Consider the following 57,671-nt stretch of genomic DNA (forward strand, 5'->3'; position numbering starts at 1 on the left):
GCGTCGGACAGGTGTGACTTGGCGGTTGCATCAGTTCGATTCGCCGTCTGGGGTGGGAATCCCTAGCATTTCGCACGTATCTCACCCAAGAAATCCTTATTTTACTTGGGTTTGCAGCAACGTATTTCATGGCGAACTAGATAGTAGAGATACCGGAAGGGGCTGTCGATGCCCCCGGACACGGTGACGAGCAAGGTCGTGACCACGAGATCCAACCCCACGGTCAGATCCGCCTGGCCCAGGCCGGTCACCCAGCGGGGGCCCGCCGCGAGCAGGATGACGTACCCTCCCAAGATCGCCAGGATCGGTGTCAGCACGGGGGAGGTGAGGGGGATGACCCCCACCCAGAGCGCAGGGATCACCGCGAGCAGCACCGCCAGGCGGACCAGGCTGGTCCACTCGTCGGCGCTGCCCGGGAAGAGGCCCCGGGGGGGCCAGGGGCGGACGGCTGCGCCGCCGCCGGAAGGGCGTGGCGCGGCCCCCTGGTCGCTACCGTGATCGATTGTCGTCATTGCCGGGCGAGTGCCACGCGGTCCGTCCTTGTTCAGTCTGCCATTCTTATGGGTGCCCCGGATTCCCCGGAAGGATGACCTGCCCCGATCCGCGGCATGCGCGGGATTCCGGGGGCGGCCGCGGCCGTTCTCCGCTGGGGATGAGATCATCGGGGAGGGGGACGGGCCGTCCATGAATCCCGCACGAGGACCGCGAACAGCATCCGAGACCGGCGCATCGGACAATGTGAGCCCGCCGGGGGCGGCCGCGATCCCGCATCTATTCCGCCCGCTCCGCCTCCGCGGGGTGACGCTGCGGAATCGCCTCGTGGTGTCGCCGATGTGCCAGTACTCGTGCGAGGCGCGCGACGGACTGGCCACCTCCTGGCACCTCGTCCACCTCGGGACGCGTGCGGTGGGGGGAGCGGGGCTCGTGTTCGCCGAGGCGACGGCGGTGACGCCGGAAGGGCGCATCTCCCCTCAGGACCTTGGGATCTGGTCCGACGCGCACGCCGAGGTGCTGGCGCCCATCGCCGCGTTCGTCAAGGCTCAAGGCGCGGCGGCCGGCATCCAGCTCGCCCACGCCGGCCGCAAGGCCAGCACGTCGAGACCGTGGGAAGGGTCGCGGGGACTCAGCGATGCGGAGGGGGGATGGGTGCCGGTCGGGCCCAGCCCGATCCCCTTCAGCGAGACCTACCGCACCCCGCGGGAGATGACGGGGCAGGACATCGCCGCGGTCGTCCGGGCATTCGCGGAGGCGGCGGACCGGGCTCGACGTGCGGGGTTTGACGTCCTGGAGATCCACGCGGCGCACGGGTATCTGCTCCACGAGTTTCTCTCGCCGCTGGCGAACCGCCGCACCGACGGGTACGGAGGGTCGTTCGAGCATCGCGGCCGCCTCCTGATGGAGGTGGTGGACGCCGTCAGGGCTTCCTGGCCGGAGGGGAACCCCCTTTGCGTTCGCCTCTCCGCAACGGATTGGGTCCCCGGGGGGTGGGACGCCGACGACAGCATCCGCCTGTCCGCGGAACTCGCCCGGCATGGGGTTGACGTGGTCGATTGCTCGAGCGGCGGCACCTCCCCCGCGCAGCAGGTGCCCCTTGGCCCCGGATATCAGGTGCCCTTCGCCGAACGGATCCGCCGGGAGGCGTCCGTGCTGACGATGGCCGTGGGGCTGATCACCACCGCCGAGCAGGCCGAGCGAATCGTGGCCAAGGGGCAGGCCGATCTCGTCGCCATGGCCCGCGAGTTCCTCCGCCACCCCTACGCCGCCCTGCACGCGGCGGCGACGCTGGGGAGCCCGGACGCGGCGGCCTGGCCGGCACAGTACCTCCGCGCCCGGTGACCCGAGCGCTACGGGGGGGAGAAGGGGGTCCGCCCGGGGCGTCCCCGCAGTCCGATGACCGCGCGCCCGCCGAGTGCGGCGATGGGGATGAGCAGGCCGGTCACGACCAGCAGATCCCCCGGCTGATCGTGGCGGGAGACCTCCAGGACCAGGATCAGGCCCGCGAGCACGAGCAGAGCGAGCGAGAGCCCTCTGTGGAACCGGCCGATCTCCGACTCGAGCCACGACTCCAGGTGGTGTTCCAGGACCCGCCCGTTCGCGGAGTCGGTGCAGAGCGGCTTCACCGGGCACCGGTTGCACGCGTGCGCCGGCGCGCGGTACCGGACGACGCGGCGGGCATGATCGATGCCCTGGCGGTAGAGATGCTCCCCCTGCGGGCACTCCCAGGCATCCAGACTCCGCCGGTGGGTGAACCCGGCCGCGTGGTAGCGATCGGCGCGCCGAAACGCGAACCGCGCGACCGTTTCCAGGCCGCCGGCGATGCCCACGAGCAGCACCGCGTATCCGGCCACGAGTAACGCCTCCAGGTGCACGCCCGCGAGCATCGTCTCAGGTCTGCGGGGATTCCGCGCGTTCCACGAACAGCACCGGCTGCGGTTCCTCCATCACGGCGGCGGGGGGCATGTGGCGTACCCCCAGCCAGCTGAGGTAAACGATGGGCAGCGTGCCCCCGGCAATGAAGACCATATCCCCCGGGAACCGCAGCCACTCGATCAGCGCGTTCGTTGTGTTGGTGAGGAACTTGAGCGATCGGGCGTCGAAATAGCCGTGGCTCACCGAGTAGTACAGTTGCAGGATGCCGAGCGGGAAGAGCGTCGCGAAGACCATCCACGCCAGGCCGAGGTTGAGCGACCAGAAACTGATCTGCGCCGCGCGGTCCGACCAGCGGGACTCGGGAACCATGTACCGCAGGCAGAACAGGGCCAGGGCCACGGCGAGCATCCCGTACACCCCCATCATGGCGGCGTGGGCGTGATTGGCGGTGAGCGCCGTGCCGATTTCATAGTAGGAGACGATGGGGAGGTTGATCAGGAACCCGAAGACGCCCGCGCCGAGGAAATTCCAGAACCCGACGGCCGCGAGGAACATCACCGCCCAGAAGTGCGGGAACGGGGTGGGGGACTGGGATCCCTGACGGACCCCCAACTGGAGGAAGCTCCAGGCGTCGAGGGTGAGGAAGGTCAGCGGGATCACCTCGGCGGCGGAGAAGAACGCGCCCAGGGCCATGTGCACCGCGGGTTCGCCGGAGAAGTAGACGTGGTGCATCGTGCCGATGATCCCGCCCGCGGAGTACAGCAGGATATCGAGGTAGCACATCGTCAGGGCCACCCGTTCGTGGACCACGCCGAGGAGGACGAAGAGGTAGGCGACCATGATCGTGGTGAAGAGCTCGAGGAAGTCCTCGACCCAGAGGTGGACGACCCAGAACCGCCAGAAATCGGTGGAGGTAAAGTGCGCGGAGGGCTGCGCCAGCAGGCCCACCGCGTAGAACGCGGGGAGCGACAGCGCGGAGAAGAAGAACAGCCACGGCATGTTCCCCAGGTGGTCCGATCGCAGGCGCCCCCGCAGCCCCCGGTAGAGGATCACCACCCAAAACCCCAAACCCAGGATCAGCAGGATCTGCCAGAAGCGCCCCAGATCCAGATACTCGAAGCCCTGATTGCCGAACCACTCCCAGTTCCGGTGGATCCACCCGTAGATCCCCGCGTACTCACCGGCAAGGCTGCCCGCCACGACGATCGCTAGCGCGGCGAGGAGGGCGTAGGCGAGGCGCTGCTGTCCGCGCGGCTCGTCGCCGGCGATCATCGGGACGAGGAAAATGCCGGCCGCCAGGTAAGAGATGGCGACCCAAAAGATGGAGAGCTGCAGGTGCCACGTCCTGGCCAGGTTGAACGGCAACACCCGGGCGAGATCGATCCCGAAAAACGTGGAGAGGTCGGCCCGATAGTGCTGGGTCGCCCCGCCCAGCACGGTCTGGAGCAGAAACAGCAGCGCCATCGTCAGGAAGAACCACGCGCAGGCGCGTTGGGAGGGGGTCAGCGCCACCGCGTCGGGGGCGCGGAAGGACAGGGGGTGCTGTTCCCGCCCGTGCCAGCCCAGGAAATTCCACCGGCCGAAGGCCGCGAGGAGGATGCCGATTCCCCCCAGCAGGACGATCAGCGAGAGCACGCTCCACACCAGCGTGTCGGCGGTCGGGTAGTTGTTGACGAGGGGCTCCGGGGGCCAGTTGTTGGTGTACGAGTACTGGTGCGCCGGCCGCAGGGCCGATGCCGCCCACGCCGACCACGCGAAGAACGCGGTGAGGCGCGTGATCGTCTGCGGATCGGTGATCGCCCGCGGGCGCAGCCCGGTGCGGGTGGTGGGGGCGGCAAAGAACTCCTGATAGTACCCCCGCAGCTCGTCGAACGCACGGGCCTGGGGCGTGGTGAACGCGAGCGTCCGGGTGGCGGCGTCGTACCGGTTGGTCTTGAAGTCGGTCGCGGTCAGCGTCCGGGCCTGGTCCGAGGCCACCCCTCCGTACTGATCGAGGACGATCAGCGCGGCGCGGTGCAGGTAGTCGGCGGTGTAGTCCGGTCCCAGGTACGCCCCGTGGCCGAAGATCGACCCGTACTCCATCAGGCCGTTGCGAAGAAAGGCCTCCTGCCCCAAGATGACGTCGGCGTCGGTGAAGAGGACGTGCCCGGCGGGATCGACGACCCGAGCCGGGATGGGGGGTTCGCCGGTGTATGTCCGGTACGCGAGCAGGCTCAGCACAAGAAAGCCGAACAGCATCACGAGAAGGACGGCCTGGATCCATCCGCTGGAGATGAGCAGGGGACGTTTCGCAGCGAGCATTTGAACCCTCCACGAGGCGGCGACATAGGCTAATTCTCCGGGGGCGTGCCATCATCCCGCGCGCTTGTGGGGGGCGTGATCGCGGCCGGGATGGGATCGAGGTATGATAGGGGACAGGGAAGACTCCGAGAGGTGAAGCCGTGTCGCCCACGATCCATGCGCTCGTCGGTGCCGCGATCGGGAGGTTTGTCCGGCACCCCGGGGAGGCGCTCCTCGCCGGGATCGCCTCCCATTCGGTCCTGGACTGCCTGCCGCACAAGGACTCCCGTCATCCCGCCGTGCTCCTCCTTCACGCCTGCGGCGTGCTCGGCGTCGCGGCGGCGGCCCTCACCGCGGGCGATTCCGCGGCGCTGGCAGGGGCGGTGGGGGGGGTGCTTCCCGATCTGGAGAACCTGCGCGAGAAGCCGCCCCACGACCGGATATTTCCGGGCCACCGCTTCCGCCACGACCGGTACCCGCTCGGGCCGAGCCTCGGCGCAGAGCTCCTGCTCGCGGCCGCCGCGGTGGTCGCCCTCGCCGCAACCCACCCCACCGCTGCCCCCGCGCCGCCCCATCGAAAAACCCTCCAAGGTGTGTTTAAATAGAGGCCGTGGTTTGCGAGGAGAACGATGCCCCACCAAGCGCTGGACCCCGTCGTGCCCCGTGATCCGGGCGGCACTTCCGGACGGCCCGGATCTCGCGAGGGTTGGGCGTTTCTTCGCGCGTGCCGGCGAGAGCCCACCGCCTACACTCCCGTCTGGCTGATGCGGCAGGCGGGCCGCTACCTGCCGGAGTACCGGGCGATCAGGGAGCGACTCGGCCTGCTCGAGCTCTGCAAGACGCCCGAGGCCGCGGCCGAGGTGACGGTTACGGCGGTCGACCGATTGAAGGTCGATGCGGCGATCATCTTCGCGGATATCCTGCTCGTCGTCGAGCCGCTCGGCCTGGGGCTGGAGTTCGTCGGCGGGGAAGGCCCGGTGATTCGGCACCCGGTTCGCACCCCCGCGGATGTCGGTCGGCTGCGGGGGGCGGATCCCGCGGAGAGCCTTGCCTTCGTGTTCGAGGCGGTCCGGCTGGCCCAGCGGGCGCTGGCCGGTCGTGTCCCGCTGATCGGGTTCGCCGGAGGTCCGTTTACCGTGGCGTCCTATCTCGTCGAGGGGCGTTCCTCGCGCGACTTCCTCGCCACGAAGACGCTGATGCATCATCACTCGGCCACGTGGGAGGCGCTGATGGACGCGCTCACCTCGCTCACCATCGGGTACCTCAACGGGCAGATCGCGGCGGGGGCCGACGCCGTGCAACTCTTCGACAGCTGGATCGGATGCCTGTCGCCCGACGACTACCGCCGCTTCGTCCTCCCGCACGTTCGCCGGCTGATCGGCGGCGTGACCCCGGGGGTTCCGGTGATCCACTTCGGCACCGGGACGGCCGGCCTGCTCGAGCTGATGGGGGAGGCGGGGGGGGATGTGATCGGGGTGGACTGGCGCGTCGACTTGGGCGCGGCGTGGCGCCGCCTCGGTGGGGGGGTGGGAGTCCAGGGGAACCTGGATCCCGCGCTGCTCTTGTCCGACCCGGACGACATCCGGCGCGGCGTGCGGGCGGTGCTCGGCAGCGCCGCCGGGCGGCCGGGGCACATCTTCAATCTGGGGCACGGTGTCCTCCCGAACACGCCCTGGCAGCACGCGGCGGCGATGGTGGAATTCGTGCACGAGGAGAGCCGGCGCTGAGATGGCGACACCCTACGGGGCGGTCTTGCTGATCGCGTTCGGCGGGCCGGATCGGATGGCCGACGTCCGGCCGTTCCTCGCCAACGTCCTGCGCGGCCGCCGGGTCCCCCCGGAGCGGGTCGAGGAGGTCGTGCACCACTACGAGATGTTTGACGGCCACTCGCCGCTCGCCGAGCACACCGTCCGGCAGGCCGAGGCCCTGCGGGCGGATCTGGACGCCCACGGCCCGCCGCTTCCGGTCTACGTCGGGATGCGGAATTGGACGCCCTACCTCCACGAGAGCCTGGCGCGGATGCGGGGGGACGGGATCCGCCGGGCGGTCGGCATCGTCATGGCCGCTCACCGCAGCTACTCCAGTTGGGAGCAGTACCACGAGAACGTCGCGGAGGCGCGCGCCCAACTCGGCCCCGAGGCTCCCGAGATCGACTACCTGGGGCCGTGGTTCGACCATCCGGGGTTCATCGAAGCTCAGGCCGACCGGGTCGCCGACGCGCTTCGGGCGATCCCGGCCGCGCAGCGTCCCGCGGCCCGGCTGATCTTCACGGCGCACAGCATCCCCGAGGCGATGGCCGCGGCGTCCCCGTACGTCACGCAGCTCGTCACCTCCGCCCGGCTGGTGGCGGGCAGGCTCAATCACCCCCGCTGGTCGGTGGCCTACCAGAGCCGGAGCGGCGATCCCCGGACCCCCTGGCTGGGGCCCGATGTGGCCGAGGTGATCCGCGGGCTGGGGGGAGCCGGGCCCGAGGTGGTGGTCGTGGTGCCGATCGGGTTCGTTTCCGATCACATCGAGGTGCTGTACGATCTGGATACCGAAGCCCGCGCCGAGGCGCGCCGGGCCGGGGTGGCGTTTCACCGGGCGGGCACCGTGATGGACCATCCGGCGTTCGTCCGGATGTTGGGGGATCTCGTCCGTGCCCGCGCCGCAGCCTGAGGACGTCCGCCCGCGCCCGATGCGGTCGAGGGCGGTCCGGATCGTGGTCGTGGGCGGCGGGATCGCCGGGCTCGCGGCCGCCCACCGCCTGGTCGAACTGGCCGCGGCCCAGCAGGTCCCGCTGGATCTCATCCTGCTCGAGGCGCGGGATCGGCTCGGGGGAATCATCGCCACCGAGCGGATCGAGGATTTCCTCGTCGAGGGCGGCCCGGACTCGTTTCTGGCCGAGAAGCCTTGGGCGAGCGCCTTGTGCGAGCGCCTCGGGATCGCGGACCACCTGATCCCGACCCGCGACACGCACCGGCGGACCTTCGTGGTCGACCGCGGGCGTCTCGTTCCGCTCCCCGACGGGTTTCTCGTCCTGGGCCCGAGCCGGCTGATCCCGGCGTGGCGGTCCCCCCTCCTGAGCTGGCGGGGGAAGGCGCGGATGACGATGGAACTCCTGCTCCCGCGCGGCCGGGTGGATGGCGATGAGAGCGTGGGCGGGTTCGTGACGCGCCGGTTCGGACGGGAGGTGCTCGACCGCGTGGTGCAGCCGCTGGTCAGCGGGATCTACGGGGCGGACCCCTCGACCGTCAGCCTGGCGGCGACGATGCCCCGGTTCATGGAGATGGAGCGCCGCTACCGCAGCATCACGTGGGCGCTTGCGCGGTCGAGGGCCCGGCGCCGGGGGGCGGCCGGAAGCGGTCCGCGCTGGAACCTGTTCGTCACGCCGGCGGAGGGGATGGAGGCGCTTGTGACGTGCCTTGCGCGACGGCTCCCCCCGGCGTCGCTGCGGCTCAGACGCCGGGTCACCGCGGTCGGGCAATCCGCCGGTCCCCACCCGTGGCGCGTCGACCTCGTCGATGGAACCGCGATTATGTCTGACGCCGTGATCCTCGCCACCCCCGCGCCCCGCACGGCGCGCCTCGTTTCGTCGGTCGATCCGGAGCTCGGCCGGCTCCTTGAGGCGGTGCCGTACGCGTCGTCCGCGACCGTGACCCTGGCGTACCGGCGGACCGACCTCCGGCACCCCTTGGACGGGTTTGGGTTCGTGGTCCCGCAGACCGAGGGGCGTCCCGTTCTGGCGTGCACGTTCTCGAGCGTGAAGTACCCGGGGCGCGCCCCGGACGACCACGTGCTGCTGCGCGCGTTCATGGGCGGGGCCGCCCACCGGGGGCTGCTCGATCGCGATGACGAGTCGCTGGTGGCGTCGGCCGCCCAGGAGTTTGCCGCGCTGCTGGGGGTCCACGCCCCCCCGCGTCTCGCGCGGGTGCACCGCCACGCGGCGGCGATGCCGCACTATTTGGTCGGCCACGCCGAGCGCGTCGCCGCGATGCGGGCGCATGCGGCCCGCTACCCCGGTTTGGCTCTGGCAGGCAATGCCTACGAGGGGATCGGGATCCCCGACTGCATCCACTCGGGGGAGGTGGCGGCGGAACAGGTGATGGCCGCGGCTGCCGGCCGTCCCGACAAGGCTCCGGCCCCGGCGTTCAGGGTGTCGCCGATCCGCTGAGGGTGCACCTGACGCGGCTTCGCCGCGGGCCTCTCCGGCGGAGTCTGAGGGCTAGAGCGTGCCGGTGAGCCTGGGGTCGAGTGCGTCGTGTAGCCCGTCCCCGGCCAGGTTGAAGCTCAGGATCATCAGGGCGATCGCCACCCCGGGAGCCAGGGACGCCCAGAACGCCGTGATGAGGTACTTGTAGCTGTCCGAGAGCATCGCCCCCCATTCCGGGGTGGGGGGTTGGGCCCCCAGCCCGAGGAAGCCGAGGGCCGCCGCGTCCAGGATCGCCCCGGCCACCCCCAGGGTCGCCTGGACGATCAGCGGGGACGCCGCGTTCGGGAGGATCGCCCGGAGCAGGATCCGCCAGCTCCGGGCACCGGCCGCCCTCGCCGCGGTGACGTATTCGTGCTCCTTGATCGAGAGCGTCGACGCCCGCGCCACCCGGGCGTACACTGGGATGTTGACGACGCTCACGGCGAGGATCGTGTTGTTGAGCCCGGGGCCGCGCATCGCGACGATCCCGATCGCCAGGATCACGGACGGGAAGGCGAGCATGACATCCATGACCCGCATGATCAGGCCGTCGGCGCCACCCCCCACGTACCCCGCGGTGATCCCGAGCAGCGAACCGGTTACGAGCGCCCCCGCCACGGCCACCAGTCCGACGCTCATCGAGATCCGCGCCCCGTAGAACACCCGGCTCAACACGTCGCGCCCGAGTTCGTCGGTTCCGAGCCAATGCTGCGCGCTGGGCGGCTTCAGGCGATCCAGGAGGTTCTCGTCGTCGATCCCCTGCGAGGCGATCTTCGGCGCGAAGATCGCGATCGCGGTGAACAGGACGATCAGCACGAACCCGGTCCGCGCGTTGCCGTTCCGCCAGAACCGCCTGGCGCCCATCCGGAACGCCGACCGCCCGGGGCGTCGGCGCTCGACGGCGGCGGTCAGGCTATGCGTAGCGGATTCGGGGGTCGAGGAAAGCATACAGGACGTCGACGAGGAGGTTGACGAACACGAACACCAGCGAGAAGAGCAGGATCCCCGCCAGGATCACCGGGTAGTCGCGGAAGAGGATCGAGTCGTACATAAAGCGCCCCACCCCCGGCCAGGAGAAGATCGTCTCCGTCAGGATCGCCCCGGTCAAGAGGGACCCCACCGAGAGGCCGATCACGGTGATGACGGGCAGGAGGGCATTGCGCAGCCCGTGTCCGATGATCACCGCGCGGCCGGCGAGGCCCTTGGCGCGTGCCGTGCGGATGAAGTCCTGATGCAGCGCGTCCTGCATCGACGCCCGGGTCATCCGCGCGATGATCGCCGTGGAGTAGCTGGACAGGGTGACGCTCGGCAGGATGAGGTGGCGGAACGAGTCCACCGCGGCGGGGAAGTTCCCCGTGAGCAGTCCGTCCAGGATGTCGATGTGGGTGATCGATCGGAGCGTGAAATCGACCCCCAACTGCCCCGAGGTGGGCAGGACGTGGAAGTAGACGCTGAAGATGTAGACGAGCATCAACCCCAGCCAGAAGACCGGCAGCGACACGCCGGCCAGGGCCACCGCCATCCCCAGCCGATCGAAGACGGAGTTGGGCTTGGCCGCCGACACGATGCCGATCGGGATCCCCACGATTAGGGCGACGGCGCTGGCCCCCAGCGCGAGCTCGATCGTCGCGGGAAATCGCGGCAAGAATTCCACGATCACCTGGCGGTGGGTCTCCAGCGACTCCCCCATGTCCCCCCGGACGGCGTGCCACAGGTAGATGCCGTACTGCACCGGGAGCGGCCGGTCCAGGCCGAACTCATGCTGGACGCGCTTGATCGAGTCGGGGCTGGCGTGCTCGCCCAGGTAGACCGTCGCCGGATCGCCCGGGATGAGGTGAATGAGCAGGAATGCCGCCGCGGAGACCCCGAGGAGGATGGGGAGGAGGGCGATCGTCCTGCGCAGGATGTAGCGGCTCACGCGTTTTCTGCGATTCGGCGGGGGGCCTCGGGCATCGGCCCCAAGCCCCCCGCCGGTTCTCCGTTCGACGCGCTACTTGAGGGACACGGTCTCCATGTACTCGTTCGCGTCCGGCTGCCCGACCAACCCGTCGACGTTCTTGCGCATCAGGATCGGGACCTTCGCGTGCGCGATCGGGACGTCCCGGTAGTCGTCCACGATCAGCTGTTCGGCCTGCGCGTACATCTTCGCCCGCTCCGCCTGGCTGACGGTGACCTTCGCCTTGTTGATCAGGTCGAAGACCGCCGGGTTGTTGTACGAGAGGTAGGCGTTGTTCGGGTCGTGCTTGGGGAAGAAGTACCCGAGCCAGTCGTCTGGATCGCCGTTGTCGCCGATCCACCCGATCATGAAGATCGGGAACTTGTTGGTGTTGCGGTCCTTCAGGTACGCGGCCCAGTCCTCGGTCATCAGGTGCACCCGGATGCCGATCTTGCCGAGGTCGCTCGCGATCGCCGTGCCGATCTCCTTGCCGTTCGGGAAGTAGGGACGGCTCACCGGGATGTACCAGAAGTCGAGCGAGAACCCGTTCGGATACTGCGCCTCGGCCAGGAGCTGTTTAGCCTTGGTCGGGTCGTAGCTGTACCCCTTCCAGTTGGGGATTCGGCCCCACATCAGAGGCGGCATGTGCTGCTGGGCCACCTCGCCGTACCCCGCGTACAGGCCCTGGACGATCGCCTGGCGGTTGATGGAGAGCGCCACGGCCTCGCGGATCCGCTTGTCCTTAAAGATGTCGTTGTTCATGTTGAACCGGACCCAGCCGGTGTCGAACGCCGGCCGGAAGCCCGTCTTGAGGTTCGGGTCCTGCTGCGCCGCCTTGACGTCTTCCGTGTTCGGCAGCTCCATCGCCTGGATCTCGTTGGCCTTGAGGGCGAGGAAGCGGGCGGCGTTATCCTTCATCACCCGCATGATCACCCGCTTGGTCTTGGGCAGCCCCTTCCGGAAGAAGGTGGGGTTCGCCTCCAGCGTGATGTGGTCGTCCCGCACCCACTCCACGAATTTGTAGGGGCCCGTCCCCACCGGGTGCTGGCCCACGCCCTCCCCGCCGTACTGCTTGAATGACGCCGGGCTGGCCATATCGAACGCGATGATGGAGAGGTTGTACAGCAGCGGGGCGTTCGGCTGCTTCAGCACGAGCTGGAGCGTGTAGGGATCGGCGACCTTGGCCTCTTTGAAGGAGTCGGCCATGAAGTCGTTCCAGTACTCGAAGTCGAGTCCCTTGGCGGTGGTGTGAAAGGGGTTCTTCGGATCCGCCATCCGGTCGAAGTTGAACTTCGCCGCCTCGGCGTTCCAGGGGGTGCCGTCCTGGAACGTGACGCCCTTGCGCAGCTTGAACGTCCAGACCAGGCCGTCCGACGACACCGACCAACTTTCCGCGAGGTCGGGCTCAACGTCGGTCCGTCCGGCCTTTGCCCGGACCAGCAGGTTGTAGATCTGCGTGGTGACCTCGGAGGTCTCCCCGTTGGAGCTCACCTGGTTGTCCAGGGTATCCGCGTCCCCGGACTTCCCCCAGATGAAGGTATCGTTGGATTGCGCGGCCCATCCCTGGCGGGCCGCCGGAGAGAAGAGGAGCCCCGCGAGCAGAAATCCGATCGTCGCCAGGGCTACCGTCCCGCCCCTCGAGAACCATGCGTGCTTGACCATAATTTCCCCCTGCAATTTGGCATCGGGCGATGAAGCATCCGTCTATTTCGGGTGGGCTGTTCTGTAGTCCTTTATATTGTACGCACGCGGGAGGCGCGGGCAATCTGAGGCGGGGGGAGGGGTGGGGCCGTAAATCGAGGGGGCGGCCGGGCTCCCTGTGCTATAATGGAATCGGCTGTGAAGGGGATAAGTACGCCGGTCGGCAGCCGAATAGAGAGGCGGGGTCCAGGCTGAGAACCCCGCCCGGGTGCCCGGCAGAAGACCACCCCAGAGCCGCGGGCGGTCTCGAAGCCCGCCGGGTGCGCCCGAGACCGCGCGGCGAGGGCCTCCCACTGAGGGAGGAAGATGGGTGGAACCGCGGTCGCCTCCGTCCCATACGGACGGGGGCGATGTTATTTCTGGCGCCCGCCCCCACGCGCCCGCCGCCTGGGGACGCGTGGCGGGCCGAGCGCGGCGGGAGGGGAAGCGATGGCAGAGGTGATGGTGAAGTTTTCGGACGGGTCAGCCCGCCGCTATCCTGCCGGGACGACGCTTGCGGCGGTCGCCCGGGACCTGGGGCGCCGGGACGTGTTGGCCGCCCGCGTGGACGGGGCCGCCCGCGACCTGGCCACCCCCCTCGGGGCGGACGCCGTCGTGGAGTGGCTCACCTTTGCCGACCCGGGGGGCAAGGAAGTTTACTGGCACAGCACGGCCCACCTGATGGCCCAGGCCGTGAGGGAACTGTTCCCCGAAGCCAAGCTCGCGATCGGGCCGCCGATCGACGACGGCTTCTACTACGATTTCGACATCGGGCGGCCGTTCACACCGGAGGACCTGGGGAAGATCGAGGCGCGGATGCGCGCGCTGGCGGAGCGGGACGAGGCGATCGAGCGCGTCTCGGTCAAGCGGGACGAGGCCCTCCGCGCGTTCCAGAGCGCCGGGGAGAAGTACAAGGCGGAGCTGCTCGAGGGGATCCACGACGATCCGGTGAGCTTCTACCGCCAGGACGGGTTCCAGGACATGTGCCGCGGCCCGCACCTCCCGTCGACCGGACGGATCGGGGCGGTCAAGCTCCTCAGCACTTCCGGAGCCTACTGGCGGGGGGACGAGCATCGGGAGATGCTTCAGCGGATCTACGGGATCTCGTTTCCCACCTCGCAGGAGCTCGACGCCTACCTGGCCCGCCTGGAAGAAGCCAAGCAGCGGGATCACCGCAAGCTGGGCCGCGAGCTGCAGCTGTTCGCCTCGGTCGAGGAGGTGGGGCAGGGTCTGCCGCTGTGGCTGCCGCGCGGCGCGACCGTGCGGCGGGTGCTGGAGCGGTACATCATCGACCTTGAGGAGAGCCTCGGCTACCAGCACGTCCGCACCCCGGACCTCGCCAGCATCGAGCTGTACAAGATCAGCGGGCACTGGGACCACTACCGCGAGAACATGTACCCGCCGATGAAGGTGGATAACGAGGAGTTGGTCCTGCGCCCCATGAACTGCCCGCACCACATCATGATCTACAAGCATCAGCAGCGCAGCTATCGCGACCTGCCGGTTCGGATCGCCGAACTCGGCAACATGTACCGCTACGAGCGCTCCGGGGTGCTGTCGGGGTTGGCCCGTGTGCGTGGGATGACGCTCAACGACGCCCATATCTTCTGCCGCCCCGACCAGCTGCTGGACGAATTCGTGGCGGTCGTGCGCCTGATCCAGCGGGTCTACACCGATCTGGGACTGCGGGACTACTGGTACCGGCTGTCCATGCGCGACCCCGCCGACCGCGTGAAGTTCGTCCAGAACGACGCGATGTGGGACCTCGCCGAAGAGCGGCTGCGCGAGGCGATGCGCAACCTCGGACTCAAGTTCGCCGAGGCCAGGGGCGAGGCATCGTTCTACGGACCGAAGTTGGACGTGCAGGTCCCGAACGTGATGGGCAAGGACGAGACGATCTCGACCGTGCAGATCGATTTCTACCTGCCCGGGCGCTTCGGGCTCGAATTCATCGGCGAGGACGGCCAGCCCCACCAACCGGTGATGATACACCGGGGGGTGATCAGTACCTTGGAGCGGATGATGGCGTTCTTGATCGAGACGTACGCGGGGGCGTTTCCGCTCTGGCTCGCGCCGGAGCAGGTCCGCGTGCTGCCGATCGCGGACCGCCACCTCGCCTACGCGCGGCGGGTTCAGGAGGCCCTCCGGGCGAGGGGCATTCGCGCCGAAGTCGACCACAGCAGCGAGCGGACCGGCCACAAGATCCGCGAGGCGCAGCTGATGAAGGTACCGTACATGCTCGTGGTCGGCAATCGGGAGGAAGAGCAGGGGACGGTCGCCGTGCGCAGTCGCGGCACGGGTGACGAAGGGGTCCAGCCCCTGCAGGCGTTCGGGGACCGACTCGCCGGAGAGGTCGCCGCGAAGCGCTAGGGGCGGCGCGCGGCCCCTCGGCGCGCGGGGAAGCCGCCGCCGTCGGGCTGGCGCGACCGGATGTGCAGGGTGAGGGTGACCGGATCCCGGGCGACGAAGATGAAGGCCCGCGGGTACGGGATCTGATAGTCCGCCATCCGGATCGTTGTCGTGGCATCGGCGAGATATTCGTGGGCGAGCGCCGTCACCGTCGCCGCGAACTCCACGTCGCGGGTCACGTTGCGGATCGTCAACGTCCCGCGGACCGCCGCCGGGAACGGGTGGACGCCGAGCCCGGGGGTCGCCGTCACCGTGCCGGCAAATGTGATGACGGGGTACTGTCGGGTCTGCAAGAACGTCGCCCGCATGCTCGCGTCGCGGAGCGCGTTCCCCGTGGTGATGGTCCCGGTGTCGATCGTGGCCGCCACCCGGGCGGCGTAGGTCTCTCCGGCGGCACCCGCCGCCACCGCGACGCGGCCGGTGACCTGCGTCGTCCGGCCCGAGAACCCCCCGCGGTTGTCCGGGACGGCGAAGACGATCGAGGAGTCCCCCGGCACGATCTCGAACGTGCCGGTGGGAATCAGCCCCAATCCTTCCGCGACGGATGGCGCGAACAGCATCGTGATCAGCAGGCCGCCGATGAGCATCGATCCGACACGCATCGTCCGCTCCTCCCCTCGATCCCACCCTACGCTTTACCCGGATCCTGTATCCGCCCGGTCACGCTCCGCGGGAGACGGCACGTGACGCGCCCCGCCCCTCCACGCCGGCCGGCTCCACCCGCCCCGCGCGCGCGACCGGGGGCGGCGACGCCGACGGTGTATCTTCTGATCGGCGAGGAGGACTGGGCGGCCGAGGCGGCGCTGGGGCGGATTCTGGACGACGTCCTGCCGGCCGGCGAGCGCGATCTCAACCTCGACATCGTCGACGCCGGGGAGACCCCGATTCAAGACGTCATCACCCGCTGCGAGACGCTCCCGTTCTTCGGCAGCCGCCGGGTGGTGGTGGTGCGCCGCGGCGAAGCATTCCGTGTTCCCGACCAGGACGCCCTGGCCGACTACCTTGATCGCGGGTCGCCGCCGTCGGTCCTGGTCGTCGTCGCGGAGAAGCTCGACAAGCGTCGTCGCCTCTTCGGGGTCCTTCAGCGCGTGGGACGGGTCATCCCTTGCGATCGACTGCATCCCGAGGCACTTCCCGCTTGGATCCGCGCGAGGGTCGAACAGGCCGGCAAGACGATGGCCCCCGAGGCGACCCAAACGCTGGCGATCCTGGTGGGGGGGGCGCTGCGGGAACTGGCGTCGGAGATCGATAAGCTCACGACGTACGTGGGCGAACGCACGACGATCACCACCGAGGATGTCCGTGCCGTGGCCAGCCACGTGGCGGAAGTCACGGTGTTCGAGCTGATGGATGCCGTGGGGCACCGGCAGGCCGGACGGGCCCTCAGGCTGCTGCAGGTCGTGCTGGCCGAGGAGGCGCCGGTGAAAGTCCTCTTCATGCTCGGGGATCAGATCCGGATGCTGCTCCGCGGCAAGGCCCTCCTGGAGCGCGGGGCGGATGAGGCTGAAGCGCGCCGGGTGCTGGGGGGGCGGTATTGGCTGTGGAGGCAGCGCCGCCTTCAGCCACAGGTGGCGGCCTTTAGCCGTCTGGATGTCTCCACCGTCCTGCAGCTCCTCGTGCAGACGGACACCGAGATCAAGACCGGGCAGAAGCCCCCGCGGCTCGCTCTCGAGACCCTGATCGTCGGACTCTGCGCTTAGGGCGCGCACGCCGAACCCGTCGCCCGGGCGGGGTAATTAGGCGGGCGCGGTGGTGGGCTGGTGGGCGAGGCGTCGAATCAGCCGCGATTTGCTTCGGGCTGCGGTGTTCGGGTGGATGATCCGCTTCCGGGCCGCGGCGTCCAGCTGCCGGATCGCGGCGAGGACCTCCGGGGCGGTGGCGGTGGATGCCTGCCGGGCGTGCTTCACCAACGTTTTGATCCTGGAATGCACCGCCTGATTCCGGGCCGTCCGCTTGATCGCTTGACGCTTTCGCTTCAGGCCGGACTTCGTGCGCTTCGCCAACCAGGCACCTCCGCCGTCACACCCCCGGTCCGAGTCGCGCGCGGATCTCCCGGCCGGGGCAGGCGAGGCCAATTGTAGCACAGCGTCGGTCGTTCGGACAACCGACGGCCCTCGTCCTGTGGTTGTTCAATGAATCTATCACCCCGTAACTGTTCAGTGATTCTGTCACCCGCGAAATGTGACCGGCCGCTGAATCCGTCACCACCGATGAGTCCGCCGCTCGGTGGGCCTCCGGGGACCGATCGAGGCTGTGCTATAATGACGACCAGATGTCGACCGGACCATCCGAGCCGGCCACGAATCAGCGCGCGTCCGCTGCCGGAGGCCTGGCCCGGGCGGCCGGCGTGATCGCGGTCAGCACCATCGGCAGCCGCGGGCTGGGCCTGATCCGCGACGTCCTCATCGCCGCCTTCTTCGGTGCCACATCCGCCAAGTCCGCGTTCGTCATCGCCTACTCCATCCCGTTCTTCGTTCAGCGACTGCTGGTGGGGGGGATCCTCAGCGTCGTCTTTATCCCGTCGATCAGCGAGTTGTTGGTCAAGGGCGATGCGGAGGAGACGCGCCAGGTCGTCACCAGCACGCTCAACCTGGTCCTGATCATCGGCCTCGGCATGGTCGTCCTGGGCGTCCTGGCGGCACCGATCCTGGTGCCGCTCGCCGCGCCCGGGTACCTCCGCACGAACCCCTCGGTGCTGACGACGGCGGTGAGCCTGACGCGCGTGATGTTTGTGTCGATGGTCTTCCTGGCGTTGTCCGGATTTGTCACCGGGTTCCTCAACGCGCACCATCGGTTCACCGCGCCGGCGATGGCCCCGTTGGTGTTCAACCTCGTCATCATCGCCTCTGTCCTGGCCCTCGGCACCCGCCGGGGGATCCTGGGTGTGGCGATCAGCTTCCTGGCGGGGTGGGCGGCGCAATTCGCCGTCCAGCTGCCCACCGCGCGGAGGCTGGGGCTCCGCTGGGGGACGACGCTCAACTTGGGGCATCCTGTGCTCCGCGAGATGGGCCGGCTGGCCATCCCGGCGATGCTCGGGCTGGCGGTGATTGAGATCAACTCGAACGTTGCCCGGTTCTTCGCGTCGTTCCTTCCGCCCAAGCCGGGCGTGGACTATGTGGCCGTGCTGGACTACGCCTTCACGATCAACCAGGCGCCCGTCGGCATCTTCGCGATCTCGCTGGCCACGGCCCTGTTCCCGACCATGGCCCGTCGGGCAGGGGGAGGCGCCGCCCTGCTGCGCGAGACGACCTCGCTGGGCCTGCGCGGCATCCTGTTCACGATGATGCCGATGACGGCGGTGATGCTGGCGCTGAGCGGCCCCATCGTCCGCGTCGTCTTCCAGCGCGGAGCGTTCGACCCGAGCGCCACGCACGCGGTGGCCCTCGGGCTCGTGGGGTTTGCGGTGGGGAGCGTCCCCTACGCCGCCTATTACGTGGTGACCCGAACCTTCTACGCCCTGCACGATACCCGGACCCCGGTCCGGATCGGCGTCTACATGATCCTGCTCAACGCGGTCGGGGATGCCGTGCTGATGCGGTGGTTCGGCCATACCGGGATTGCGCTGGCCACGTCGCTCGTGGCGTTTGCGAATGTCGGGAGTCTCCTGGTTGTCCTCAGGCGGCGCCTGGGCGGGGTGGACGGAGCGGCGGTCCTCGGCACGGCCGTCCGGACGGGGGTGGCCGCCGCGGTCCTGGCGGGCGTCGCCCTGGGTACATTACAGGCGGTGGGGCGGGTGGTCGATGTCGGTCGGTTCTCGGGCGCGGCGCTCCAGCTCCTCGCCGCCCTCGCCGTGGGGGGAGCCGCCTACCTGGGGGTGTGCGCGCTGCTCGGCGTACGGGAACTGGCGCTGTTCGGCACGGTGTTTCGGCGAAATCGGGGGGACGCTCCGACCGCGGGATGAGGAACGGATCCGCGGGGATGCCTTGACAGTTTTCTTCGGTGGATGCTAGGCTGAACCAAGACGCTAGCACTCTATGTCCTCGAGTGCTAAACGGGGGAGTGCCGCGGTGCCGGAGATGGACGGCCGAAAGCGCGACATCCTTAAACTGGTCATTGACGATTACGTCCTGACCGCAGAGCCGATCGGCAGCGAGGCGGTGTCCACCCGCCACCGGCTGGGGGTGAGCTCCGCCACGGTGCGAAACGAGATGGCCGCGCTCGAGGAAATGGGGTATCTCCGGCAGCCGCACACGTCGGCCGGCAGGATTCCTACCGAACAGGCGTACCGGGTGTACGTGGATTCGATGATCAAGGAGGAGCAGATCCCCGCCTGGGAGCGCATGGAGATCCGCCGTACCCTCTCAAGCGTCGAGCCCCAGCGCACCGTCGAGCAGGCCGCGCATACCCTGGCCTCGGTGACCGAATTCGCCGCGGTGGCGGCGTCGGTGACCACCGGGGCGCAGCGGATCCGGCATCTGAGCCTGATCCCCCTCTCGCCCCATCGCGCCATGGCCGTGGTGGTCACCGATGAGGGGGTGTTCGAGGGGAAGACGATGGAGTTCGCCGCGCCGATCTCGCCCGACGATCTTGACCGCCTCTCCCACGAGATCTCCCGCCGGGTCGCCGGCATGTCGCTGAACGACCTCACCGATCGGAAGCTCACCGACGTGATCGGGGACGCGGCGCGCTACCAGCGGGTCGTCGATGAGGTGGCCCGGCTCCTGCGCGACTCTCTGGCGCGGACGCCGGGTCCCGTCTACTCCGATGGGAAGGCGAACATCCTGAAGCAGCCGGAGTTCCAGGATGTCCGACGCGCTCAGCCGGTGCTCTCCGCGCTCGAGCAGAGAGACATCGTGGTGGAGCTGCTCCGCCCGGGAGATACGGGGGAACGGGTGCGGATCGCGATCGGGACCGAGAACAGGCGGGAAGAAATGAAGGAATGCAGCGTGATTACCGCGACCTACTTCGTCGATGACCGCCCGGCGGGCGTGGTCGGCGTCATCGGCCCGACGCGGATGCGATACGGGAAGATCGTCAGCTTGCTGACGTTCCTGGCCGATAGCCTCGGCGAAGCCCTCCAGCAGACGTAAGCGGGCGAGATGGCGCGGCGCGACCTATACGAGGTTCTCGGCGTTTCTCGTTCAGCCACCGGCGAGGAGATCAAACGGGCGTTTCGCCAGCTCGCCCGCGCGCACCATCCCGACGTCAGCCAGGACCCCCAGGCCAGCGAACGCTTCAAGGAGATCAACGAGGCCTACCAGGTGCTGGGGGATCCTGAGCGGCGAACCCTCTACGACCGCACGGGCCAGATCGGGTCCGCCGGTCGGGACGGGGGAGTCAGTCCCTTCGGGGGCACCCCGTTCGAGGATATCTTCGATATGTTCTTCGGGCGGGAGCGCTCCGCCGGCGGCGAGCCGGGGCCGGAGCGCGGCAGCGATCTTCGGGTCAGGCTGGAGGTGACCGTCGAGGCGGCCGCGGCCGGGACCGAAACACAGATGACGATCACCCGCGAGGAGACCTGCCCGGTGTGCTTCGGCACGGGGGCGGAGAAGGGGGGATCGGCGGAACCCTGCGCGACCTGCCGCGGCGTCGGCCAGGTCCGCTACAGCCGCCGGACCGCGTTCGGGTCGTTCGCGCAGGTCACCGCCTGCCCGCAGTGTGGGGGGGCGGGAAAGGTCATCCGCCACCCCTGCCCGGAGTGCCGGGGGAGCGGCCGGGCCCGAGCCAGGCGCGAGATCACGGTGAAGGTGCCGGCCGGGGTGGAGGACGGGACCCGCCTTCGCCTGCAGGGCGAAGGGGAAGCGGGCATGCGCGGCGGCGAACGGGGCGACCTCTACGTCGACCTGACGATCGCGTCCCACCCCGTGTTCACGCGCCAGGGACGGGATCTCCACTGCGAGGTGTCGATCTCGGTCACGCAGGCGGCGCTGGGCGATCAGATCGAGGTGCCGACGCTGGACGGCCCGGCCCCGCTCGCCATTCCGCCCGGCCTGCAGACGAGCAGCACGACGACGCTGCGGGGGAAGGGCATGCCGACCCTCCGCGACGGCCGCGGCGACCTCATCGTGCACTTCCATGTCGTGGTTCCGCAGGACCTGACGAAGGAGCAGGTGCAGCTGCTCCAGCGGTTCAGCGCGCTGCGCGGGGAAGATCTCAAGCCTCCCAAGAAGACCCTGCTCGGAAAGTTTCGCACCCGCCACTCTTGAGCGGTCCCAGGGCAGGAAGACGTCCGGGCCGGGCCTCCCGCCGACCCGCCGGTCGACGCTGGGCGGAGGTGCGCGTGATCACCGGCCCGAGCGCGGCCGAAGCGGTCGGGGAATTCTTGTGGGCGATGGGCGTCGGCGGGATCGCCGAGGACCGTCCATCGCCGGGCGAGGTCCGGCTTCGGTGCTTCCTTCCTCCATCGCGGATTCGATCGATGACCTTGCGGCATCTTCGTCGGCGGGTGCGCGGTCTCGTCCGGTACGGCCTCGATCCCGGCCGGGCGACGGTGACCGCGCGGGTGGTCGAATCCGGCCGGTGGGTGCGCGCGTGGCGCACGTCGGTGCGGCCGCTGCGGTTGGGCCGCCTGGTTGTGGCGCCCACCTGGGTGCGGCTGCCGGCGGGATCCGGAAAGATCGTCGTCCGGATCGACCCGGGGATGGCCTTCGGCAGCGGCGCCCATCCCAGCACGCGTCTCTGTCTGCGTCTCCTCCTACGTCATTTCCGCCCTCGGGGTCCCGCGGGGGGCACGGTGATCGATGTCGGCACCGGGTCGGGGATTCTCGCCATCGCCGCCGCTCGGCTCGGCGCCAGCCAGGTGGCGGCCCGAGACGTCGACCCGGTCGCCGCGGAGGTCGCGCGCGCAAACGTCCGGACCAACGGGGTGCCGAAGGCCGTGCACGTGGTCCGAGGGGCCGGCGTCGGCGGCGGCGGTCCCGTCGATCTGGTCCTCGCCAACATCGTCGCGGACGTGATCATCCCGATGCTCCCCAGGGTGCGGCAGCGACTGGCGGCGGGCGGGCGCTTCATCGGGTCCGGGATCGTCGAGGACCGCCTGCGCGCGGTCCTCGACGCCGCGGCGGCTTCGGGCCTGGACACGGTCGAGGTCCTCGGCTCCGGGGAGTGGCGCGCCGTCGTGCTGGCGCCCGCGCCGCACCGGCGGCGACGTCGGGGATCGACGGGCTGACGGCGTTCCGCGTTCCGCGCTTGCAATTCTCCCGACACGCGGTACAATAAACCCGAACGCGGACCATTAATGATCTCCGGGAGGGATCGATGGTGCGCCAGATCGGCTTGGCCGGACGTCGATTCGCGGGAGCCCCCGGGGGGCTCCCTTTCGCTTGCCCCCATCCCTCCGCCCGCCCCGTTGCATTTTTATTACTGATATGTGTATAATTATGCACGACGGTGTGAGGGGGGATCGGGTGCGCGCGAGGATCGCCTTAGCGGATGGGCTGGTGCTGGAGGGGCGGGCCCTCGGCCGCCCGGGATGGGCCGGCGGCGAAGTCGTCTTCACGACGGCGATGACCGGCTATCAAGAGGTGCTGTCCGATCCGTCCTACCGGGGGCAGATCGTCACCATGGCCTACCCGCTGATCGGCAACTACGGGATGAGCGGGGAGGCTTGGGAGTCGGGGCGCCCCCACCTCGAGGGGTTGATCGTGGGGGAGGCCGCCGCGCGCCCGAACCACTGGCGGTCGGAGAGCCCGCTCGCCTCCGTGCTGATCCAGCGGAAGGTCGCGGGGATCGCGGGGGTGGACACACGGTGCCTGGTCCGCCATCTGCGCACGCACGGGCTCCAGCGCGGGGTCGTGTCGACCGAAGAGCTGTCGGACGCCGCACTGGTCGCCCGCGCGCGGTCGCTGCCCGAGATCGGGACGCTCGACCTGGTCGCCCAAGTATCCATCCCTTCCGTCGAGCACACCGCGGGCTCCGGGCCCCGCGTCGCGATCCTGGACTGCGGGGTGAAGTGGGGGATTACCGAGAGCCTCAGGATGCGCGGGTGCGATCTCTGGGTGCTGCCGCATCGGACCACAGCGGAGGAGATCCTGGCCTTCCGCCCGGCCGGCCTGGTGCTCTCTCCCGGGCCGGGCGATCCCCAGCGCCTCGACCACCAGGTGGCGCAGGTGCGGCGCTTGTGGGGGCGCCTGCCGATGTTCGGGATCTGCCTCGGGCACCAGATCATCGGCCGGGCGGCGGGGGCGGAGACGTTCAAGCTGCCCTACGGGCACCGGGGGAGCAATCAACCGGTGCGGGATCTGATGCGGGGCCGCGTCTGCGTCACGACCCAGAACCACGGGTACGCCGTGGACGACGCCTCGCTCGATCGGAGCGAGGTCGTGGTGACCCACCGGAACCTCAACGACGGCACCGTCGAGGGGCTGCGGCACCGCCGCCTGCCGATCATGTCGGTGCAGTATCATCCCGAAGGGCGCCCCGGCCCGCTCGACTCCGACTACCTGTTCGATGAGTGGATGACCCTGCTCGATGCCCCCGCCCGCCCCGCGGCCGTCCCCAGCGGATCCCCCCTCGATGCCGCCCGCTGAGATTCGCAAGGTCATGGTGATCGGCTCCGGGCCGATCATCATCGGTCAGGCGGCGGAGTTCGACTACTCCGGCAGCCAGGCGTGCCGGTCGCTTTCCGAAGAGGGCGTGGAGGTGGTGTTGGTCAACAGCAACCCCGCCACGATCATGACCGACGTGGACACCGCCGACCGCGTCTACATCGAACCGCTCACCGTGGAGTTCCTCACCAGGATCCTGGAACGCGAGCGCCCGCAGGGGCTGCTCGCCACCCTGGGGGGGCAGACCGGCCTGAACCTCGCCGTGGGGCTGGCCGAGGCCGGCGTCCTCGAGTGGCTGGGGGTGCGCCTGCTCGGCACGCCGCTGGAGGCGATCCGCCGGGCCGAGGACCGGCAGCAGTTTCGCGATGCGATGACGGCCTGGGGGGAGCCGGTGCCGGAGAGCGTGGTGGTCCGGACGGTGCGCGACGCCTGCGAGTTCGCCGACCGCATCGGGTACCCCGTGGTCGTCCGCCCCGCCTACACCCTCGGGGGCACGGGGGGCGGCATCGCGCACGACCGCGCCGCCCTCGCGGAGATCGCCTCGCTCGGGATGGCCGCCAGCCGGATCGGGCAGGTCCTTGTCGAGCGCTCGCTGATCGGCTGGAAGGAGGTCGAGTACGAGGTGATGCGCGATCGCCTCGATACCTGCATCACCGTCTGCAACATGGAGAACCTCGACCCGATGGGTGTACACACCGGGGACAGCATCGTGATCGCCCCCAGCCAGACGTTGAGCGACCGGGAGTACCAGATGCTGCGCGGCGCGAGCCTGCGGATCATCCGCGGGCTCGGCATCGAGGGCGGGTGCAATATTCAATTCGCGCTCGACCCGCACAGCGCGCGGTACCATGTCATCGAGGTCAACCCTCGCGTCAGCCGGTCGAGCGCGCTGGCCAGCAAGGCCACCGGCTATCCGATCGCCCGCGTCGCCGCCAAGATCGCGCTGGGGCGCACGCTCGACGAGATCCCCAACGCGGTGACGGGGGTGACCCGGGCCAGCTTCGAGCCGGCGCTCGACTACGTCGTCCTCAAGATCCCCCGCTGGCCCTTCGACAAATTTGCCGGCATCGACCGACGGCTGGGGACCCAGATGAAGGCGACCGGCGAGACGATGGCGATCGGCCGGTCGGTGGAGGAGGTCCTCCTCAAGGCGCTGCGGTCGCTCGACCTGCGGACCGACGGCCTGCGTTATCCGCCGGCCTCGGGATGGGGGACGGAGGACGTGAGGCGGCGGATCGCCGAGCCCTGCGACGAGCGCCTCTTCGCCGTGGCGGAGGGGGCGCGCCGGGGAATGCTCCCGCAGGAGATCGCCGATCTCTCCGGGATCGACCTGTTCTTCATCCACAAGATCGTCGGCCTGGTCGGGATGGAGGAGCGGCTGCGGGCCGACCGGGGGGGCGAGATCCTCCGCGAGGCCAAGGCCGTGGGGTTCGCCGACACCACGATCGCCGATCTGTGGGGGACGACCGAGGACGCGGTGCGGGAAGCCCGGCGTCGGCTCGCGATCCGGCCCGTCTACAAGGTCGTGGACACCTGCGCCGGCGAGTTCCCGGCCGTGACGCCGTACTACTATTCGACCTACGCGCGCGAGGACGAGGTCCCCGACGGGGCGGGGCGGCGGGTGCTCGTCCTGGGGTCCGGGCCGATCCGGATCGGGCAAGGGATCGAGTTCGACTACTCCAGCGTGCACGCGGTGAAAGCGCTCCGCGCGGAGGGCCGGGAGGCCATCCTGGTCAACAACAACCCGGAGACGGTGAGCACCGACTTCGACGTCGCCAGCCGGCTGTACCTGGAGCCGCTGACGCTGGAGGACGTGCTGCACGTCGTCGAGCGCGAGCGGGCGGAGGGGGTGCTGGTGCAGGTGGGAGGCCAGACGGCGCTCAACCTCGCCGGCCCGCTGGCGCGCGCCGGGGTGCGGGTGCTCGGGACGGCCGTGGAGTCCCTCGACATCTCGGAGGACCGGGAGAAATTTCACGCGCTCCTCCACGCGCTGCGAATCCCGTGCCCCGCCGGCGGCGCGGCGCGGTCGGTGGAGGAAGGGGCGGCGATCGCCGCCCGCCTCGGGTACCCGCTGCTCGTCCGTCCCTCGTACGTGTTGGGGGGGCGGGGGATGCAGATCGTGGGCGCCGAGGACGAGTTGCTGCACTATCTCGCGCGCGCCTTCGCCGTCCACGACGCGCATCCCGTGCTGATCGACACGTACCTGGAGGGGTGCGAGGTCGAGGTCGACGCCGTGAGCGACGGCGAGGGGCTCTACCTGCCGGGGGTGATGCAGCACATCGAGCGGGCCGGGGTGCACTCCGGCGATAGCCTGGCGGTGTTTCCCGCCCCGCAGGTGACCGCGGACGAGCAGGAGCAGATCGTCGCGCACACCCTGGCCATCGCCCGGGCGCTGGCCGTGCGTGGGTTTGTGAACATCCAGTTCGTGATCAAGGAGGGGCGGGTCTACGTCCTGGAGGCGAACCTCCGCAGCAGCCGGACGGTCCCGTTTGTGAGCAAGGCCGCCGGCTCGCCGCTGGTGCCGATCGCGGTGCGGGTGATGTTGGGCGCTCGATTGGCCGACCTCGGATACCCGGGGGTGACCCTGCTGCCCCGGCCGGGGCGGGTCTCGGTGAAAGCCCCCGTGTTCAGCATGGAGAAGCTGCGCCAGGTCGACGTCCTTCTCGGGCCGGAGATGACCTCGACCGGGGAGGTGATGGGGCAGGACACCAGCCTGCCCGGGGCGCTGTACCGCGCCCTCGTCGCCGCGGGCGTCACGGTGCCGATCCATCGGGCGATCCTGGCGAGCATCGCCGACCGGGACAAGCCGGGAGCGACCGTCCTCATTCGCCGGTTTGCGGAGTTGGGGTACGCCGTCTACGCCACCGACGAGACCGCCCGGTTCCTGGCCGACCACGGGGTGGCGGCCACCCGCGTGAGCAAGAACGGGGGCGAGCAGACGGCACTGCGGCTGATCCGCGAACAGGCGGTGAGCGTGGTGATCAACACCCCCACGCGCGGGAAGATCCCGGGGCGCGTCGGGTTTGCCCTCCGCCGCGCCGCGTTCGAGCGGCACCTTCCGTGCTTCACGTCGCTCGACACCGCCGGGGCGTTCCTCGACGTCGTCGAGGCCCTCGCGCACGGCCACATCCTCTCGCCGCAGGCCGCGATGGAGGTCTCCCCGCTCTAACCTCCGGGCGCGCCCTCAACCGGCCCGACCCGCTTGCAACTTTATACATCGCACAGTATAATTATTCGAACTGGGCGGCGGGGTGATTGGGATGGCGGCTCGGGTCAGCGTGATCGGCGCGTCAGGATACGGCGGCGCGGAGGCGGTGCGTCTCCTGGCGACGCATCCGGAGATCCGGCTCGTCCACGTCACCGCCGAGACGCAGAAGGGCCGGCCGATCGCCGATCTCTACCCCAACCTGCGCGGGTTTGTCGATCTGACCGCGGAGGCGCTGGATCCCACGGCGATCGGCGCGGAGTCCGACGTGGTCATCGTCTCGCTGCCGAGCGGGAAGGCGATGGCGGTCGTGCCCGAGCTGCTCGAGCGCGGGGCGAAGGTGATCGACGTCGCGGCGGACTTCCGGCTTCATGACCCGGCGCTCTATCCGGTGTGGTACAAGTTTACGCACGATGCGCCGCGCTACCTGGCCGAGGCGGTCTACGGGCTGCCCGAGCTGCACCGCGCGGCGATCCGGACGGCCCGCCTCGTCGCCGACCCGGGGTGCTACCCGGCCGCCGCGCTCATCGCGCTGACCCCGCTGGTGCGCGCGGGCGCGGTGCGCCGCGAGGGGATCATCATCGACGCCAAGTCCGGGGTGTCCGGGGCCGGGCGCGGCGGGAAGTCCGGCGGGTACGGGTTTGCGGACACCAACGAGAACGTGCACGCCTACGGCGTCGCGGAACACAATCACACCGCGGAGATCGAACAGGAGCTGTCCGCCCAGGCGGGGGGGGAAGTCCGCGTCACCTTCGTGCCCCACCTGATCCCGATGACGCGGGGCATTCTCGTGACCGCGTACGCACCGCTCCGCCGGGCGCTGGGGACGGACGAGGCGCTGGGACTTTACCGCGCGGCCTATGCGGGAGAACCGTTCGTCCGCGTCCTGCCGGAGACGGCGCTGCCGGAGACCAAGGCCACGCTGGGGAGCAACTACTGCGATGTCGCCGTGCGCGTGGATTCCCGGGCGAACATGGCGGTGGCGATCGCGGTCCTCGACAACCTCGGCAAGGGTGCGGCCGGGCAGGCGGTCCAGAACCTGAACCTGATGCTGGGCCTGCCGGAGACCACCGGGCTCCGGGTCCCCGCGCTATTCCCGTAGAGGAGGGACGGAAGATGGCCGGAACGGTGACGCGCTTGGTCCAGGGAGGGGTGACGTCGGCGCAGGGCTTCGTGGCCGCGGGGGTGCACTGCGGCATCAAGGCTCAGAAGAAGGACCTCGCGCTGGTCGTGTCGCGCGTCCCCGCGGCCGCGGCCGGGGTCTTCACCACCAACAAGGTCAAGGCGGCGCCCGTCGTGCTGGACATGGAGCGGATCCAATCCGGGCAGGGTCGAGCGGTGCTCCTGAACAGCGGCAACGCGAACGCCTGCACCGGCGAGCAGGGGATGCGGGACGCGCGGGAGATGGCCCGGCTGACCGCCGAGCACCTCGAGGTCGCCGAGGAGCTCGTGTACGTCTGCAGCACCGGCCCGATCGGCGTCCCCCTGCCGATGGACGCGATCCGGCGGGGGATCCCGGAGGCGGTGCGCCACCTGGGGGCGGACTGGCTGGCGACGGCGGAGGCGATCCTCACTACCGATACCGTACCGAAGACGGCCGCCGTCCAGGTCGCCCTCGGCTCGCAGCTGATTACGGTGGGCGGGATGACCAAGGGGGCGGGGATGATTCACCCGTTGATGGCGACGACGCTCACCGTGCTCACGACCGACGCCGCCGTGGCCCCAGCGGTGTTGCAGGGCGCGCTCCGCGTGGCGGTCGATCGATCGTACAACCGGATCACGGTGGATGGCGATCGCAGCACGAACGATACGATCCTGCTCTTTGCCAGCGGCGAGGCGGGGGCGGCGGAGATCACCGGCCCGGGGGAGGGATTGGACGCGTTTCAGGCGGCGCTCGACACCCTGACCGTGGGGCTGGCCAAGGCCATCGCCCGGGACGGGGAGGGGGCGACGAAGCTGATCGAGGTCGCGGTGGCGGGGGCGCAGAACGATGAGGACGCCCGCCGCGCGGCGTTCGCCGTGGCGAACTCGCCCTTGGTGAAGACCGCGATCCACGGCGCGGGGGCCAACTGGGGGCGGATCCTGGCCGCGGTGGGGTACTCCGGGGCCGACGTCCAACCCGAGCGCGTCACCGTCCGGATCGGCCCGGTGGTCGTCGCGGAGCGCGGCGCCGGGGTGGGCGGGCCCGAACGTATCGAGGCCGCCGGCGAGCACCTGGCCGGCGAGCACGTGCATCTGGGGGTCGACCTCGGTCTCGGGCGGGGAGAGGCAACCGTGTGGACCTGCGACCTGTCGGAGGAATACGTCAAGGAGAACGCCGGTGACCTCTCCTAGGCTGTCCACCAGCGCCGTGGCCGAGCAGGGGGCGGTGATCGCCCGGGGGCTCCGCTATGTGAGCGCCTGGAAGGGGAAGACGGTGGTGGTCAAGTACGGAGGCAGCGTGCTCGACTCCGGCGGCGAGAGCACTGTGGGGAGGGATCTCTCCCTGCTCAAGGGGGCCGGGATCCATCCGGTCCTCGTCCACGGCGGCGGCCCCGAGATCACACGCCTGCTGGAGCGGCTCGGCAAGAAGTCCGAGTTCGTGCAGGGGCTGCGCGTGACCGACGCGGAGACCATGGACGTCGTGGAAATGGTCCTCGCCGGCCGCACGAACAAAGCGCTGGTCTCGATGATCATCCGCGAAGGCGGGCAGGCCGTCGGGCTCAGCGGGAAGGACGGGCGCCTGCTCGTGGCCCGCAAGCACGGCGGGGAGATCGACCTCGGCCAGGTCGGCGAGGTGCACGAGGTCCACCCCGACCTCGTGGTCCAGTTGAGCGACCAAGGGTACATCCCCGTCGTCGCCTCGTTGGGGATCGGGGAGGACGGGACCACCTACAACCTCAACGCCGACACCGCGGCGGGGGCGCTGGCGGTGGCCCTGGGGGCGAGTAAATTCGTGCTGCTCACCGATGTGGAGGGGGTCTACCGGGACTACGATGGGACGCGCGAACTCATCTCCGAGCTCCACGCCGGGGAGGTCGACGCGCTGGTCGCGGACGGCACGATCAGCCGCGGCATGCTCCCGAAGATTGAGGCGTGCCTCGCCGCTATCCGCGGCGGCGTGCCCAGCGGCCACATCATCAACGGGGCGGTACGGCACGCGCTGCTGGTGGAGTTGTTCACCGAGCGGGGGATCGGCACGATGCTGCTCCCCTGACCGCCCGGTTCGGATGCGGGTCCCGTCGCGGGGGAACGGTGCGGGGGGGTCATGGGGAGCGCGGACAGCGCGGGAGGCGATGGACGGCACGGCCCGTCGGGCAACGGATGGAACGCCATCACGTCTAGGGTGGGGTGAGAGATGACGACACAGGAGACGATCGACCTCGCGGGACGCGTACTGTCGCCCAACTATCGCCGGCTGCCGGTCGCGTTCGTGGAGGGGCAGGGGATGCGGCTGTGGGACGCCGAGGGGAGAGAGTATCTCGATTTTGTCGCCGGCATCGCGGTCGACGTGCTCGGCCACTGCCACCCCCACCACGTCCGGGCGATCCAGCAGCAGGCGACGCGGCTGATCCACGTCAGCAACCTCTATCAGATCCCGCAGCAGGCCGAGCTCGGGGCCGCCCTCGTCGAGGTGACGGGGATCCCCCAGGGCCGGGTCTTCTTCTGCAACAGCGGGACCGAGGCCAGCGAAGCCGCCCTCAAGCTCGCGCGAAAGGCCGCACGCCAGACCTTCGGCCGCGATGCGTTCGAAATCATCGTCGCCGACCACGGGTTCCACGGGCGGACGATGGGGGCGCTTTCGGCGACGATGGTGCCCCGGTATCACGAGGGGTTCGAGCCGCTCGTGCCGGGGTTCGTGTCGGTTCCGTTCAACGATCTCGGCGCCGTGGAGCGCGCGATCACGTCCAAGACGGCCGCGGTGTTCATGGAGCCGGTCCAGGGCGAGGGCGGGATCAACCCCACCAGCGACGACTATCTGCGCGGGCTGCGGCGGCTGTGCGACGAGCGCAAGGTGTGGCTGATCCTCGACGAGGTGCAGACCGGGTTCGGCCGGACCGGCAAGTGGTTCGCCTACCAGCACGCGGGGATCACGCCGGACATCGTGACGCTGGCCAAGGGGATGGGCGGCGGGGTGCCGATCGGGGCGATCGTCGCGCGCGACGAGCTGGCGCGGGCGTTTCAGCCCGGCAGCCACGGCTCGACCTTTGCCGGCGGGCCGCTGGTCTGCGCGGCGGCGCTGGCCGTGGTGGCGGCGCTGCGCGAGGACAACCTCATCGAGCACAGCGCCGAGATGGGCGAATACCTGATGGCCGGGCTGCGGGCGATGCGGAAGACCCACCCGGAGATCACCGAGGTGCGCGGGCGCGGCCTGATGGTCGCGATCGGGTTGACCATCGCGTCGGAACCCGTGGTCGCGGCGTGCCTGGCGCGCGGGCTCCTCGTGAACAACGTCCAGCCCAAGGCGGTCCGGTTCGTCCCGCCCCTGATCGTGGAACGGGGGGACATCGACGAGGCGCTCCGGCTCCTCGATCAGGCACTGACCGCGGTCGACGCGGAGACCGGGAAGACGGCGGCCGGCCCCGCCCCGGGGAGGTGAGGACCGTGCCACAACCCACACGGGTCGCCCTGGCCTACAGCGGGGGGCTCGACACATCGGTGATCATCCCCTGGCTCAAGGAGCGGTACGGCTGCCAGGTGGTGGCCGTGGTCGCGGATGTCGGCCAGGGGGACGACTTCGACGAGGTGCGGACCAAGGCCCGCCGCAGCGGCGCCGACGCGGTTGAGGTCGTGGACGTCCGCCTGCCGTTCGTGACCGACTACATCTTCCCCGCGCTGCGCGCGGACGCGATCTACGAAGGGCGGTACCTGCTGGGCACGTCGCTGGCCCGCCCGCTGATTGCGCGCGTCCAGGTCGAGGTGGCGCTCGCGGAAGGGTGCGACGCCCTCGCGCACGGGTGCACGGGGAAGGGGAACGACCAGGTCCGGTTTGAGCTGGCGTACCAGGCCCTCGCCCCCTCCCTCGCCGTGATCGCGCCGTGGCGCGAGTGGACCCTGGGATCGCGCGAGGAGGAGATCGAATACGCACGCGCGCACGGCGTTCCGGTTCCCGTGACCAAGGAGAAGCCCTACAGCATGGACCAGAACCTGTGGCACCTCAGCTTCGAGAGCGGGGTGCTGGAGGACCCGTGGGCGGAGCCCCCGCGCGGGATGCACCGCCTGACCGTCGATCCCGAGTCCGCGCCGGCGGCGCCGGCGTACGTCGAGATCGGCTTCCAGCGCGGCGCCCCCGTGACCGTGGATGGGCACCCCCACGACCCGGTCGAGCTGGTCTCCGCGCTCAACCGGCTCGCCGGCGCGCACGGGGTGGGGCGGGTGGACATCGTCGAGAACCGGCTGGTCGGCATGAAGAGTCGGGGCGTGTACGAGACCCCTGGGGGAACGGTCCTGTCCGAGGCGCATCACCACCTGCAGACGGTGACGCTTGACCGCGACACCCAGCACTACAAGGCGCTCGTGGCGACCAAATACGCCGAGCTCGCCTACAACGGGTTGTGGTACTCGCCGCTCCGCCGGGCGCTCGACGCATTCGTCGCCACGACCCAGGAGACGGTGACCGGCACGGTTCGGGTGAAGCTGTTCAAGGGATCGGCGACGGTGGTGGGCCGCAAGGCCCCCCGGTCGCTCTACAGCCACGATCTGGCGACCTTCGGCCGCAGCACCGGCTACAACCAGGGCGATGCGGAGGGGTTCATCCGGTTGTTCGGGCTCCCCTCCAAGGTATTCGCCGAGATCAACCCCGAGCTCGCCCGCGACCTCACCGTCCCGCGACCCAAGGTTCCCAGCCCCGGCCGGGGGTCGGATCCGGCCCCGAGGGCCTAGCGTGCCCGAGGCGCGGAAGGACCCCAACAACGACCCCGCGACGTCGCGGATGTGGGGCGGGCGCTTTCGCGGCGAGCTCGATCCGCAGATCGCCGCGTTCACCACCTCGCTGCCGTTCGACCAACGCCTGTACCGCGCCGACATCCTCGGCAGCATCGCGCATGCCACGATGCTGGGGCGTTGCGGGATCCTTGGCGTTGAGGAGGCCGTGCAGATCGTCCGCGGCCTCAGGGAGATCCTCTCCGAAGTGGACGCCGGCCTCCTGCCGATCCAGGGGGCGGAGGACATTCACACGTTCGTGGAAGTCACGCTGCGCGCGCGGATCGGAGACGCCGCCCGGCGGCTCCACACCGCCCGCTCGCGGAACGACCAGGTGGCCACCGACCTCCGGCTCTACCTGAAGGCGGAGATCGTGAAGATCGTGGGGCGGACGGTGGCCCTGCAGCAGGTGCTGCTGGCGATGGCCGAGGCCCAGCCGTCGGTGATCATTCCCGGGTACACCCACATGCAGCGGGCGCAGCCCGTCCTCCTCGCGCATCACCTGCTGGCGTACGTCTGGATGCTGCATCGCGACGTGGGCCGCTTCCACGACACGTTCACCCGGACCGACGTCCTGCCCCTCGGCGCCGCGGCGCTGGCCGGCACGTCCTACCCGATCGACCCGCGGATGGTCGCGGCGCTCCTGGGATTCGCCCGGGTGGCCGAGAACAGCCTGGACGCCACGGCCGACCGGGACTTCGCCGTGGAGTTTGTGTCCGCGAGCGCCATGCTGATGATCCACTTGTCCCGGCTGGCGGCGGAAATCATTCTGTGGGCGACCGCGGAGTTCGGGTTCATCGAGCTGCTCGACACCATCAGCAGCGGCAGCTCCATCATGCCGCAGAAGAAGAATCCCGACGCGGCGGAATTGGTACGCGGGAAGGCCGGACGCGTGCTGGGCGATCTCGTCACCCTGCTGGCGACGCTGCGGGGGCTCCCGCTCGCCTACAACAGCGATTTGCAGGAGGACAAGGAAGCGGTCTTCGACGCCGTGGACACGACCAACGCCAGCCTGCAGGCGATGGGGCTCATCCTGCATGGCGTGCGCATCAACGAGAAGGCGATCGCGGCGCGCCTGCGCGGCGGATTCATGGGCGCGACGGAGATCGCCGACGAGCTGGCGCGGCGCGGGATGCCGTTCCGGGACGCCCACGAACTGGTCGGCCGGATCGTGCTCTACGCACAGGAGCAGGAGCGGGAGCTGTGGGAGCTCACGCCCGAGGAATACCGGCGGTTCAGCCCGCAGCTCGATGCCGCCGTCGTCGCGGCGACGACCCCGGCCGGGGCGGTCGCCCGCAAGCGATCCCCCGGGGGGACCGCGCCGGAGCGCGTCCGGGAGCAGGTTCAGGCCGTCCGCAGCGCCATCACCGAGAACCTCTCCTGGCTCGCCTCGCTCCCCGCCATCCCCGTGGAACGCGAGGCCGGTGCCGACATCCCGCCGGCCAAGCGGGGCCAGGGACGCTGACGATGGCCGCGGGGCCCGCGCGGCGGACGCCCGGGCGATCCCGACAGCGCGGCGCGGCGGGGGCCCGGGCGCCGCGGGACGCCGGCCGGGCGGAGCGCGATCGGCGAATCCGGGAGATCATCGCCGATCGCCCGATCGGCACCCAGGAGGCACTCGCCGCCGCGCTGCGACGGCGGGGGCTGGCGGTGACCCAGGCCACCGTGTCCCGGGACATCCGCCGCCTCGGGTTGGTCAAAGCCCCCTCCGGCGAGGGGCCGCTCCGGTACGTGACCCCGGAGCGGCCGTCACCGGTCGACGTCTTGCGGCGGCTGCGGCACGCCGCGACCGAGTTCGTCCTCTCGCTCGATGCCGGGGAGGATCTGGTGGTGGTCCGCACCTTGACGGGGCGCGCAAACGCCGTGGCCGCCGCGATGGACGAGATGCGATGGGACGATGTGGTCGGCACCATCGCCGGCGACGACACGATCCTGGTCGTTCCCCGCCGCCGGCCGGCACGCGACCGGATCCTGACCCGGCTTCGTGCGCTGATCGCGGGCGGATCGATCGATCGGGCCCGGTGACCCCCGCTGGCTCGAGACCATGCCGGGGACCGCACCGCCGAGGGCCCCGCGGCCGCTAGCAGGGGTCAGACCGGGGTGAGCCGAACGGAACCCCACAACCGGCTGTGAGCGCCGCGCAGGCGAGGACCCGTACATGGATGTGTGGGTCACGAACTTACAGCACAAGGTCGCCATCGAGACGAGCTTCATCCGGGAGGTCGTCACCGCAGCACTCCGACTCGAGGGACAACAGCGTCCTCGAGATGTCAGCGTGGCGCTGGTCGATGATGCGTACATCCGGGTCCTCAACAACGAGTACCGTGGGGTGGATTCTCCCACCGACGTGCTCGCCTTCCCCATGGAGAGCGACAACAGCGGCCACGGCGAGCCCGCCCTCGGGGACATCGTGATCTCGCTCGAACGGGCACGCGACCAGGCCCGGCAGTTCAAGCACCCCATCCGCCATGAGATCGCCCTTCTGGCGGTGCACGGTCTGCTGCACCTGATGGGGTACGAGGATGACACCGATGCCGGCGCGTCGCTGATGTGGTCGAAGCAGAAGCAGTTGCTCGATACGATCCTGAGGACCGAAGCGCGAGACCGGCGGTAGGTGATCCCGGGACTTCATCCCGTCCGGTCCTTCCCGCAGGCGCTCGCCTGTGCGGTCCGCGGGCTGCGCCTCGCCGCCCGGACGCAGCGCCACTTTCGCGCCCAGCTCGTCATCGCCGCCGCCGCGCTCCTCTTCGCCGGATGGACGGGGCTCGGCTCAACCGAGCTCGCCGTGCTGGCGGTCACCGTCGCCATCGTCCTGGGGGCGGAGCTGCTGAACACGGCGGTGGAGATGCTCACCGATCTTCTCCATCCCGACCGGGGGCCCGCGGCGGCCGCGGTCAAAGACGTGTCGGCGGGGGCGGTCCTGGCGGCGGTGGTCCTGGCGGTCGCGGTGGGGACGCTGGTGTTTCTGCCGCGCATCACCGCCTCCGCCGCCGACGCCGTGCGCGCGGTTCCCCTCGGGCTCACCCTCTTGTGCCTGGTCGTCTTCATCGCCGGCGCGCTGCGCGGGCGCTAGCCTGGCGCACCGCGCGAGAGGGCTCTGGGGGGGTATGTTATAATTGACGACGTAGCCATGACCGCATTTCTGCGCCCCGCTCACCGCGTCGAGGAAGGATAGGTTGACGCGCCTTGGAGTCCTCCAACCTTAGCCTCCGGATCTGGCTGCTCTTGGCCCTGATCGTGTGTTCGGCATTTTTCAGCATATCGGAGACCGCGCTCTTCGCCGCGAACCGGGTGCTGCTGCGCCAGCGGCGGGCGCAGGGGGATCGGCGGGCCTTCGCCGCGTATGCCCTCCTCAACCAGGGCGGGGAACTCCTGACGACGCTGCTCGCCGGCAACACGATGGCCAACGTGGGCGCGTCCGTCTTGGCGACCTCGATCACCCTCTCGCTGTTGGGGCGGCGCACCGCCGAGTGGATCGCCTTCCTCGGGACCACGCTCCTGCTGCTGATCCTGGCGGAGATCGCCCCGAAGACCCTCGCCGTCCGCAACCCCGATCGGCTGGCGCTGCTGGTCGCCGCCCCGATCGGGACGCTGATGCGGATCTTTATCCCCCTGATCCGGGCGCTGTCCATCGTCGCGACCACGCTGGTGCGCCCCTTCGGCGGGCACATCACGCCCCGGGCGCCGCTCGTGACCGAGGAACAACTCCGGTTTCTCGTTCAGGTCGGGGAGGAGGAGGGGGTGATCGAGGAAGGGGAGCGCGAGATGATTCACTCTATTTTCAAGTTCGGCGACACGGTGGTGCGCGAAGTGATGCGCCCCCGCGTGGACATCGCCGCGGTCCCCGCCGATGCCACGATCAATCGGGCGCTCGCCCTGATGAATGAGCAGGGGCACTCGCGCCTGCCGGTGTACGAGGGCACAATCGACCACATCGTGGGCGTGGTGTATATCCGGGACCTGGTCCCCGCGCTCCGCCACGGACGGCTGGAGCAACCGGTCGGGGAGCTCCGGCGCCCGGCCTTCATCGTCCCGGAGACGAAGAAGGTCGACGACCTGTTCAAGGAGATGCAGCAGAAGAAGGTCTCGATGGCGATCGTGATCGACGAGTACGGGGGGACCGCCGGTCTCGTGACCGTGGAAGACCTCCTCGAGGAGATCGTGGGCGAGATCCAAGACGAGTACGATCTCGAGGAGAAGCCGATCCAACTCTTGGACGACCGCACGGCGGTGGTGAACGGCCGCATCCACCTCGACGACGTCAACGAGCTGTTGGGCATCCAGCTGCCGATGGACGAGGTGGATACGGTCGCCGGCCTGGTCTACTCGCTGTTCGGGCGCGTGCCGGTCCAGGGGGAGGTGATCACGCTGCCGGGTGCGGAACTGCGGGTCGAGAAAACCCTCGGTCAGCGGATCACCCGGGTTCGGATCACGCGCGCCACTTCCGCTCCCCCGCAGGCAGCGGCTCCGCTGTGACCCACCGGCTGCGCACCTACTTCTTTGCCGGGCTCCTGGTCCTGATCCCGCTGGTGGTGACGATCGGCATCCTTTCTTGGATGTTCAACTTCCTCGACGGCTTCCTCGGACCGGTCATCTACGAGAAACTCGGCCACCCCCTGCCGGGGCTGGGGCTGATCGCGACGGTCCTCCTGATCTTCCTGATCGGGCTCGTCACCACCAACATCGTGGGCCGCCGGGTGATGGGCGGGCTGGACAAGGCCCTGCAGCGGATCCCCATCGTCCGGAGCATCTACTCCACGACGAAGCAGATGAGCGACGCCCTCCTTCAGGCCAGACCGGTGAACCTGCAGCAGGTGGTGTTGGTGGAGTACCCGCGCCGCGGGCTGTATCAGATCGGGTTCCTCACCGGCGTGATCGAGGGCGCGCTGCAGGACGAATTGGCGGCGAAGGCCGGCGAGCGGTTGTTCAACGTGTTCGTCCCGGCGACCCCCAACCCGATGTCGGGGTATCTGGTGCTGCTGCCGGAGGGCGACATCCAGCCCCTGCGGATCAGCGTGCAGGATGGACTGCGGCTCGTGATCTCCGGCGGCATCGCGACCAACGTGCTGCCGCAGGGCCGGGCGCGGTCCGCGCCTCACCGGTAACGCTGTGTTAGAATTCAGGGGATGCATCGCACCGCGGGGCGGGGTGATGCGGGAGGGGCCGAGCGATGACCGATTTTGAGCGGTACATCCTCGACGAGTGGGGCGAGGATTACCGCGGCGGGCGTCTCAGCCGTCGGGAGCTGCTGCGGCGCACGGTAGTGCTCTCGGGTGGGGTCGCGGGCGGGATCGCCGCGCTGGCCCGCTTGGGCGTCGACGCCTCGACGGAGGAGGTCGCGGCGGCCGCCTCCTCGCCCGCTCCACTGCGGGCGCAGGCCGCCGCCGTCACCGTCCCGGCCGACGACCCGGCGATCGAGGCGAAGCCGGTGTCCATCCCCATGGGCGGGACCACCCTGCTGGCCTACCTCGCGCTTCCGCGGACCGCGCCCAAGGCACCCGGTGTGAGCGTCGTGCACGAGAACCGCGGATTGCTGGAGCATCACAAAGACGTCGCCCGCCGTCTGGCCAGGGCCGGCTACGGCGCCCTGGCCGTCGATCTCGCCTCCGCCCAGGGGGGGACGGACAAGTTTGCCGACTCCGCCGAGGTGTCGGCGCTGCTGGCGAAGACGCCGCCGGATCAACTGGTCGCCATGCTCAACACGGGCGTACGGTACCTGCAGGGCCTGCCGCGCGTGCGGGGGGACCGTCAGGGGATCGTGGGGTTTTGCTTCGGTGGGGGCCTGGTGTGGCGCACGGCCACCCAGAACTCCGATCTGCGGGCCGCGGTGCCCTTCTACGGCCCCAATCCCCCGCTCGCGGATGTGACGAGGATCCGGGCCGCGGTCCTGGCGTTCTACGGCGCCCTGGACACCTTCGTCAATCCCGGCATCGCCGCGATGCGGGAGGCGCTCGACAAAGCGGGGGTGACCTACGAGATGCGTATCTACCCAGGCGCCGGGCATGCCTTCTTTCACGACGGACAGTCGAGCTACAATGCGGAGGCGGCCAAGGACGCCTGGGGTCGCACTCTCGCCTGGTTTGGGCGGTGGCTCTCATGACCGCGGCGAAGCGCGCCACACGGTCCACCCCGGCGACCCGCCCTCGGAAGCGGCCTCCCGCGGAGCGACCCGTTCGGCTGCCGAAGGCGCAGATGCGCTTGGTGCGCGCGGCGGCCCGGGCACGGCGTCGCGCCTACGCGCCCTATTCGCAGTTTCCGGTGGGGGCGGCGGTGCTGTCCGCCGACGGGTCGGTCTACGTGGGCTGCAACGTCGAAAATTCTTCGTACGGGTTGGCCCTCTGCGCGGAGCGGGTCGCGATCCACACCGCGGTCGCGAACGGCCGCCGGCGGCTGATCGCGGTGGCGGTGGTCGGACCGACCGGCATCACCCTAACGCCGTGCGGGGCCTGTCGGCAGGTGATGGAGGAGTTCGGCGTGCAGAGCATCATCCTCGCCTCTCCGCGGGGCGCCCCGACCGTGGTCACGCTCCAGTCGCTGCTCCCCAGTCCATTCACCCGGGCGTCGTCCCGGGGCCGGCATGCCGGTCTATAAGGCGGAAGCGATCGTCCTCCGGCAGCAGATGCTCGGCGAGGCGGATCGCATCGTCACGCTCTTCACCCGAGAGTACGGGAAGGTGCGGGCGTCGGCCAAGGGCATTCGTCGGCCGACCAGCCGCCTGGGCGGCCGGATCGAGCCGTACACGCATGTGCGCCTCCTGCTCGCCCGCGGGCGGGCGCTGGACGTGATCGCGCAGGCGGAGGTCGTGGAGGCGTTCGCCGGGGTGCGCGCGGATCTGATTCGATCCGCGTACGCAGCGTACATGGTTGAGCTGATCGACCGTGGCCTTGCCGACCGCGATCAGCACGAGGAGGTCTTCACGCTGTTCCGAGAGACGCTGGATGCGCTCGACCAGGCGCGCGAGGATGATGTGGAGATCCTGGCGCTGCGGTTCGCGCTCCGCCTGGCGGGACTCCTCGGGTACCAGCCCGAGGCGGCCGCCTGCGTGGAGTGCGGCCGGCCGCTCCCCCGCACCCAGGGCACGGTGGAGGGGTGGGCGTTTAGTTCGCCGCGGGGCGGCGCCCTCTGCCCGACCTGCCGGGTGGGGGAACCGGAGGCGATCGTCACGCCGCCCGGGATGCTGGCGATGTTCGACTACCTGGGGCGGGCGGACGATGCGCAGGCGCAGCGGCTGCGCATGACGGTGGGACAGCTCGGCGAGCTGAGCCGGTTGGTCCAGAGCCACCTGGAGTACCGGCTGGAGGTCAAACTGCGCGCGCCGCTGGTGATCCGGCGTCTCCGGGAGACGCTCGACCCGGTCCCCACCCCCTCGCTTTGACCCATCTGCCCCGCGTGATAAGATAGGCCTGCGGAGGTGGTCGCATGGAGATCGACCTGGAACGAACGAAGCGTGCGATTGCCCAGTTCGGGGCGGCGGTCGATGAGATCCGGCGTGCGGTGCGTCCCGGGCGGGCGGGGGTCGTGCGTGTCAATACCGACGACCGGGTGATCGAGCTGCCCCTGACGTGGGCCGCGGCCGCGTTCGCCGCGCTGGCCGTCGCCACCATTCTGAGTTCGGTGCCGCTCCGACGAGAGCGCGAGGAAGAGCCGCTCGGCATCGGCTGACCCACCAGCGCTCGCGCCTTGGTTTCGGTCGCCTCGAGCGTTCCGAACGGTCCCATTGCGGACGTGCGTCCGGCACGGGGTGATGGCTCGATTTCCCGATCCCGCCGCGGCCCTAGAGGGAGGGGTGGATGGATTTCCAAGACGTGATCATTGCCCTGGAGCGTTTTTGGGCGGGATACGGCTGCGTCATCGCGCAGCCGTACGACGTGGAGATGGGGGCCGGGACGATGCACCCGGCGACGTTCCTGCGGACGCTGGGCCCGGAGCCGTGGAAGGTCGCGTACGTGCAGCCGAGCCGGCGGCCGGCCGACGGCCGGTACGGGCAGAATCCGAATCGGCTCTACACGCACCTCCAGTACCAGGTGATCCTTAAGCCCACCCCGGCGGACGTGCAGGACCTCTACGTCCGCAGCGTCCGTGCGCTCGGCATCAACCCGCTCGACCACGACCTGCGCTTTTTGGAGGACAACTGGGAGGCGCCGACCCTCGGCGCGTGGGGGTTGGGGTGGCAGGTATTCCTCGACGGCCAAGAGATCAGCCAGTTCACCTACTTCCAGCAGGTCGGCGGGTTGGAGGTTCCGGCGATCTCCGCGGAGTTGACGTACGGCCTGGAGCGAATCGCGCAGTTCATCCAGCGCAAGGACAACGTGTTCGACCTGACCTGGGCCCCCGGGATCACCTACGGGGAGATCCGCCAGCAGGAGGAGTTCGAGCACTCCACCTACGCGTTCGAGACCGCGGACGTCGCGATGCTGGGGCAGCTGTTCGAGGCCTACGAGCGCGAGGCGCAGCGGTTGCTCGACGCCCGCCTCACCTCCCCGGCCTACGAATATGTCCTCAAGTGCTCGCACGTGTTCAACCTGCTCGACGCGCGCGGTGCGGTCGGGGTGGCGGAACGGGCGGTGCTGATGGGTCGGTGTCGCGCCCTCGCCCGCCGGTGCGCCGAACTGCACCTCGCCCGGCGCGAGGAGATGGGCTGGCCGCTGCTCAAGGGCCGCGTGCATGCCGCCTAAGCTCAGGCGTCCGCTCCGCCGCGCTCCCCGCGGCCGCTCGTCGACGCCGCGGCCGTCTCGCCTCGTGTTCGAGTTGGGCACCGAGGAACTTCCCCCCACGGCGGCCTGGGACGGCGCGGCGCAGATTCGCGAAGCCGCCCCTCTCGCGCTTCGCGCCGCCCGGATTCCCTGCGGGGCGGTGGCGGCGTACTCCACACCCCGCCGGATCGTCCTGGTCGTGGAGGACGTTGCTCCGCGCCAAGAGGATCTCGTCCGGGAGGTGCGCGGTCCGGCGGCGCGCGTGGCCTACGCGCCGGACGGGAACCCGACCAAGGCCGCGGAGGGGTTTGCCCGCGGCCAGGGGCTGCCCGTCGAGGCGCTGGAGCGGCGGACGACCCCCCAGGGCGAGTACGTGTACGCCGTCCTGCGGTCGCCGGGGGGTCCCACCGGCCAGGCGCTCCGCGAGGTGCTGCCGGCACTCGCGGCGGGGCTGACGTTCCCCCGGCCGATGCGGTGGGGGCCGGAGGGGGTCCGCTTCGCGCGCCCGGTTCGGTGGGTGCTCGCGCTCCTGGGGCGCCAGGTCATCCCCTGCCGCTTTGCGGACGTCGAGGCGGGCCGCCGCACCTACGGCCACCGCGTGCTCAGCCCGCGAGCCTTCCCGGTCGCCGAGGCGTCCGGGTTCGAATCGACGCTGCGGAAGCACTTCGTGATGCTTGATCCGGCGGACCGCCGCGAGCGGATCGCCGAGGCGGCGGCGCGCGTTGCGACACAGGTCGGGGGCCGTCCGATCCTCGACTCCGAACTCCTGGAGGAGACCGTGCAGTTGGTGGAGTGGCCCGAAGCCCTGGTCGGCCGCTTCGCGCCGGAGTTCCTGGCCCTGCCGCGGGAAGTGCTGATCACCGTGATGCAGCATCATCAGAAATACTTCGCGGTCGAGGACGCCCGGGGCCAGCTGCTGCCGAACTTCGTGGCCCTCCGCAACGGGGGAACCCGGGGGTTGGAGACCGTCCGGCAGGGAAACGAGTGGGTGCTCCGCGCGCGGCTGGCGGACGCGCGGTTCTTCTTCGCCGAAGACCGCAAGCGCCCGCTGAGCGCTCGGGTGCCCGAACTCACCGGCCTGGTCGTTCACGAACGGCTGGGCACGATGCGCGAGAAGACCGACCGCCTCGTGCGGCTTGCCGGCCGCTTGGCTGCGGCGCTGGCGATCCCGGGTGAGCGGGGCCTCGCGCTGGAGCGGGCCGCGCTGCTCAGCAAGGCCGACCTCGTCACGCAGGTGGTGAGGGAACTCCCCGAGCTTCAGGGGGTCATCGGGAGCATCTACGCCCGGCTGGACGGGGAGCCCGCGGCGGTCGCGGAGGCCCTCCGCGAGCAGTACCTGCCCCGGGGAGCCCAACTGCCTCAGTCCGAACTCGGCGCGGACCTCGCCCTGCTCGACAAACTCGACACCCTGCTCAGCGGGCTCGCCGCCGGATTGGCCGCCAGCGGCTCGCAGGATCCGTACGGCCTCCGCCGGGCCGCCGCCGGGATCGTCGCCATCGTCCTCGACCGCCATCTCCGGCTCGACCTGCGGGAATTCTCCCGCGCGGCGCTCGAGGACCTCACGCCCGCCCTCGACCCTGCGCGCCGGGCCGCCGCGCTGGACGGGGTGATGGATCTTCTCCGCCAGCGGCTGCGGACGGTTCTGATCGAAGGTGGGATCAGTTACGACACCGCGGACGCGGTCCTGGAGGCCGGCGCGGCCGACCCGGCGGACGCCGCGGCCCGGGCGCGCGCGCTGTGGGCGTTTCGGAAGCGGGCGGAGTTTGCGCGGCTCTACACCGCGTTCGATCGGGCGGCGCGCATCGTGCCGGGTGATTTTCAGGGCCGCGTGCACGCCGAGGCGCTCCAGGTGGACGCGGAGCGCAGTCTCCTGGCGGCGATCGAAGCGCTCGAGTCCCCCGGCGCCGCGGCGTCGGCCGACCTAGGACCGGCGGAGACGGTGCGCCACTACGAGCAGTCGTTTCGCCGACTCGCCGCACTCGGCGATCCCGTCGACCGGTTCTTTACCGATGTCCTGGTGATGGCCGAAGACGGAACGGCGCGGGCGAACCGACTCGCGCTGCTCGCCCGCGTCGTCGGGCTGGTGCGGCCGCTTGCCGATCTAACGCGCGTGGTCGTTGGAGAAGGAAAGGCTTCCCCGGATTCCTAAGTAGATACGGTTGGTCTATGAATGTGAGGTGACACCGATGGCGATACGCACGCTCGCCAAACCCACCCGCCGCCGGACCGCGGCCCGCCGGGCCGCCCGGGGGGGCAGGGTGTCGGCCCGGAAGCGCATCTGGCTGTTCGAAGAGGGGAACGCGTCCCTGCGCGATCTGCTCGGCGGCAAGGGGGCGGGACTCGCGGAGATGAGCCGGGTCGGGTTGCCGGTACCGGCGGGATTTACGATCACCACCGCGGTCTGCAACGAGTACAACGCCAAGGGGCAGGTCTTCCCCTCGGGGCTGATCGGCGAGGTCCGCCGCGCGCTGGCAACGGTGGAGCGCAAGATGGGGAAGCGGTTCGGGGACCCCAAGAACCCGCTGCTCGTTTCCGTGAGGTCGGGCGCCAAGTTCTCCATGCCGGGCATGATGGACACCGTCCTCAACCTCGGCCTCAACGAGGAGACCCTGCGCGGGCTGGGGAGCCTCACCGGGGACGAGCGGTTCGCCGAGGACGCCCACCGGCGGTTCGTCCAGATGTTCGGGAAGATCGTCCTCGACGTGCCCGGGGACAAGTTCGAGGCCATCATCGAGTCGCGCAAGCGTCGGGCGGGGGCGCGGGTCGACACCGACCTCGGGGTGCACGACCTCGCCGAGATCGCGCGGGAGTTCAAGGCGCTGATCAAACGGGAAAAGGGTGTCGACTTTCCCGCCGACCCGTGGGATCAGCTGGAGATGGCGATCCGGGCGGTGTTCGATTCCTGGATGGGCAAGCGGGCCGTCGACTACCGCAACTTCAACAAGATCCCGCACGACCTCGGCACGGCCGTCAACGTTCAGGCGATGGTCTTCGGGAACATGGGGACCGACAGCGCCACCGGCGTGGCGTTCACCCGGAACCCCGCGACCGGGGAGAAGCGACTCTACGGGGAGTACCTGCCGAACGCGCAGGGTGAGGACGTCGTCGCGGGGATCCGAACCCCGCACCCGATCTCCCAGATGGAGCGGGAGATGGGCGGGGTGTACCGGCAGTTCCAGGACGTCGCGAAGATGCTGGAGCGGCATTACAAGGATATGCAGGATCTGGAGTTCACCGTGGAGCGGGGGAAGCTCTGGATGCTGCAGACCCGCACCGGCAAGCGGACCGCGCAGGCCGCGGTGAAGATCGCGGTGGACATGGTCAAGGAAAAGCTGATCAACAGGGACGAAGCCCTGATGCGGGTGGAGCCGGAGCAGATCTACCAGCTGCTGCTGCCGCGGTTCGACCCCGATGACAAGGCCGCCGCGGAGCACGAGGGCCGGCTGCTGGCCCGCGGCCTGAACGCATCCCCGGGGGCGGCGACCGGGGTGGCGGTCTTCGATCCGGACACGGCGGTGGAGATCGGCGCCGCCGGGCAGTCGGTCATCCTCGTCCGGCCGGAGACGAACCCCGAAGACGTCCACGGCATGCTGGCCGCGAAGGGCATCCTGACGGCCCGCGGCGGCGCGACCAGCCACGCCGCGGTGGTGGCCCGCGGGCTCGGCAAGCCCTGCGTCGCCGGCGCGGAAGCGCTGCGGGTGGACCCGCACGCACGCCAGCTGAGCGTCAACGGCCGGGTCGTCCACCAGGGCGATTTCATCTCGATCGACGGCACGACCGGCGAGGTGTTCGGCCGGGCGATCCGGACGATCGATCCCGACCTGAGCAAGGAACAGGACCTTCAAACCCTCCTCGGGTGGGCGGACAAGACCCGTCGGCTGGGGATCTGGGCCAACGCGGACTATCCCCGGGACGCGGCGCGCGCCCGCGAGTTCGGCGCCGAGGGGATCGGGCTGTGTCGGACCGAGCACATGTTCTTCGAGGAAGACCGTCTGCCGATCGTCCGGCGGATGATCCTCGCCGACGGCGAGCCGGAGCGGCAGCGTGCGCTTGACGAGCTCCTCCCCATCCAGCGCGAGGACTTCATCGGGATCCTGCGCGAGATGGCGGGGGACACCGTCGTCATCCGGTTGATCGACCCGCCGCTGCACGAGTTCCTCCCCCGGTACGACGAGCTGCTCGTCGAGGTCACCGAGCTCCGGGTGCGGGGAAACGATCCCCGCGCCCTGGAGGAGAAGGAGCGGCTCCTCCGCGCCGTCGCGGCGATGCGCGAGCAGAACCCCATGCTCGGACTGCGGGGGATCCGGCTGGGGATCCTGTTCCCCGGGATCATCGACATGCAGGTGCGGGCGATCCTGGAGGCGACCTGCACGCTGGCCAAGGAGGGGATCAAGGCCCACCCCGAGATCATGATTCCGCTGATCGGCCACGTGAACGAGCTGCGGGTCGTGGAACAGCGGGTCCGGCCGCTGGCCGATCGGGTGATGAGCGAGCAGGGGGTGCGGGTGCGGTACAAGTTCGGCACGATGATCGAGATCCCGCGCGCCTGCGTGGTCGCCGACGAGATCGCCAAGCTGGCGGAGTTCTTCTCGTTCGGGAGCAACGACCTGACCCAGCTCATCTACGGATTCAGCCGGGACGACGCCGAAGGCAAGTTCCTCCTCCGCTACGTGAATGACAAGATCCTTCCGGAGAACCCCTTCCAGGTCCTCGACGTGGTGGGGGTGGGGACCCTCATCGACATGGCGGTCAAGCTCGGGCGGAAGACCCGGCCGGACATCGAACTGGGGATCTGCGGCGAGCACGGGGGCGATCCGGCGAGCATCGAGTTCTGCCACAAGGTGGGCCTGACGTACGTGAGCTGTTCGCCGTACCGGGTGCCGACCGCCCGGCTGGCGGCGGCGCAGGCGGCATTGCGGGAGAAGCGGGCGCGGGCCGAACGCGACCGCTAGCCGCCGCGCACGCGGAGGGCGGGACCGGTCGGGCAGGAACTCGCCAGGGGGGGCCGATGAACCCGCGCGAGACGACGGAGGCGTGGGAGGAGCAGATCCTGTCCCCGCACGCCGCCAGGAGTGCGCGGTCGCGGGGCCGGGTGCGCCCCGAGCCCAAGGATCCCCTGCGCACCGATTTCCAGCGGGATCGGGATCGGATCATTCACTCCAAGGCGTTCCGCCGCCTGATGCACAAGACCCAGGTCTTCCTCGCCCCCGAAGGCGATCACTACCGGACGCGGCTCACCCACACCCTCGAGGTCGCCCAGATCGCGCGGACGATCGCGCGGGCGATCCGGATCAATGAGGATCTCACCGAGGCGATCGTCCTGGGGCATGACCTGGGCCACCCCCCGTTTGGCCACGCCGGCGAGGAGGCACTCAACCAGGCGATGGCGGGCCACGGCGGGTTCCGGCACGACCTGCAGAGCCTGCGGATGGTGGAGCTCCTCGAGCGGCGTCGGGCGAAGGACGGGACCTACCAGGACGGGTTGAACCTGACCTGGGAAGTTCGAAACGGCATCGGCGGGCACTCCAAAGGCGCCTCCGACATCGGCATCTTCCCCGATCTCGAAACGACCCCGCCCCAGAGCGGCCCGGAAACCGTCGAGGGGCAGCTGGCGCGGGTCGCCGATCGCATCGCCTACGTCAATCACGACACCGATGACGCGATTCGGGCGGGGTTGATCAACGAGCGGGACATCCCCGCCGGCGTGCGCGCGGTTCTCGGGGAGACCCGGGGAGAATGGCTCGACACGACCGTGCGGGACATCGTCGACCGCTCCGCCGGCGTCGGGCGCATCCAGATGACCGAGGAGGTCCGGATCGCGCTCAACGGCCTCAAGGACTACCTGTTCGCCATCGTCTACCAAGGCTCGGCGGCGAAGGCCGAGGTGGGCAAGTCCCAGCGACTGCTGCGGGACCTGTTCGACTACTTCATCGAGCACCCCGACGAGATCAGCCAGGAATCCCGGCGGCTGCTCGACGAGGGCGAGGTGACGGTTCAGCGGGCCGTCTGTGATTTTCTCTCCGGCATGACCGACCGGTTTGCCATCCGGACGCAGGAGCGGCTGTTCGTCCCCCGGACGTGGGAGAGCTTCTGATGGGCCGCGCCGTAGGCCTCCTGACCATCGGGCAGGCGCCCCGGCCGGATTTGATCGAGGAGTACGAGCGGGCCCTCCCGACCGCCCGGCTCGTGCAGCGGGGGGCGCTCGATGACCTCGGCGACTCGGAGATCCTGGATCTCGCCCCCGGCCCCGGAGACGACGTGCTGGTCAGCCGCCTTCGGAGCGGTCGCGAGGTGCGGCTGGCCCGCCGACATCTCGAACCCCGTTTGCAGCGGTGCCTCGAGGAGTTGGCGCGAGAGGTGGACCTGACGGTGCTCCTCTGCACCGGGGACTTCCCTGCGGTGCGCCCGCCCGGGCTCGTGCTCGTGCCGCAGCGGGTGCTGCACCACATCGTCGCCGCCCTGGTGGACGGGCTGCGGGGGGACGGCCGCGCGGCCCGGCCGCTCGGCGTGCTGCTGCCCGATCCGGCGCAGGCGGCGTCGGCCGAGCGCCGCTGGGCGGACCTCGGTCGCGTGGTCACCGCCGCGGCGTCGCCGTACCAGGGCCCGGAGGCACTCGAGGCCGGGGGGGAAGCGCTGCGGGACGCCGGCGTCGCCGTCGTGGTCATGGACTGCATCGGCTACACGCGAGCGATGCGGCGCACCGTGTCGCACCTCGTCGGGGTGCCGACGATTCTCGCAAACGCCGCGGTCGCGATGATCGCGCGCGAGGCGGTGGAGGGGGCAGCATGAGGACTGCGGACGAGTACCGGGCGAGCCTGCGGGACGGGCGGGTCGTCTACTACGGGGGCCAGCGCGTGGGGGACGTGACGGCGCATCCGGCGCTGCGGGTGGCGGTCGATCACGCCGCGCTCGACTATCAGATGGCCGCGGACCCTCGTTACCGATCGCTCGCGGTCGTCCCGCGCCCCGGCGGCGGGGAGATGAGCCGGTATTTTGCGCTGCCCAAGACCGCGGACGACCTCCTGGCGCGCATGGAGTTGATCGAGACCAGCACGCGGCTCGGCGGGACGATCGTGCCGCTGCTGAAAGAGATCGGCACCGACGCCCTCCTCGCGCTGCACCTCGTGGCCCACGATCTCGACCGGGCGCGCGGCACCCAGTACCTCGAACGGGTCCGGACATTCTACGCCCACTGCCGGGATCAGGACCTGGCGATGGCGGTCGCCCAGACCGACGTGAAGGGCGATCGCGGGGCCGGCCCCAGCGATCAGGCGCACCCGGATTACTACGTCCGAATCGTGGAGGAGCGCGCGGATGGGATCGTGGTGCGCGGCGCGAAGGTCCACACTTCCGTCAGCATGAACGCCAACGAACTGATCGTGCTCCCGACGCGCGCGCTGGGGGAGCGCGATCGCGCCTACGCCGTGGCCTTCGCCATCCCGGTGGCGACGCGGGGGCTGACGCTCGCGGTCAGTCCCTACGGGGGACACGCCACCTCCTCGTTCGAACACCCCCTGTCGAGCCGGCACCGGATGACGGAGACGCTCACCGTTTTCGACGACGTGTTCGTGCCGCGCGACCGGGTCTTTCTGCAGGGGGAGTGGGAGTACGCCGGGCCGCTCGCGAGGACATTCGTCGAGTTTCACCGGTTCACCGCGGTGTCCTACAAGCTTCCGCTCGTGGACCTGTTCGTGGGCGCCGCCTACCTGATCGCCCGGTACAACGGGATCGAACGCGCCGGCCACATCCGGGATAAGCTCACCTGGCTCGTGGCCTACGCGAGCACGCTCCGGGCGCTCACCCGCATGGCGGCGCTGGACTGCTACCGGGGGGCGCTGGAGATCGCCATCCCCGATCCCGGCACCGTCAACATCGCGAAGCTGCACTTCGCTACTCAGTTTCACCGCGCGGTCGCCGATGTCCAGGAGATCGCCGGCGGCCTGCTCGTCACCGGTCCCGGCGGGGCGGACTGGGAGGCCCCGGCCCTGCGCCCCCTCATCGAGCGCTACCTCGGGGGAAAGGGGGTCGGGGCGGAGGCCCGGCTGCGGCTCCTGCACCTGATCTCGGATGTGACGACCTCGGCCCTGGGAGGCTACCACGCCGTCCTGGCGATCCACGCGGAGGGATCGATCGAGGCGGAGAAGCTGACGATTTATCGGACGGCCCCGGTGGAACGATGTGTGGCGCTGGCGAAGGAGCTGGCCGGGATCGCCGACTGAGCCTGGACCGAGGGGGGCACGCCGTGCCTGAGGCGCGCGACCGATTCTGGGATCGTCGGATCGAGACGCTGTCCCGTCCCGCGTTGGAGGCGCTCCAGCTGGAGCGCCTCCAACGACAGGTGGCCCGGTGTTACGATGGATCACCGTTCTACCGGGAAAAATTTGACCGGGCCGGGGTGGCGCCCCGCCATCTCGCGCGGCTGTCGGATCTCGCCCGCTTCCCGTTCGTCACCAAGCAGGAGCTGCGCGACGAGCAGGCCGCCCACCCGCCGTTCGGGCGGTACCTGCTCGCTCCGGCGGGGGCGCTGCGCGAGCTGCACCCCTCGTCGGGGACGACCGGGCACCCCGTCAACACGATCTGGTCCGCCTCCGACGTGGAGGTCATCACGGACCACACGGCCCGCACGATGTGGTCGTTCGGGACCCGGCCGGGGGACGTGGTCCAGAACGCGTTCGCCTACGGCCTCTGGGTGGCCGGGATGGCGGTGCACTATGCGGCGGCGCGCATCGGCGCGTTCTGTCTGCCGGCCGGGACGACCCCCGCCGCCCGTCAGATCGAGATGATGACCCGCGCCCGGGCCACCGTGTTGTTGGCGACCCCCTCGTTCGGGCTGTACATCGGCGAGCGGCTGCGGGCGACGGGGCAGAGGCCCGACGCCCTGGCCCTCCAACTCGGTTGCTTCGGCGGGGAAGCCGGGACCGAACTCCCGAGCACGCGAGCACGGCTGGAGCGCTCCCTCGGCATCGACGCCTACGACTACTACGGGCTGGCGGAGATCGGTCCCACCTTCGCCAGCGAGTGCGACCAGAAGGCGGGGCTGCACTGGGCGGAAGATCACTATCTCGTCGAGATCGTCGATCCCGACACGAGGCAGCCGCTGCCCCCGGGCGAGCAGGGGATCGTCGTGATCACCCACCTCACCCGGGAGGCCACCCCGATGATCCGGTACTGGACGAACGACTACGCCCGGCTGGACCTCACCCCGTGCCGCTGCGGGCGAACGCACGCGCGGTCCCCCCAGGGAATCGTGGCCCGCAACGATGATCTCGTCGTCTTCCGCGGGGCGAAGTTCTATCCGGTGCAAGTCGAGCAGGCCGTCCGCGCGTTCGCGGAGCTGAGCGACGAGTTTCGGATCGAGCTGGAGACGGAGCGTGAGACCGGGTTGGACCGGTGCACGGTCATCGTCGAGGCCGGGACGACCGCGGCGGCACCCGATCTCCCGGAGCGCGTGCGCCGCGCGCTGCGCGAAGCGCTGCTCGTCTCCCCCGCGGTCGCGATCGTGCCCCCCGGGTCACTCGAGCGCACCGAGTTCAAGGCGAAGCGCGTCCTCGACCGCCGCCCGCGGGCCGCCTCCCACCCGAGCCATCACCCCGCCCCGGCGGGGGGACCCGAGGGCGCCCACTCGTAGAGGACGTCGGGTTCCCGCTCCTCGTTGCCTGCCCCGTTGGTCCACTCGATCGGCGCGAACCCCCTCGCCTCGTAGAACGCCCGCGCGCGATCGTTCCGCTGGAACGTGAACAGCCGCAGCCGCCTTGGGCTCATCGCCTTGGCCTGGGCGAGCAGCCGGTCCCCGATCCCCTGCCGGTAAAAGCCGGGCCGGACGTAGAGGTGGTCGAGGTGGTCGCCGGTCAATGATAGAAACCCGACGATCGCCCCGTCGAGTTCGGCGACCCAGACCGCGCTGCGGCGCATCACCACCTCGGGGATCCAGCGGCGCGTCTCCTCGTCGCTGTGGATCGTGGGCAGGTAGGGCAGCGCCTCGTGGCGGGCGGCGAGGAACACCTCGGCGATCTCCGCCGCGTCGGCGCCGACCGCCGGCCGCAGGATCGCCTCCCGGCCACGCTTGGGGGTCATCCGCGCGTCGCTCCGGCCGGCAAATCCGAAAGGAATAGCGGGGGCGGCGCGCCCGGTCCGCCGCCCCCGCGACGTGCCGCGGAGATGGGGTTAGTGGCGCGGCAGGAGCAGGGCGGCGTCAGGGACGACCGCGAGCAGCATCAGGAGGAGCAGGATCAACGGCAGGATCGCGATGTAGGCCATCGCCAGCCGCTCGAAGCGCAGGCCCATGTAATAGGCGCCGATCAGGCTCGCCTTCATCAGGGCCAACACGATCAAGATGACGACGCGGGTCCCCGCCGAGATGTGAAAGACCAACACCGTGCTCATCTCGAGGGCGGTGATGGCGATGAGGACCAACCAGGCGGTGAGGTAGAGCCGGCTCAGGCCCTGCGTTTCATCCGTCATGATCCGTTGGCCTCCGTCGGGTAGGGTCGAGACGCCCGCATCACAGCAGGTAAATCGACGACCAGATGAACACCCAGACCAGGTCGACAAATCCCCAGTACAGCCCGGCGACCTCGACCCCTTCCGCCGAGGAAACGCCCCGGGCGACCCGGTCGGCCATCAGCCACAGGTACACGATGCCGCCGAGGACGTGGGCGCCGTGCAACCCAGTGATGATGAAGAAACTGAAGCTGAACGCCGGCACCCCCCAGGGGTTGCCGGTGAGGCGGGCGCCCTGCTCGATGAAGTGGGTCCACTCGCGCGCCTGCATACCCGCGAACAGCAGCCCGGCGATCACGGTCGCGGCGAGGAACCACACGGCCTGCCGGCGGAGCCCCTGCCGGAGGGCGTACACCGACATCGCCATCGTCGTGCTGCTGCAGATGAGGATCACCGTCATCGTCGCGACGAAGGGGATGTTCATCACGCCGGGGAGGTGGTTGGGCCAAGTGGGACTGGCGAGCCGCATCACCCACAGGCCGATCAGCAGCCCGGCAAACGTCATGGCGTCGGAGATGAGGAACAGCCACATCATGAGCTTGGGCCAACCGATGTCCCACGGCGACCGCCCGCCGCCCCAGCGCGCTCCGAGGTCCCGCCCTTGTTCCCGTGTCTCCACCGCGCTCGTCATCGTCCCCAGCCGCTCCTCATGCGGGCGCCGCCGCTCAGTTTACAACCAGAACAGCATGACAAAAAGATAGAGCCACAACCCGGTCAAGAAGTGCCAGTAGAGGGTGGTGACCTCGACCGCGGTTGACCGGAAAGGGGGGAAGGTCGCCCACGCCCGGGGCAGGATCATTCCAAGCGCCACCAGGCCCACCAGCAGGTGCACCCCGTGCGCCCCCGTGAGCAGGTAGAAGAATGAGCTGTGCGGATTGCTGGACAGGTAGATTCCCAGGTGCACGAACTGGCGCCACGCCACGAGCTGCCCGGCGAGAAACACGAGGCCCAGCCCCCAGGCCGCCGTGATCCCCCGCCGAAAGGCCACCGCGTGCCCCCGCCTCGCCTGCCGCCGCCCCCATTCCAGGGCGGCGCTGCTCGCGAGCAGCACCGCGGTATCCACCCAGAGGACGCCGGGGAGGGGGAGGGTGGCCCAGGTTTCGTCCTGGTGATGCCCCAGGTAGGTAGTGGTGAACGCCACGAACAGCATGGCGATCGCCGCCAAGGCGAACGCCATGCCCATCGTCGCCATGCTTGCCGGCGTCGGGCCCCCACCTGACCTGGCGCCGTTGTCGTCGGACCGGCCACCGCCGCCAGGCCGGCCCGGGCCCCCGACGACCGGTTTGAGCTTTTCGATCAGCTCGGTGGGCATGATCGGCTAACTCTCCCCGCCGCCGCCACCGTGACCGCCGGCGTAGGCCGGTGAGGCGGGCACCGTTTGGGGGATGTAATCCTCCGCCGCGCCGGGCACGCTGTAGTCGTAAGGCCACCGGTGCACCACCGGCGGCTCAGGCCAGTTCCCATGCGGGGGTGGGGAGTCCGCGGTCCATTCCAGTGTGTTCGCCTCCCATGGGTTGCGTTCGGCCTTCGGGCCCCGCAAGATTGTCGCAAAGAAGTTGTAGATGAAAATCAGCTGCGCCGCCCCCAGCCCGAACGCGCAGATCGAGATAAAGACATCGAGCGGCTGCACCTGACTCAGGAACGGATAGAAATTCGGGGTGTAGAGCCGCCGGCTCATCCCATTGGTGCCGAGGAAGTGCATCGGGAAAAAGGTCCCGTAGATGCCGAGGAAGGTGAGCACGAAGTGGATCTTTCCCAGCCGCTCGTTCATCATCCGCCCGAACATCTTGGGAAACCAATAGTAGGTCCCGGCGAAGATGGCGAACAGCGCCGCGGCCGCCATGACGAAGTGGAAGTGCGCGACCACGAAGTACGTGTCGTGGAAGTAGAGATCCACAGGCGAGGCGGCGAGGAAGATCCCGCTCAGCCCACCCGTGACAAACAGCGAGACGAAGGCGACGGCGAAGAGGAGCGCGGTGGTGAACCGGGTCCGCCCCTGCCAGAGCGTCGTCAGCCAGTTGAAGGTCTTGATCGCGGAGGGGATGGCGATGATCATCGTCGAGATCGTAAACGTCGCCCCCAGGATCGGGTTCATCCCGCTGACGAACATATGGTGTCCCCAGACGAGGAAACTGAGGAACCCGATCGCGGCGAGGGAGAGGATCATCGCTTTGTAGCCGAAGATCGGCTTGCGCGAAAACGTCGAGATGACGTCCGAGACAATCCCCATCGGGGTGAGGATCAGGATGTACACCTCGGGGTGCCCGAAGAACCAAAAGAGGTGTTGCCAGAGCAGCGGTTCGCCGCCGCTGTGATGCACCAGCGTGCCGCCGATCAAGAGGTTGGCCGGCACGAAGAAGCTCGTCCCCGCCACGCGGTCCATCAGGAGCATCGTCAGCGCGGCCATGAGGACGGGGAAGGAGAGAAGCGCGAGGATCGCCGTGATGAAGATCCCCCAGATCGTCAGCGGCAGCCGGCCCATCGACAGGCCGCGCGCGCGCATGTTGATGATGGTGGTCAGGAAATTGAGGGATCCGAACAGGGCCGAGATCATCAGGATGAGGATGGCCACCAGCCACAGCGTCTGGCCGAGCCCGGAGGCCGGCGACGCCTGCGGAACCGCCGAGAGCGGCGCGTACGAGGTCCACCCGTTGCCGGCGGGTCCCCCGGGGACGAAGAAGGAGGCGAGCAGGACGAGCACCGAGGGCACAAAGGTCCAGAACGACATCATGTTGAGGACCGGGAACGCCATGTCGGGGGCCCCGATCATCAGGGGGATGAGGAAGTTGCCGAAGGCCCCGGTGAGGATCGACGTCAGAAAGAAGAAGATCATCACCGTGCCGTGCATCGTCGCCGCCTGAAGGTAGGTCTCCGGATCCAGGATCCCCCGGTCCGGCCACCCGAGGTGCGCCCGCATCAGCATCGCGAGCGCCCCGCCAACCATGGCCATGAACAGCGTGACGAAATAGTACTGCTTGCCGATCATCTTATGATCCAAACTGAATACATAATGGCGGATGAAGCCTTCCCGGTGATGGGTGACGTGCGCGTCGTGTGCGAGTGCGGTCTCCACGGATGCTCTCCTTGATCGAGGATCCTCGCTCAATGCGCTGCCTGCTGCTGGAGCCATTGGTCGAAGGCGTCCTGGGACTGGACGGTGACGTTTCCCCGCATCGTGTAGTGGCCGACCCCGCACAGCTGGGCGCACGCGATCTGGTAGCTCCCCGGCTTGTCGGGCGTGAACCAGATGTCGACCGTCCGGCCCGGCACAGCGTCCTGTTTTACCCGGAAGTTCGGGAGGAAGAAGCTGTGGATCACATCGATCGATCGGATGCGGACCTCGACCGGGCGATCGACCACCAGGTGCAGTTCGTTGGTGACGACCAGGTTGGTCTTGGTGGCCGGGTCGTTGGGATCCAGCCCCAGCGGGTTGCTCTGCGAGACGAGGGTGGGATCGGTGCGCGCGAGCTTCCCATCCGGCCCGGGGTAACGGATGTACCAGAAGAACTGCCGGCCCGTCACCTCCACGACTTGGGCGTTCGCCGGGGGCGCGCTGTAAAGCCGCGACCAGGTGAACACCCCCAGGATCCCCAGGAAAATGAAAGCGGCGCCGGGGACCAGCGTCCAGGTCAGCTCGGCGCCCAGGTGCTCGTGCCAGTGCGCGGCACGCTCCTTGCCGCGGGCCGTGTAGCGCATTAGGGCGACCGCGAGAAAGATGTGGGGCGCCACGAACCCGATGGCCGTCGCCACGAGAATGGCGTAGAAGTACTCGTCGATCACCCGTCCCTGGACCGACGCGAGAGGCTGGAGCCACCAGTGATACCTGGCCACGATGAAGGAGACGACGCCGGCGACCAGGATGAACAGGAAAAGGATCCCGGCCCAAAACCCCGCGCGTCGTTCGTCGCGGACACCGCTCTGCGGCTGCATCGATTGTCCTCTCTACCGCGTGGTCGAGGATCGAGGTGCTGCCTAGATCATGCCCCGCCGATCACTGCGCATTAATTCGTCCCAAGCGCCGCGTAACCCTCCCCTCCCGACGCGCGGTCGGGGAGGGGAAGGGCGGGCTCACCCGCCTCGCGCACGGGAACGCGCGGCTATTTGTTGACGGTCATGCTCGGCTTGGCCGTCGCTGAGGGGGAAACTTGGAAGATGCCCCACATGCCGAGTAGCGCGTGCCCGGGAAAGCCGCAGATGAACTGGTACTTTCCCGCCTTGCTGGCGGTGAACTGGAGGGTGGCGGTCTGCCCCTTGGTGATCCCCACCTGCGGGTTGCTGGTCACCGCACCCGGGAACTCGGGCGTCGGCAGGGCCTGCGCCGGTAGCGTATCCGAGTACCGGATCACCTCTAGGCTGTGCGGCAGGCTGCCCTTGTTCGACAGGGTCAGCTTCACGGTCGCCCCCAGAGGCACCGTGATCACCAGGTGCCCTTTGTCGGTTCCGTTGAAGTTCAACTCACCGTTCGCAGCGGTTTGCGCGGCGACGATGGAGAACTCCGCGGGGCCGCTGCCGGCGGCTTCTCCGCCGGTTTGAGGCAGGCCCAGAAGAACCAGGGCCCCGATCCCCCCCCAGACAGCGGCAAATTGGTAGATCCGTTTCATACCACCCTCCTCTTGGCGCGTTTTGGCACGCAGATATTATAGGAAGGTCAGGGATATCCCGCAACCTCGCAGGTCCATCGCGGCTGCTTGCGCCGTCTCCATCGTAACGAGCAGAGGCCGCTGTGAGTTCTTTCTATGCGTCGCAGCCGTCTGGCGGGAGAGAATGGCGGCTTTCCCCCCAACCGCGCCGCGAACGTTCGTTCGAATCTAGTGATCCCACCGAGTCGAACTCTTTGGGCCGGGAAGGCGGTGATCAAAATCTCTTTTCGTGTATGTGTATACACTTAGAGGAAATGTTCCCCCGGCAGGGGAACCTTACGCCAAGCTGCACGTATGTCATCTTTAATATCGGTTCGTTGAGGAGGCGCCTATGAGAGTCCGGAAGTCCCCACAGTTCGGTAGGCTTCTAGGGATGGCGGTGTGCCTCGGCCTTGTCGTGACCCTGGTCACGTTTGGCGGGCTGCCGAAAGGCTTGGCGCAGTCGAAAACCGTTATGGTCGGCATCACCCTGCCGCTGACCGGTGCGGACGCCGAAGACGCCGAGCTGATCAAGGACGGCGCGATGTTGGCGATCGAAGAAGCGAACGCCAAGGGCGGCGTCGGCGGGTACAAGATCGAGGCCGTCGTGCTCGACGACGGCACGGCGACCGCCGGACAGTACGATCCGGCGCAGGCCGCCACCAACACCAAGAAGCTGCTGGCCACCGGGGGCGTCGTGGCCAACGTCGGGCCGCAGATGAGCGGTGAGGGGAAGGCGATGTCGCCGATCCTGAGCGAAGGCGACATGGCGACGATTACTCCCAGCTCGACGAACCCCGATATCACGGATCCGAAGTTCGCCTCCCAGTTCCGCCCCAGCGGGAAGGCGGTGTACTTCCGCACCGTGACCACCGATCGGTATCAGGGTCCGAACATGGCGAACTACTTTGCCGAGACCCTGCACGTGAAGACGATTTACGTGCTTGATGATTCCGGCGCTTACGGCGTCGGCATCGCCAACTCGTTCCAGCAGCGGGCCCAAGAGAAGGGCATCAAGATCCTGGGGCGGGACCAGCTGAACCCCAAGGAAGCCGACTACACGACGATCCTGACGAAGATCAAGGGGCTCAACCCCGACGCGGTCTACTACGGCGGCGTCGAGCAGGCCGGGTCGAAGTTCGCCAAGCAGGCCTACGATGTGATCCCCAAGGTGATCAAGGGCGGCGGCGACGGGGTGTACAGCGCGAACCTGCTCTCCGGCGCGGGGTTCCCCGCGTCCGATGGATGGTACGCGACGATCGCGGGACCGCACCTCACAGAAGACCCTGAGGTCCAGCCGTGGGTGGCCCGGTTTGCGAAGCGCTGGGGGAAGAACCCCGGCGATTACTCGATCACGGCCTATGATGCGGCGCTCGTGGTCCTGGACGCGATCGGGCGGGTGGCGAAGAGCGGGAAGGTTC

General features: G+C 69.4%; 51 protein-coding genes (1 of these 51 running past the window's edge). 36 read left to right on the forward strand and 15 right to left on the reverse strand.

The window, feature by feature from the left end:
* Positions 1–101: 101 nt before the first annotated feature.
* Positions 102–512: a hypothetical protein gene (locus tag VKV57_05065; protein HLW59278.1), complete on the reverse strand. Its 411-nt coding sequence runs from the start codon at positions 510–512 to the stop codon at positions 102–104.
* A gap of 250 nt (positions 513–762) precedes the next feature.
* On the opposite strand from VKV57_05065, the gene VKV57_05070 reads away from it, so the two are divergent.
* The gene (locus tag VKV57_05070) at positions 763–1,836 is read left to right on the forward strand and encodes an NADH:flavin oxidoreductase/NADH oxidase (protein HLW59279.1); all 1,074 of its coding nucleotides are present in this window, start codon (positions 763–765) and stop codon (positions 1,834–1,836) included.
* Between the two features lie 8 nt (positions 1,837–1,844).
* On the opposite strand, the gene VKV57_05075 is transcribed toward VKV57_05070, so the two are convergent.
* The gene (locus tag VKV57_05075) at positions 1,845–2,381 is read right to left on the reverse strand and encodes a transposase (GenBank protein ID HLW59280.1); all 537 of its coding nucleotides are present in this window, start codon (positions 2,379–2,381) and stop codon (positions 1,845–1,847) included.
* Between the two features lie 4 nt (positions 2,382–2,385).
* Positions 2,386–4,671 carry a cbb3-type cytochrome c oxidase subunit I gene (locus VKV57_05080; GenBank protein ID HLW59281.1) on the reverse strand — a complete coding sequence of 762 codons (2,286 nt, stop codon included), beginning with the start codon at positions 4,669–4,671 and terminating at the stop codon, positions 2,386–2,388.
* A gap of 140 nt (positions 4,672–4,811) precedes the next feature.
* Between VKV57_05080 and VKV57_05085 the strand changes: the two genes are divergently transcribed.
* The 4 genes from VKV57_05085 to hemG are packed head-to-tail and all read left to right on the forward strand — an operon-like array spanning position 4,812 to position 8,803.
* The gene (locus VKV57_05085) at positions 4,812–5,255 is read left to right on the forward strand and encodes a hypothetical protein (protein HLW59282.1); all 444 of its coding nucleotides are present in this window, start codon (positions 4,812–4,814) and stop codon (positions 5,253–5,255) included.
* A 24-nt stretch (positions 5,256–5,279) separates the two neighbouring features.
* Positions 5,280–6,377 carry a uroporphyrinogen decarboxylase gene (gene hemE, locus VKV57_05090; GenBank protein HLW59283.1) on the forward strand — a complete coding sequence of 366 codons (1,098 nt, stop codon included), beginning with the start codon at positions 5,280–5,282 and terminating at the stop codon, positions 6,375–6,377.
* Position 6,378: 1 nt separating this feature from the next.
* On the forward strand, positions 6,379–7,308 hold the full coding sequence (gene hemH / locus VKV57_05095) for a ferrochelatase (protein ID HLW59284.1): 930 nt from the start codon (positions 6,379–6,381) through the stop codon (positions 7,306–7,308).
* A complete protein-coding gene (hemG, locus tag VKV57_05100) occupies positions 7,289–8,803 on the forward strand; it encodes a protoporphyrinogen oxidase (GenBank protein ID HLW59285.1) in 1,515 nt (504 codons plus the stop codon). The genes hemH and hemG overlap by 20 nt, the downstream gene beginning before the upstream one ends.
* A 51-nt stretch (positions 8,804–8,854) precedes the next feature.
* Here hemG and VKV57_05105 read toward each other — a convergent pair whose 3' ends face one another.
* The 3 genes from VKV57_05105 to VKV57_05115 form a co-directional block, all read right to left on the reverse strand.
* Positions 8,855–9,685 carry an ABC transporter permease gene (locus VKV57_05105; GenBank protein HLW59286.1) on the reverse strand — a complete coding sequence of 277 codons (831 nt, stop codon included), beginning with the start codon at positions 9,683–9,685 and terminating at the stop codon, positions 8,855–8,857.
* 49 nt (positions 9,686–9,734) lie between these two features.
* On the reverse strand, positions 9,735–10,739 hold the full coding sequence (locus VKV57_05110) for an ABC transporter permease (GenBank protein ID HLW59287.1): 1,005 nt from the start codon (positions 10,737–10,739) through the stop codon (positions 9,735–9,737).
* 72 nt (positions 10,740–10,811) lie between these two features.
* On the reverse strand, positions 10,812–12,419 hold the full coding sequence (locus tag VKV57_05115; GenBank protein HLW59288.1) for an ABC transporter substrate-binding protein: 1,608 nt from the start codon (positions 12,417–12,419) through the stop codon (positions 10,812–10,814).
* 468 nt (positions 12,420–12,887) lie between these two features.
* Between VKV57_05115 and thrS the strand changes: the two genes are divergently transcribed.
* Entirely contained in the window at positions 12,888–14,807 is a 1,920-nt protein-coding gene (thrS, locus tag VKV57_05120; protein ID HLW59289.1) for a threonine--tRNA ligase, read from the forward strand.
* On the opposite strand, the gene VKV57_05125 is transcribed toward thrS, so the two are convergent.
* Positions 14,804–15,448: a YceI family protein gene (locus VKV57_05125; protein HLW59290.1), complete on the reverse strand. Its 645-nt coding sequence runs from the start codon at positions 15,446–15,448 to the stop codon at positions 14,804–14,806. The genes thrS and VKV57_05125 overlap by 4 nt on opposite strands.
* 81 nt (positions 15,449–15,529) lie before the next feature.
* On the opposite strand from VKV57_05125, the gene holA reads away from it, so the two are divergent.
* Entirely contained in the window at positions 15,530–16,546 is a 1,017-nt protein-coding gene (holA, locus tag VKV57_05130) for a DNA polymerase III subunit delta (protein ID HLW59291.1), read from the forward strand.
* Between the two features lie 36 nt (positions 16,547–16,582).
* On the opposite strand, the gene rpsT is transcribed toward holA, so the two are convergent.
* Complete coding sequence (gene rpsT / locus VKV57_05135; protein HLW59292.1) at positions 16,583–16,849, reverse strand: 30S ribosomal protein S20; 267 nt, start codon at positions 16,847–16,849, stop codon at positions 16,583–16,585.
* A 269-nt stretch (positions 16,850–17,118) separates the two neighbouring features.
* On the opposite strand from rpsT, the gene murJ reads away from it, so the two are divergent.
* From murJ to VKV57_05275, 28 genes are all read left to right on the forward strand, one after another.
* Positions 17,119–18,747 (forward strand): murein biosynthesis integral membrane protein MurJ, encoded by a 1,629-nt coding sequence (gene murJ, locus VKV57_05140; protein HLW59293.1) that lies wholly within the window; start codon positions 17,119–17,121, stop codon positions 18,745–18,747.
* A 115-nt stretch (positions 18,748–18,862) separates the two neighbouring features.
* On the forward strand, positions 18,863–19,876 hold the full coding sequence (gene hrcA / locus VKV57_05145; GenBank protein ID HLW59294.1) for a heat-inducible transcriptional repressor HrcA: 1,014 nt from the start codon (positions 18,863–18,865) through the stop codon (positions 19,874–19,876).
* A 9-nt stretch (positions 19,877–19,885) separates the two neighbouring features.
* Positions 19,886–20,992 carry a molecular chaperone DnaJ gene (gene dnaJ, locus VKV57_05150; protein ID HLW59295.1) on the forward strand — a complete coding sequence of 369 codons (1,107 nt, stop codon included), beginning with the start codon at positions 19,886–19,888 and terminating at the stop codon, positions 20,990–20,992.
* A gap of 68 nt (positions 20,993–21,060) precedes the next feature.
* On the forward strand, positions 21,061–21,954 hold the full coding sequence (locus tag VKV57_05155; GenBank protein ID HLW59296.1) for a 50S ribosomal protein L11 methyltransferase: 894 nt from the start codon (positions 21,061–21,063) through the stop codon (positions 21,952–21,954).
* A 238-nt stretch (positions 21,955–22,192) separates the two neighbouring features.
* A complete protein-coding gene (gene carA, locus VKV57_05160; protein ID HLW59297.1) occupies positions 22,193–23,314 on the forward strand; it encodes a glutamine-hydrolyzing carbamoyl-phosphate synthase small subunit in 1,122 nt (373 codons plus the stop codon).
* Positions 23,301–26,501 carry a carbamoyl-phosphate synthase large subunit gene (gene carB, locus VKV57_05165; GenBank protein HLW59298.1) on the forward strand — a complete coding sequence of 1,067 codons (3,201 nt, stop codon included), beginning with the start codon at positions 23,301–23,303 and terminating at the stop codon, positions 26,499–26,501. Before carA ends, carB begins: the two co-directional genes overlap by 14 nt.
* Before the next feature lie 91 nt (positions 26,502–26,592).
* Positions 26,593–27,639 carry an N-acetyl-gamma-glutamyl-phosphate reductase gene (argC, locus tag VKV57_05170; GenBank protein HLW59299.1) on the forward strand — a complete coding sequence of 349 codons (1,047 nt, stop codon included), beginning with the start codon at positions 26,593–26,595 and terminating at the stop codon, positions 27,637–27,639.
* 14 nt (positions 27,640–27,653) lie between these two features.
* Positions 27,654–28,871, forward strand: a complete 1,218-nt coding sequence (gene argJ / locus VKV57_05175; GenBank protein HLW59300.1) for a bifunctional glutamate N-acetyltransferase/amino-acid acetyltransferase ArgJ — start codon at positions 27,654–27,656, stop codon at positions 28,869–28,871.
* Entirely contained in the window at positions 28,858–29,733 is an 876-nt protein-coding gene (argB, locus tag VKV57_05180) for an acetylglutamate kinase (GenBank protein HLW59301.1), read from the forward strand. Before argJ ends, argB begins: the two co-directional genes overlap by 14 nt.
* Before the next feature lie 141 nt (positions 29,734–29,874).
* On the forward strand, positions 29,875–31,116 hold the full coding sequence (locus VKV57_05185; GenBank protein ID HLW59302.1) for an acetylornithine transaminase: 1,242 nt from the start codon (positions 29,875–29,877) through the stop codon (positions 31,114–31,116).
* Between the two features lie 5 nt (positions 31,117–31,121).
* On the forward strand, positions 31,122–32,399 hold the full coding sequence (locus VKV57_05190) for an argininosuccinate synthase (GenBank protein ID HLW59303.1): 1,278 nt from the start codon (positions 31,122–31,124) through the stop codon (positions 32,397–32,399).
* Between the two features lies 1 nt (position 32,400).
* On the forward strand, positions 32,401–33,903 hold the full coding sequence (argH, locus tag VKV57_05195; protein ID HLW59304.1) for an argininosuccinate lyase: 1,503 nt from the start codon (positions 32,401–32,403) through the stop codon (positions 33,901–33,903).
* Positions 33,904–33,905: 2 nt separating this feature from the next.
* A complete protein-coding gene (gene argR, locus VKV57_05200) occupies positions 33,906–34,463 on the forward strand; it encodes an arginine repressor (GenBank protein HLW59305.1) in 558 nt (185 codons plus the stop codon).
* Between the two features lie 133 nt (positions 34,464–34,596).
* Positions 34,597–35,052, forward strand: coding sequence for an rRNA maturation RNase YbeY (gene ybeY, locus VKV57_05205; GenBank protein ID HLW59306.1), 456 nt, complete (start codon positions 34,597–34,599; stop codon positions 35,050–35,052).
* A complete protein-coding gene (locus tag VKV57_05210) occupies positions 35,053–35,511 on the forward strand; it encodes a diacylglycerol kinase (GenBank protein ID HLW59307.1) in 459 nt (152 codons plus the stop codon).
* Positions 35,512–35,624: 113 nt separating this feature from the next.
* Positions 35,625–36,914 (forward strand): hemolysin family protein, encoded by a 1,290-nt coding sequence (locus VKV57_05215; GenBank protein ID HLW59308.1) that lies wholly within the window; start codon positions 35,625–35,627, stop codon positions 36,912–36,914.
* On the forward strand, positions 36,911–37,543 hold the full coding sequence (locus tag VKV57_05220) for a DUF502 domain-containing protein (protein HLW59309.1): 633 nt from the start codon (positions 36,911–36,913) through the stop codon (positions 37,541–37,543). The genes VKV57_05215 and VKV57_05220 overlap by 4 nt, the downstream gene beginning before the upstream one ends.
* 65 nt (positions 37,544–37,608) lie before the next feature.
* Positions 37,609–38,538, forward strand: coding sequence for a dienelactone hydrolase family protein (locus VKV57_05225; GenBank protein HLW59310.1), 930 nt, complete (start codon positions 37,609–37,611; stop codon positions 38,536–38,538).
* 92 nt (positions 38,539–38,630) lie between these two features.
* A complete protein-coding gene (locus tag VKV57_05230) occupies positions 38,631–39,029 on the forward strand; it encodes a cytidine deaminase (protein HLW59311.1) in 399 nt (132 codons plus the stop codon).
* A complete protein-coding gene (gene recO, locus VKV57_05235; GenBank protein ID HLW59312.1) occupies positions 39,016–39,813 on the forward strand; it encodes a DNA repair protein RecO in 798 nt (265 codons plus the stop codon). The genes VKV57_05230 and recO overlap by 14 nt, the downstream gene beginning before the upstream one ends.
* Before the next feature lie 44 nt (positions 39,814–39,857).
* Positions 39,858–40,100: a hypothetical protein gene (locus VKV57_05240; GenBank protein HLW59313.1), complete on the forward strand. Its 243-nt coding sequence runs from the start codon at positions 39,858–39,860 to the stop codon at positions 40,098–40,100.
* 128 nt (positions 40,101–40,228) lie between these two features.
* Positions 40,229–41,113 carry a glycine--tRNA ligase subunit alpha gene (gene glyQ, locus VKV57_05245; GenBank protein ID HLW59314.1) on the forward strand — a complete coding sequence of 295 codons (885 nt, stop codon included), beginning with the start codon at positions 40,229–40,231 and terminating at the stop codon, positions 41,111–41,113.
* Entirely contained in the window at positions 41,103–43,280 is a 2,178-nt protein-coding gene (glyS, locus tag VKV57_05250) for a glycine--tRNA ligase subunit beta (protein ID HLW59315.1), read from the forward strand. The genes glyQ and glyS overlap by 11 nt, the downstream gene beginning before the upstream one ends.
* A 37-nt stretch (positions 43,281–43,317) precedes the next feature.
* Entirely contained in the window at positions 43,318–46,083 is a 2,766-nt protein-coding gene (gene ppdK / locus VKV57_05255) for a pyruvate, phosphate dikinase (GenBank protein ID HLW59316.1), read from the forward strand.
* Between the two features lie 56 nt (positions 46,084–46,139).
* Complete coding sequence (locus VKV57_05260) at positions 46,140–47,225, forward strand: deoxyguanosinetriphosphate triphosphohydrolase (protein ID HLW59317.1); 1,086 nt, start codon at positions 46,140–46,142, stop codon at positions 47,223–47,225.
* Positions 47,225–47,920 (forward strand): AroM family protein, encoded by a 696-nt coding sequence (locus VKV57_05265; GenBank protein HLW59318.1) that lies wholly within the window; start codon positions 47,225–47,227, stop codon positions 47,918–47,920. Before VKV57_05260 ends, VKV57_05265 begins: the two co-directional genes overlap by 1 nt.
* Positions 47,917–49,350 carry a 4-hydroxyphenylacetate 3-hydroxylase N-terminal domain-containing protein gene (locus VKV57_05270; GenBank protein HLW59319.1) on the forward strand — a complete coding sequence of 478 codons (1,434 nt, stop codon included), beginning with the start codon at positions 47,917–47,919 and terminating at the stop codon, positions 49,348–49,350. The genes VKV57_05265 and VKV57_05270 overlap by 4 nt, the downstream gene beginning before the upstream one ends.
* 23 nt (positions 49,351–49,373) lie before the next feature.
* On the forward strand, positions 49,374–50,759 hold the full coding sequence (locus VKV57_05275) for an AMP-binding protein (GenBank protein HLW59320.1): 1,386 nt from the start codon (positions 49,374–49,376) through the stop codon (positions 50,757–50,759).
* Here VKV57_05275 and VKV57_05280 read toward each other — a convergent pair.
* The 7 genes from VKV57_05280 to VKV57_05310 form a co-directional block, all read right to left on the reverse strand.
* Entirely contained in the window at positions 50,717–51,205 is a 489-nt protein-coding gene (locus VKV57_05280) for a GNAT family N-acetyltransferase (GenBank protein HLW59321.1), read from the reverse strand. The two genes, VKV57_05275 and VKV57_05280, sit on opposite strands and share 43 nt — an antisense overlap.
* Before the next feature lie 90 nt (positions 51,206–51,295).
* A complete protein-coding gene (locus VKV57_05285; protein HLW59322.1) occupies positions 51,296–51,592 on the reverse strand; it encodes a cytochrome C oxidase subunit IV family protein in 297 nt (98 codons plus the stop codon).
* Between the two features lie 40 nt (positions 51,593–51,632).
* The gene (locus VKV57_05290) at positions 51,633–52,262 is read right to left on the reverse strand and encodes a cytochrome c oxidase subunit 3 (protein ID HLW59323.1); all 630 of its coding nucleotides are present in this window, start codon (positions 52,260–52,262) and stop codon (positions 51,633–51,635) included.
* A 39-nt stretch (positions 52,263–52,301) separates the two neighbouring features.
* Positions 52,302–52,943, reverse strand: coding sequence for a cytochrome c oxidase subunit 3 (locus tag VKV57_05295; GenBank protein HLW59324.1), 642 nt, complete (start codon positions 52,941–52,943; stop codon positions 52,302–52,304).
* Positions 52,944–52,949: 6 nt separating this feature from the next.
* A complete protein-coding gene (locus tag VKV57_05300) occupies positions 52,950–54,704 on the reverse strand; it encodes a cbb3-type cytochrome c oxidase subunit I (protein HLW59325.1) in 1,755 nt (584 codons plus the stop codon).
* A 29-nt stretch (positions 54,705–54,733) separates the two neighbouring features.
* Positions 54,734–55,561, reverse strand: coding sequence for a cytochrome c oxidase subunit II (gene coxB, locus VKV57_05305; protein ID HLW59326.1), 828 nt, complete (start codon positions 55,559–55,561; stop codon positions 54,734–54,736).
* Positions 55,562–55,728: 167 nt separating this feature from the next.
* The gene (locus tag VKV57_05310) at positions 55,729–56,232 is read right to left on the reverse strand and encodes a sulfocyanin-like copper-binding protein (protein HLW59327.1); all 504 of its coding nucleotides are present in this window, start codon (positions 56,230–56,232) and stop codon (positions 55,729–55,731) included.
* A 370-nt stretch (positions 56,233–56,602) separates the two neighbouring features.
* Between VKV57_05310 and VKV57_05315 the strand changes: the two genes are divergently transcribed.
* Positions 56,603–57,671: the 5' portion of a branched-chain amino acid ABC transporter substrate-binding protein gene (locus tag VKV57_05315; protein ID HLW59328.1), read on the forward strand. It continues 194 nt past the right edge of the window; 1,069 of the gene's 1,263 nt are visible here — the first part of the coding sequence; its start codon is at positions 56,603–56,605; its stop codon lies off the right edge, out of view.

The organism is bacterium, assembly GCA_035307765.1.
Classification (GTDB): Bacteria; Sysuimicrobiota; Sysuimicrobiia; order Sysuimicrobiales; family Segetimicrobiaceae; genus Segetimicrobium.

Coding starts and splice junctions, on each gene's coding strand:
- VKV57_05065 (HLW59278.1), bottom strand. CDS start 512: ATGACGACAATCGATCACGGTAGCGACCAGGGGGCCGCGCCACGCCCT.
- VKV57_05075 (HLW59280.1), bottom strand. CDS start 2,381: ATGCTCGCGGGCGTGCACCTGGAGGCGTTACTCGTGGCCGGATACGCG.
- VKV57_05080 (HLW59281.1), bottom strand. CDS start 4,671: ATGCTCGCTGCGAAACGTCCCCTGCTCATCTCCAGCGGATGGATCCAG.
- hemE (HLW59283.1), top strand. CDS start 5,280: ATGCCCCACCAAGCGCTGGACCCCGTCGTGCCCCGTGATCCGGGCGGC.
- hemH (HLW59284.1), top strand. CDS start 6,379: ATGGCGACACCCTACGGGGCGGTCTTGCTGATCGCGTTCGGCGGGCCG.
- VKV57_05105 (HLW59286.1), bottom strand. CDS start 9,685: ATGGGCGCCAGGCGGTTCTGGCGGAACGGCAACGCGCGGACCGGGTTC.
- VKV57_05115 (HLW59288.1), bottom strand. CDS start 12,419: ATGGTCAAGCACGCATGGTTCTCGAGGGGCGGGACGGTAGCCCTGGCG.
- thrS (HLW59289.1), top strand. CDS start 12,888: ATGGCAGAGGTGATGGTGAAGTTTTCGGACGGGTCAGCCCGCCGCTAT.
- VKV57_05125 (HLW59290.1), bottom strand. CDS start 15,448: ATGCGTGTCGGATCGATGCTCATCGGCGGCCTGCTGATCACGATGCTG.
- murJ (HLW59293.1), top strand. CDS start 17,119: ATGTCGACCGGACCATCCGAGCCGGCCACGAATCAGCGCGCGTCCGCT.
- hrcA (HLW59294.1), top strand. CDS start 18,863: ATGGACGGCCGAAAGCGCGACATCCTTAAACTGGTCATTGACGATTAC.
- dnaJ (HLW59295.1), top strand. CDS start 19,886: ATGGCGCGGCGCGACCTATACGAGGTTCTCGGCGTTTCTCGTTCAGCC.
- carB (HLW59298.1), top strand. CDS start 23,301: ATGCCGCCCGCTGAGATTCGCAAGGTCATGGTGATCGGCTCCGGGCCG.
- argC (HLW59299.1), top strand. CDS start 26,593: ATGGCGGCTCGGGTCAGCGTGATCGGCGCGTCAGGATACGGCGGCGCG.
- argJ (HLW59300.1), top strand. CDS start 27,654: ATGGCCGGAACGGTGACGCGCTTGGTCCAGGGAGGGGTGACGTCGGCG.
- VKV57_05185 (HLW59302.1), top strand. CDS start 29,875: ATGACGACACAGGAGACGATCGACCTCGCGGGACGCGTACTGTCGCCC.
- argR (HLW59305.1), top strand. CDS start 33,906: ATGGCCGCGGGGCCCGCGCGGCGGACGCCCGGGCGATCCCGACAGCGC.
- ybeY (HLW59306.1), top strand. CDS start 34,597: ATGGATGTGTGGGTCACGAACTTACAGCACAAGGTCGCCATCGAGACG.
- VKV57_05225 (HLW59310.1), top strand. CDS start 37,609: ATGACCGATTTTGAGCGGTACATCCTCGACGAGTGGGGCGAGGATTAC.
- VKV57_05230 (HLW59311.1), top strand. CDS start 38,631: ATGCGCTTGGTGCGCGCGGCGGCCCGGGCACGGCGTCGCGCCTACGCG.
- recO (HLW59312.1), top strand. CDS start 39,016: ATGCCGGTCTATAAGGCGGAAGCGATCGTCCTCCGGCAGCAGATGCTC.
- VKV57_05240 (HLW59313.1), top strand. CDS start 39,858: ATGGAGATCGACCTGGAACGAACGAAGCGTGCGATTGCCCAGTTCGGG.
- glyQ (HLW59314.1), top strand. CDS start 40,229: ATGGATTTCCAAGACGTGATCATTGCCCTGGAGCGTTTTTGGGCGGGA.
- glyS (HLW59315.1), top strand. CDS start 41,103: ATGCCGCCTAAGCTCAGGCGTCCGCTCCGCCGCGCTCCCCGCGGCCGC.
- ppdK (HLW59316.1), top strand. CDS start 43,318: ATGGCGATACGCACGCTCGCCAAACCCACCCGCCGCCGGACCGCGGCC.
- VKV57_05260 (HLW59317.1), top strand. CDS start 46,140: ATGAACCCGCGCGAGACGACGGAGGCGTGGGAGGAGCAGATCCTGTCC.
- VKV57_05265 (HLW59318.1), top strand. CDS start 47,225: ATGGGCCGCGCCGTAGGCCTCCTGACCATCGGGCAGGCGCCCCGGCCG.
- VKV57_05270 (HLW59319.1), top strand. CDS start 47,917: ATGAGGACTGCGGACGAGTACCGGGCGAGCCTGCGGGACGGGCGGGTC.
- VKV57_05280 (HLW59321.1), bottom strand. CDS start 51,205: ATGACCCCCAAGCGTGGCCGGGAGGCGATCCTGCGGCCGGCGGTCGGC.
- VKV57_05285 (HLW59322.1), bottom strand. CDS start 51,592: ATGACGGATGAAACGCAGGGCCTGAGCCGGCTCTACCTCACCGCCTGG.
- VKV57_05290 (HLW59323.1), bottom strand. CDS start 52,262: ATGACGAGCGCGGTGGAGACACGGGAACAAGGGCGGGACCTCGGAGCG.
- VKV57_05295 (HLW59324.1), bottom strand. CDS start 52,943: ATGCCCACCGAGCTGATCGAAAAGCTCAAACCGGTCGTCGGGGGCCCG.
- coxB (HLW59326.1), bottom strand. CDS start 55,561: ATGCAGCCGCAGAGCGGTGTCCGCGACGAACGACGCGCGGGGTTTTGG.
- VKV57_05310 (HLW59327.1), bottom strand. CDS start 56,232: ATGAAACGGATCTACCAATTTGCCGCTGTCTGGGGGGGGATCGGGGCC.